The following is a 57,671-nucleotide window of genomic DNA, read 5'->3' as shown; positions in this document are numbered from 1 at the left end:
CCGGACCTGGGCTGAGCACGTTGACCCGGATGCCGCGAGACTTCAGTTCGATCGCCCAACCGCGCGCAAAGGCATTTATGGCCGCCTTCGAGCCCGCGTAAACAGCATGACCGTCCAGAACCTTCTCGCTGGCCAGCGAGCCTGTGAGGATGATTGCGCCGCCATTCCGCATGACCGGAATCAGCTTCTGGACGCCGAAGAAGACGCCCCGCGTATTGACGGCAAATTGCGCATCATATTCTGCCTCGGAGACGTCGGCCGAGTGCGTGATGGTGTTTATGCCGGCGTTCGCCATATAGATGTCGAGCGCCCCGAACCTCTGGCGGATCTGTTGCGCTACCTCGTCATGGTGCGACACGTCGGCCACATTTCCCTGAATGCCCAGCGCGCCTGCCCCGATCTGTGCGACCGCTTCCTCGACCGCCTGCCGCCGGCGGCCGGTAATGACGACTTGCGCGCCCTCGGCCGCAAAGATTTTTGCAGCCGATAGTCCGATCCCGCTGTTTCCGCCGGTGACCACTGCGATCTTGCCCGAGAGTGCGCCCATTTCGTTCCTGCCTTCGAAAAATAGTGCCGGTGCTGCTGCGATAGTCGCAACTGCTCGCCAAGAAAATTTCACGCCGAATTGAGACCGCCAAAATGAGCGGCAATCGCAAACGGCTACCGATTGATAAACTCCCGGCGCTTAGCCAGTTTGACGTCTTGGAGAGCGCTTTGGCCTTCAAGGCAGAACAAGCGCGCGGCGGCGACCCCCGACAGCGCGACGTAGTGTCGAACGCCGGCGATCGCCTCCGCGCTGCACAGGCGCAGTTGCCCGAGTGGCAGCCGTGGCGCAGCATATGTTTCGCGCCTCTGCCAGCGCTCCAGCTCGATGGCGCAGTGGTTCGGTTCCACAATCCGGGACATGAGCCGACAGAACCAGCATTCAGGCCACCGCTCGGCTATGCGAGCGCACAAGGTTTGACCTGGCGCGCCACCCGAAATGCGGTTCAGGGCGCGCGAAATATTGCCAAAGGTGGTCATCGGCGGCTCCAAGGAATTGCGGAGAACATGCGGTCGTGACTGAGGGCGTGCTATCCTTTGATGAAGGCGAGCAGGTCAGCATTGACCTGATCTTGGTGCGTGGCCGTGATCCCGTGGGGCGCGCCGGGGTAATAGATATCCTTTGCGCCTTTGATCAATCGGGCCGACTTGACTGCCGAGTCCTTGACGGGGACGATCTGATCGTCCTCGCCATGCAGGACGAGGGTTGGTACGTCGAACTTCTTGAGGTCCTCGGTAAAATCGGTCTCGGAGAACGCCTTGACGCTTTCGTACGCGTTCACGAGACCCGCCTGCATGCTCCAGAGCCAGAACTGATCCAGAGTCCCCTGGGAAACCTTGGCGCCTGGCCTGTTCGCGCCATAAAACAACGGTGCGAGGTCCCGGTAGTACTGCGAACGATCCTTGACGAGGCCAGCCCTTATGCCGTCGAATACCTCGATCGGCAGACCTTCCGGATTGGCCGGCGTTTTCACCATGATCGGCGGAACAGCGGCGATAAGAACAGCCTTGGCCACCCGCTTCGTCCCGTGCCGTCCGATATAGCGAGCAACCTCGCCTCCTCCGGTGGAATGGCCGACCAGCGTGGCGTCCCGGAGATCCAGCGCCTCGATCACGGCTGCAAGATCGTCCGCATAGCCGTTCATGTCGTTGCCGGACGTGGCCTGGCTCGATCGGCCATGGCCGCGCCGGTCATGCGCAACGACCCGAAAGCCGTTATGGGCAAGAAAGAGCATCTGGCCGTCCCAGGCGTCGGAATTCAGCGGCCAGCCGTGCGAGAACGTGACGACAGGACCCTTGCCCCAATCCTTGTAGTAGATTTCGGTGCCATCCTTGGTCGTGATGGTGCTCATCGTCTTGGTTCCTTTGATTGAGGGGAAAGAGGGAAGGTTTTGTTTTCGGCTCGTTGCCGAAGCAGCGCGGGGCAGTCCGGCGGCTGCCGTAGAGATCAGGCCTGCCAACAAGACATCGCGGCGAGATCCGCCGACGGAGAAAAGTCCGTCTTTGTTCATCATATCCATCCATGTGCTTTGAGCATCCTGCTCACCATCACGACCGTCGAGTCGGCCTGTGCGGTCGCGTTCGGGGAGGAGCGAGCGAGGAGCGGTAGAAACGCGACGGTCGTGATGGCTTGCGAGGAACAGGATGCATCGATCCGGGCCGCGAACCTATTCTACGGAAGCATCTGTCATACGATGCCAAAGTGCAGGGCAGGCACGCCGAAGATAGGGCCGGGCTGAGGCAAGCTCTTATAGACACACGTCAATTTAGGCTTGGGTAGCGGCGCGGGGACCGACGCGGCATGGCCGGCGTCAGTTGCTGTTGCATGAAATGTTGCGACTTTGTCGGTCAGACTGGCGCCGCCAAAGGGCGCCGCTCAGTGGTAACCGATGTTTGGCGCGGCCTTGCCGCGAAACACCAACAGGACCACCGATGTACATCGGGATCACCCGCAGCAGCACGAGCGTACCAACAGGCAGGAGGCCTGGGCGCGCTGAGAAAGCACCTGAAATGGCCGGGCGCGCCGGGCGATCCTATTGGATGGGGCATGGATCGGCTTGTGCCAAAATCTAGACCTCGCGCATCGGCGCGGGCAGCGTTTCCCACGCCCGGATCAGCTCACCGATGGAAGCGGCTTCCATCTTGCGCATGACATTGCCGCGGTGAAGCTTGACCGTCACTTCACTGATGCCGAGGTCGAAGGCGATCTGCTTGTTGAGGCGTCCGCGCGCCACTTCACGCAGGACCTCGCGCTCGCGCGGCGTCAGCGTCTCGACGCGCTCGATGTTGCGCTTGACGATCACGGCATCCGCCCGCCGCTTGGCATCCACCGCAATGCCGGCGATCACAGCGTCAAGCAGCGTCTGATCCCGCACCGGTTTGGTGAGAAAGTCCACGGCGCCGGCCTTCATCGCCTGGACAGTCATCGGGATGTCGCCATGCCCGGTCAGGAAGATAATGGGTTTGGGGTTGCCGTTTTTCGCAAGATGGTGCTGCAGATCGAGACCGCTCGTCCCCGGCATGCGCACGTCGAGGATCAAGCAGCCGGGGCTCTCCAACACGTCGGCGTCAAGCAATTCACGGGTTGAGGTAAAGCACACCGGCAGGAAACCCGCCGACAGGATCAATTCAGACAGCGCCTCCCGAACAGAGGCATCATCATCGACAATAATGACCAGCGGCTGCTCGGCTTCAGCCCTTCGCTGCTGTGATGACGGCGTCGATCTCGGTAAGGGCAATTGGTCAACTCTCATGTTCAGCCTCCGTTTCTGGGTTGCGCAAAGCGTCGCCGATCGCCGCAAGCAGTGCCTGGCCATCGAACGGCTTGCGGAAAAGCCTGCCAATGCCCTTGGCGCGGTGCTGATCCACTATCTCGTGGCGGCCGGTGATCAGGAACACAGGCAGATCCGGACGCGCCTTCTTGACCAAGTCGCGAAGTTCAAAGCCGTCCATGCCTGGCATCCCGATGTCGGTGATAAGCATGTCCAATCCAGACAGGCCGCTGACCAGCAACGACCCTGCCGACGAGAAGCTGCGGGCCACATAGCCGGCGGACTCCAGAAGGTCCTCCAGCGACTCGAGCAGTCTTGGGTCATCGTCGACAATCGCCACGACAGGCCTCCGCTTGCTCACCCTCAGTTCCCCCCTGCCCGGCGCGAGTGCGTGATCGGTATTCCCAATCGCTCGGCGATGCGAACGAGGTCGGCGAGCGACGCCGCGACCATCTTCTGCATGACGTTCCTTCTATGAATTTCCAGCGTAACTTCGCTGATCCCCAGTTCAGCGGCCGCCTGCTTGTTGAGCAGACCACTGACCACCAGCGGCAGCACCTCACGTTCGCGCGGCGTCAGCTCGAGATAACGTTGCTTCAACACGCCCAGCTCGGCGCGCTCCGATCGCTGTACCCGATCCTGGGCAATCGCCGCATGGATTGCGGCCATGAGGTCTGCATCGCTGAAGGGCTTAGTCAGGAAATCCACGGCGCCGTGCTTGATCGCACGCACCGAGGACGGGATATCGCCATGTCCCGTCAGGAAAACGATCGGCGGATGATCGCCCTCGGCAATCTGCCGCTGCAGATCGAGGCCGTTAATATCCGGCAACTCGATATCGAGGATGAGGCAGGCAGGGACGTCCGGCTTGTCAGCGCGGATATAATCGCCCGCCGATCCGAACGCTAGGGCACACATGCCGTGTGTAGCCAGCAGCTCACTGAGCGCCTCCCGGATGCGTTCATCGTCATCTACGATGAAGACAATTTGGCCGTCCGTCGTCATGACGCCGCTTTCGCTTCAATCGGCAACGTGAAGATAAACGTCGCTCCACGTGGTTCGTTCTTCTCGACCCATAAACGCCCGCTGTGCGACTCGATGATCGAACGGCAGATCGCCAGTCCCATGCCCATCCCTTGCTCTTTCGTGGTAAAGAACGGTTCGAATATCCGGTCGGGAAACGCGACGCCCCGGCCGCGATCTCTGACTTCCGTCTGGACAACATCCCCGATATGGCGCACGCGGATGCTGATAACTCCGTCATCCGCACCAGAGTCCATCGCCTCCATGCCGTTGCGGATGAGATTGACCAGAACCTGCTGGATTTGGACGCGATCGAACGCGACTAGCGGAATGTCGCTTCCGACATCAACGCTGGTGCGAACGCCCCGACGCATCGCTTCCTCGGCCACGAGGTCGCGTGCCTCTGCGATGACACTGCTGAGCGTCGCATTGGTCCTCGTCTCGGTGGATTGCTTGAACAGCGCGCGGATGCGGCCGACGACGTCCGCCGCCGAATTAGCGTCCCGGATTATGCGCTCGGCCGTAATCTTCGCGCGTTCGACGTTCGGAGGGGCGGCGGACAGCCAACGGTGGCATGCATGGGAATTGGCGACGATCGCGGCCAGCGGCTGATTCACCTCGTGCGCGATCGAAGCGGAAAGCTCGGCGAGACTTGCAGCCTGAGTGGCTTGCGCGAGTTTGTCGGAGGCTTGTCGCAGCGCTTCCTGGGCGCGCACCTCTTCGTCGATGTCGAGGGAAACCCCGTACCATTGCACAACCGCCCCGTCTTCATCACGCCGCGGCTCCACCCTGCACTCCGCCCAGCGATAGCCATCTGTTTCGCGCCAGCGAAACCGCATCGCGGAACCGCCGCCTGTTTCGAAACAGCTCAGCAACGTGCGCAGCACCTCGGGAGCATCTTCGGGATGAACCAGTTCTTGCAGCAATTCCTCGATGCGCGGCTCTCCGAGTGTTTCGAAATTGGCGATGACGGCGCGGAAATGGTCCTGGTATCGCTTGTTGAAGTAGACCGGCCCGCCGGTCGGCACCGCGCTCCAAATGCGGACCGGCACAGCGTCGATCATCTGCTGAAGCTGCAATTCGCTCCGCCGCAGGGCCTCTTCGGCTTGCATCTGATCGTCTATGTCGTGACAGAGACCGTACCACTGCGCGATCAGCCCAGCGTGATCGTGCATCGGCTCCGCCCGGCTCGACATCCAGTGATAGATGCCATCGGCGCGGCGCAAGCGATACCTCATGGAGAAGCGCTCACCGGTGGCGAGGCAGTGACTGAGCGTATCGCCGAATGCTGCTGCGTCGTCCGGATGGACGATGGCCGCTATCATCGCCGCCAGCCGGCTGATGCCCTGTTTGTCCAAATCCGTTACGTCAAGGCCGAGAAAGTCGACCATTCGCTTGTTGAAAAAGGTCGGCTCGCCGTCCGGCGTCAGGCGCCAAACATGGCTCGGAACCATGTCGACAAGCTGCGAGAGCTCCCGCTCCCGGTCGCGTAATGCCTCCTGCGCGCGCACCTCATCGTCGATGTCAATGCTGGCCGTGTACCATTGCACGATCGCCCCACTCTGGTTCCGCAGCGGCTCGGCGCGGCCCTCCCTCCAGCGGTACACGCCGTCCGCGCGACGCAGGCGATACCTTATGGGATAGGGTTCGCCGGTGGCGAGCGAGCGGCTGAGCCATTCTCTCATCCTGGGTCCATCGTCGGGATGGACGGCTGCCGCGACCACGGTCGCCAGGCGGCTCGTGCCCGGCTTGTCCCAGTCCGCGATGTCGTTGAGGCCGATATAGTCTGTCGTGCGTTTGCTGAAGAAGGTTGGTTCGCCGTTGGGCGCCATACGGGCGATGTGAGCGGGGATCATTTCGACCAGCAACGAGAGTTCTCGCTCCCGCTCCCGCAAGGTCTCCACACTTTGGCGCAAAGTGAGCACCGCCGCCTGATGCTGCCTGGAAATGGCGGCCATGACGAGCGCCGAAAATGCAGAGATGGCCAGAAAAAGCTGCAGCATGATCTGGTTGTGCTTCTGGGACTCGGGATCGCCGGCAAATTGGCTGGCGCCGGATATCGTGAATACCGCCGTGATCAGAGCGAGAACGGTCAATGCTACGGCGGCGCCTCGGAACTCAAAGCGCACCGCGGCCCAAAGAAGAGGCGGCATGATGATGTAGGCGAAGGGCAGATAGCCGCTCAAGGAAAGGGCGGCGGTACCAAGAAAGATCAGCCCCAGGACGCAAGCTTCCATCCACCGCGCCGCCGAGAGCTGCGCCTTGCCGCGCCAGTTCTGGAACACGACCAGCGCCAGTGGCGCTACGATCAGGACTCCCGTCGCGTCTCCGATCCACCACAGCGGCCAAGCCGTCGCAAAGGTTTGCGATTGTATGCCAAACCACGAAAGCGCCGCACTTCCCACCGTCGCGCTTGCAACTGGCGCAACTCCAGCGGCCAGTGCGACGAATGCGAGAACGTCCCGCAACGTTTCCAGCCGAACTGGGCGCTTGCAGGTCTGGTTCACAAGCCATGCGCCGGCCACCGCTTCAAGAGCGTTGCCGGCAAAGATCAGGAAGGCCGCGGGCAGCGGAGTGTGGAACCACAAGAAGTTGCTGAACAGTTCTGCCACACAGGCCCCCAGCACCCACCACGGCCAGCTATACCTGGAGGCGAAGACAAGCGTAGCGATGAAAAGCCCGCTCGGAGGCCAAATGGAAATCCCTGTTCCAGGTATGATTGCGAGCGACTGGGCGAAGCCGCAGCCCAGGACATAGGCCGTAATAAAAAGCCCCAGATGTAAGAATTGGGGACGGTGCGACCAGACGCGCGACAACCTGCCTCTTTCAAGATCACTGATCATGTTGCCGCGAATCAGGCCCGGTTCATTCGTCGCGAAAGATCGGCCACTTCCCGGTCCGGATCGGTCCAAGTCATGCGTTAACGCGCGCGTTGCGCTGGAATCGGTCTCGCCAAGTGAGTTGGGCGCTATCGTCATCGGGTGCCCCTGACGGACAAACAAACTCTGGAGATTGTCGGCGCTTCGTGTAGCACTTGCTCTTGATAGCTGGACTGGGCTGACGGACTCACGTAGCCACCCTAATCCCGCCACGCCCCAACCGCACCTCATGGAAATCCATGCATTGCACGGGGCGGCGGCGCCCCTTCACCGAGAGCCGAAAAAACCAAGCGCTTACTGAGCGCCGCCAGTTATTGCGCAGCTTTCGCTTCAACCGGGAGGGTGAAGATGAATGTCGCCCCACGCGGCACGCTATTCTCCGCCCAAAGGCGTCCGCCGTGAGACTCGATGATCGAACGGGAGATCGCGAGCCCCATGCCCATTCCGTTCCCTTTCGTTGTAAAGAACGGCTCGAATATCTTGTCGGGACGTTCGATACCCGGGCCTCGGTCGCGGACCTCGGTCTGGATCGTGTCCTCTATCCGGCGCACGCGCATTCCGAGAACCTTGTCGCCCGCCGTGTTGTCCATCGCCTCCATGCCGTTGCGAATGAGGTTGACCAGGACCTGCTGAATCTGGACGCGATCGAACGCAACCAGCGGAAGGTTGCTTTCGACGTCGATGTCCATGCGAACGCGACGCCGCATGGCTTCCTCGGCCATAAGGTCACGTGCTTCGGCAACGACGCTGGGGATCGGTGTGCTGGTTCTCATTTCAAGCGAAGGTCTGAACAAGGCACGGATGCGGCTGACGACATCCGCCGCCGAGTTGGCATCGCGGATGATACGCTCGGCCGTGATCTTCGCGCGCTCGACGTTCGGGGGCTCGGCGGACAGCCAACGGTGGCATGCGTTGGAGTTGGCTACGATGGCGGCCAGCGGCTGGTTCACCTCATGAGCGATGGATGCGGAGAGTTCGGCAAGGCTCGCCGCCTGGCTCGCACGCGCAAGTCTCTCTTGTGCCAGCCGAAGCTCCTCTTGTGTCCGCACCTCATTTTCGATGTCGAGGCAGATAACGTTCCACTGCACTATGGCGCCTTCAGCGTTGCGCATCGGCGCGGCGCGCGTCTCGACCCAGCGATATTCACCATCGAAGCGCCGCAGACGGTGCCGTCGCGCATACGGCTCGCCTGTGGACAGGCAATGGGCATATCTCTCTTTGACACCTGTCAGGTCGTCGGGATGAACACCGGCGTCGAGTGTGCCAGCCAGCCGGGACTTTCCCGCTTCGTCCAATTCCTCAAGATTGTATCCGAGGAATTCGCGGAGCTGCTGGCTGCGATATATCGGTTCGCCATCCGGCGCGGCGCAATCGATCATTGCCGGCAGCGTTTCAACGAGCTGCCAGAGAGCGCGTTCTCTCTCGCGCAGCGCCTCTTCGACGCGCAGCTGATCGTCGATGTCGTGCGTAAGGCCGTACCATTGGACGATGCGTCCACCCTGGTCCCGCAGCGGCTCCGCGCGGCCCTCCATCCAACGATAAACGCCATCGGCACGGCGCAGGCGATACTTCATGAAGAAGCGCTCGCCGGTGGCAAAGCAGCTGTCGAGTGCTTCCTTCAGGCTGGCTGCATCGTCGGGATGGACGACGGTGGCAATGAAGGCCGCCAGCAGGCTCGTGTCCGGCTTTTCCGCGTCCGCTATGTCCAGGCCGAGAAAATCTATCAGGCGCTTGTTGAAGAAGGTCGGCTCACCGTTGGGAGACAGCCGCCAGAGGTAGCTCGGAACCATGTTGACGAGCTGCGAGAGCTCTCGTTCCCGGTCGTGCAACGCGGCTTGCGTGGTCACCAGGTCATGGATGTCGACGCTCACGCCGTACCATTGGAGAATGCTGCCATCTTCGTCGCGCAGCGGCTCGGCGCGAGTCTCGGTCCAGCGATAGCCGCTGTCGGCCCGCCTCTGGCGATATCTCTGAACGTAAGGCACGCCCGTTGCGAATGAATGGCGGATCGCCTGCCGTGCGGTGTCGATATCGTCTGGGTGGATCACGCTCAGCGACGGCGACCCGTCCGGGGCGGTGATGTCGTGGAGCGTGGCCCCGGTTACATCGGTGAACCGTTTGTTGACGTAGGAAGGCGTCCCTTCCCGTGTCGTACTCCAGATCAAAGCGGGCACGGTGTCGATCAGCTGCTGAAGGCGCCGCTCACTTTTGCGCAACGCGGCCTGCGCGCGCACCTCATCGTCGATGTCGAGAGAAACCCCGTACCACTGCACGACCGTTCCGTCGTCATCGCGCCGCGGCTCGACCCTGCACTCTGCCCAGCGATAGGTGCCGTCTTTTTCGCGCCAGCGAAACCGCATCGCGGAGCCGCCGCCAGTTTCGAAACAGGTCAACAACGTGCGCTGCACCTCGGGCGCATCTTCGGGATGAATCACCTCGTGCAGCAACGTTTCGATGCCCGGCTCGCCGAGCACATCAAAGTTCGCGATAACGGAGCGGAAATGGTCCTGGTATCGCTTGTTGAAGTAGACCGGCCCGCCGGTCGGCATCACACTCCAGATGCGGACCGGCACCGCGTCGATCATGTGCTGAAGTTGCTGCTCGCTCTGCCGCAACGCCGCTTCGGCGTGCATCTGATCGTCTATGTCGTGACAGAGGCCGTACCACTGGACGATGCGGCCGGCGTCATCGCGCATCGGCTCCGCCCGGCTCGACATCCAGCGATAGACGCCATCGGCACGGCGCAGGCGATAGCGCATCGCGAAGCTCGCACCGGTAGCGAAGCAACCACGGAGTGCATCGCCGAATGCTGCCGCGTCGTCCGGATGAACGGCGGCCTGTATCATCACCGCCAGCCGGCTCATGCCCGGTCGGTCCAGATCCGCTACGTCGAGGCCGAGAAAGTCGACCATGCGCCCATTGAAGAAGATCGGCTCGCCGTCGGGATCGAGCCGCCAGATGTGACTCGGGACCATGTCCACGAGTTGCGAGAGTTCCCGCTCCCGGTCGCGCAATGCTGACTCGGCCCGCTTCTGGTCCTCAATGTCTATTGTCGTGCCGTACCATTGAATGATGCGCCCCTGGCTATCGCGAAAAGGTCGTCCTGAGCTTCGAAACCAGCGATAGACGCCATCGGCGCGCCGCAGGCGATGCTCGGTATCATAGGGATCGCCGGTTTCGAGGCAATGCCGCCATCTGGCGGCTACAGGATCATAATCGTCGGGATGGACGGCTCGACGCCAGCCGAACTCATCGTCGTCTTCGGAAGTGTTGAGACCCTCATGCGTGTTGCCGAGGAACGCCAGGGTGTTTGGGCTGACATAGGTGAATCTTCCGGCGGCATCGGCTGCCCACGCGTGGCCGGGCATGCTCTCGATGATTTGCAGCGCAAGCGTTGCTTCGGGGTCGATTTCGCCAAGTGAGTTGGACGCTGCTGTCATTGGCTTCTCCTGTCGGACAAAAAAGCCTGGGGACGGTCAGCGCTTGATATAGCACTTGTTTTCAATATCTGGACAGGCGAACTCACCGCCTAAATCTAGTTCCGCCATGCCTCGGCTGCATCTCATGGAAATCCATGCATTGCGCGGAGATATCGCCGCTACGGGGGCCCTTACGATGGCCTCGCGCGAGGAGCGACGCGGATCGATGCATCAACACATATCACTGGGAATACGAGCCGGACAGGTAAGACGCTACCGCTCGTCGAAGCAGACAGCAGCCACATCGCGCCTGCGAAGAGCAGAATGCCAAATGGCGCAAGCGTGATCAGGCGCATCCCGGTCCTTTGGATGACGAAGCCGGACAACAGAACCTGATCGGTAGTTCGTACTGAACCTCAGCACAGGTCGTATTATCAGTCAGCCGGATTCAGGCGCGCGAACGTGCCGGCGCGGATCTCCGTAGTGCCGAAGACCGCCCACGAGAAAATCCACTTTGAAGTGTTTCCGGATCATCCTGTGGCAGCAATGATCGCAGAGAGCGCCCTCTTGAAGAGTTCGGTTGTCTTAACGTTCACCTATTTTGACAAGCGCAACACGCATTCGCTGTGCGCAGTTGCGAGGGTTCATGAAAAGCAACCCACTATCTTGCCGCCGGCTAACGCGGTGCGACACGCAGCCCGGCGGCATCGAAGAGATGCATGCGCTCCGGCGGCAGAGCGAGGTTGATCGGCGGCCCTTGCGATTCAACGCCCTGCTGCTTGAGAACGGCGATAAGTTTGCTGTCGCCGGCAATGGTGGCGTGGACAACTGTTTCCGGTCCCAACGCCTCGGCCAGCGTTACCCGCGCTTCCACCGATCCCTTGCCGCCATTCGAAAGTTGGATGTCGTGTGGCCGGATGCCAAGCGTCGCGTCGTCTCCCGGTTTCAGCGCGACCCCGTCGGCGGCGATCGAGGCCGACAGCCCGCCTGGACCTTCGACACGCACCTCGGCGCCGCTTGCCGAACGCACCTTCACCGGCAGCAGGTTCATCCGCGGCGCGCCGATGAAGCCGGCGACGAACAGGTTGGCCGGCGCGTTGTAGAGATCGAGCGGCCGGCCGACCTGTTCGATCCGCCCCGAGCGCATGACCACGATGCGGTCCGCCAGCGTCATCGCCTCGATCTGGTCATGGGTGACGTAGACCATCGTGGTTGCCAGCCGCCGGTGCAGGCCCGCCAGTTCAGCGCGCATGGTGATGCGCAGTTCGGCATCGAGGTTGGACAGCGGTTCATCGAGCAGAAAGGCGGTCGGATTGCGCACCACCGCACGGCCGATCGCCACGCGCTGCTTCTGGCCGCCCGACAATTGACCGGGCCGGCGGTCTAGATAGGGAGCAATTTCCAGCATGCGCGTCGCTTCCGTGATCCGCGCGTCGATCTCGGCCTTCGGCATACGAATGTTTTCAAGCCCGAAGGCGAGGTTCTGGCGCACGCTCATGTGCGGGTAGAGCGCGTAAGACTGGAACACCATCGCCAGACCGCGTTGCGCGGCCGAAACGTTAGTGACGTCGACCCCGTCGATCTCGACCTTGCCGTCGGTCGGCCGATCGAGCCCGGCAATCAACCGCAGCAGCGTGGACTTGCCGCAACCCGACGGGCCGACGAGGACCAGCATCTCGCCGTCACCGACGTCGAGGTTGATGCCGTGCAAGATCTTCATCTTGCCGTAAGCGCGATCGATGTTGGTCAGCGTTATCCGTCCCATGACATCCTCACTTCAGCCCGGTGCCGGCAATGCCGGAAGTGATGTAACGCTGCAGGAAGACGAAGACGAGGACGACGGGGATCATCGTCACCACGGTCATCGCCAGGATGTAGTGCCACTGCACGTTTAGCTGGCCGGCATAGGTGTTGAGGCCGACCTGGAGTGTGTAGAGTTCCTTGCGCGACAGCACCACCAGCGGCCACAGAAAGTCGTTCCAGCGCCAGACGACCGAGAAGATCGCCAGCACGGCGAGCGCCGGTGCTGCAAGCGGCAATACGATGCGCCAGTAGATCTGCCATTCGGAAGCGTTGTCCATGCGCGCCGCATCGAGCAGCTCGTCGGGGATGGTCAGCATATATTGGCGCAGCAGGAAGACGCCGGTTGGCGTCGCCACGGTCGGCAAAATCACGCCCCACAGCGAATCGAGCAGTCCGACGGCGCCCACCACCGAATAGAGCGGCACCAGGATGACCGACAGCGGCACCATCAGCGTACCGACGATCACAAGCATCGTCAGATCGCGACCGCGGAACTTGTATTTCGACAAGGCGAAGGCGGCCATCGAATTGGTGAGCAGCGTGATCAGCGTTGCCATTGCCGTCACAAAAACCGAATTGCGCAGATAGCGCAGGAAGTCGAAATGGACGAAGGGCTCGGTGTAATTCTCCGTCGCGAAGCCGATTTCGCGCACCGGCTGCCGGTCGGCGATGTTGACCTTCACGATATCGTTCGGCGCCTGCGGATCCACCATTTGCGCCACGATGCCGATGCGCCGCACCTCGGCCAGCACCTTGGTCGAACCATCCGGCAACTTCACCCTGTAGAGGGTCAGCGGCTTGTCGTAGCCTTCGACCCTCGCGTGTTGGCTGACATAAGGCATTATGGTCGGCGGGAACTCGGCGAGCTGTGCCGGCGTCTTGAATGACGAACCCACCAGCCAGACGGCCGGGCCGAACATGATGACAACGCCGCCGAGCAGCCACAGCCAGCTCACGATATCCGTCCAGTGCCAGCCGCGACCGCCGCGCCGGCGGGTCAGGAATGTCATCACGCCGCTCATTCGCGGGCTCCTTTCCGCTCACCCCGGCGTCCGACCTGCAGCTGAACCAAGGTGAGCACGACCAGCACCAACCCCATCAGGATCGAAGCCGCCGAAGCCAGCCCCGGGTTGCGCAGCAGGGAGGCGAAGCCGATCTCATAGATGTACTGCGTGATATAGAGGGTCGAGGTTCCCGGCCCTCCACCCGTCAGCACATAGACTTCGTCGAAGATCTGCACAGCGCGGATCAGCGCCAGTACGATAACGACAAGCAGATTCGGCATCAGCAGCGGCAGCGTGATGCGCCAGAACACCCGCGCCGGCTTCGTGCCGTCCATCTCGGCCGCTTCGTAAAGGTCGCGCGGGATCGCCTGCAATCCGGCAAGCAAGATCAGCGTATAGAAGCCCATATGTGCCCAAACCGAAACGCTGACCGCGGCGGTGAAAGCCCAGAAACGGTCTGTCAGCCAGTTGTGCGGCTCGCCGCCCAGATCATGGACGATCAGGTTGAGCAGGCCCTGGCGCTGCAGGATCCAACGCCAGATCAGGCCGGTGACGACGGGCGACAACAGCACCGGAAAGAAGAACACCGCGCGCCAGAAGCTGCGCCCGACGATCTCGCGGTTGAGGATCAACGCTGTCGCCATCGACACGACCGTCATCAGCGCCACCTGCACGACGACGAACAGGCCGGTATTGTGCACGGCCTTCCAGAAGAGATCCTCGTGGCAAGTGGCAGTGTCCAGGTAGTTGCCGCAATCGAGCAGGCGCTGATATTGCTCGAGCCCCACATAGGTTCGGTCCTGCAGGAAGTAGGCCGTTCCCGACGTGGCCGAATAGAAAAAGTTGATGATCATCGGCACCAGGACGAAAATGCCGAAGATCGCCATGTTTGGGGCGAGGAAGAACGCGGCCATGCCGCCGGTGCCCGTCGCTCGCTGCCAGAACTTCAGCGGCACGTTGACGATCGACGCCAGCCACACGACCGGCGCCGCGAGGGCGGCGCCAATCCCTGCCTTCAGTGTCGCGGCGGCGGTCACTTCGCCTCGGCAACCTTGTCGGCGATATCCTGGTCGATCCTGCCCCAGGCATCGTCGAGGCTGAGCTCGCCGGCCATCACCTGGCTGACGCGCGTCACCAGCGCGGCGAAGTAAGCGTTGGCCCACTTCCACGGCGGCAGCGCATCGGCCGCCGGCAGGGTTTCACCCGCCGCCTTGACGAACTTGTCGAGCGCCGGACCGACGTTCTTGTCGGCCGAGACCCATTTCAGCCCGCCCTTGTCTACGACGCCCTTGTGCGCGGGCAGAAACAGCGTGCGCTCGCTGAACTCTTTTACCACGTCTTCACGGGCCAGATAATCCATGACCTTGGCGACGTCCTTGGGATTCTTCGTGTATTTGATGGCGACCAGCGCCGCGCCGCCCTTCACGCCCGAACAGCCTGCGATAGCGCAAGGCGAGCCGGTCGCCACCCAGTCGAAACTATCGCCGATCTTGGTCGATAGATTGGCGACCTGCCAGCTACCCGAATAATAAAACGGGATCTGGGCGTTGATGAAGTCGTCGGCGGCCGCGCGATAGGTCGAGCCTGCCGCCGAAACCCAGGTATCCTTCAGCATCAGGCCCTTGGCGGTCCAGTCGACGAGCTTGCCGACGAAAGCCTTGGTGCCGTCGTCCACTTTCGCCGGCATGCCATCGGGGCCGATATAGTTCGCTCCGAAGGAGACATTCGGACCCGAAATGCGGTGACCGGAACGGTCGATGGCGAAGGCAGCCGGAAGCTGCTGGCTCTTCGCCACCTCGGCGGCGGCTTTGACCCAGTCGTCCCAGGTCGCCTTGTCACCGGGCAGCGGCACGCCGGCCTGTTCGAACAGCGTCTTGTTGGCGAAGCCGCCGGTGAGCGTGAGCTGGGTCATGAAACCCGGGATGGCGTTGGAGCCGTCGGGGCGCATCCAGTCCAGCCTGTCAGCGAAATTGTCCTCCCAATATTTCGGATCGGCCACCAGTGGCCTGAGATCGAGCCAGTGCTGGGCAAGCTCCTTGATGTTTGTGACGCGGGCGATGTCCGGACCCTGGCCGGCTTCGAGCTGGATGGGCAACTGCTCCTGGATCACCTTGTAGGCGACGTTGTCGAGCGTGACGTGGATGTCGGGATTGTCCTTCATGAAGCGGTTCAGAATGTCCTGGATGACATCGCCCTCGACACCGTCCGAATACCACATGATGCGCACGTCGCCGGCAAACGCGCTGGTCGATGCGAGCAGGCTGACCGATAGCGCGGCCAGCAAAGTGCGGGTCTTATTCATGCTTCGTCTCCTCCTTTAGCGGGGCGGCGCCCCGATGGTTCAAGCCTGCTACGCCCTCCTCCTCTTGAGCGTCGCAGCCGATCTCCTCCCTACTCTCTGTGCTTCATGCGCATCGCCTCACCGCGCACGGTCCAGTTGGCCGGATCGAGTGTACGTCCCTCAGCCACGATCCTTGCGTCGGCGAGGAAATGCACCGTGCCGTATTCCGGATCCTCGACGATCAACTCGCCGCCGGGACCCGACCGCACCGACAGGTCCCCAAAAACGGCAGTCCAGGCGTCGAGGGCCGGCCGATTGGCATTCTGGTCACCGAGGCGAATGATCCATGTCGTCCTGCGTCCCGCCGCCCGCAACTCGTTGCCGGCCGTCGGGCCGGCCACTACCTGCGTGAGCGGAACATCCGTCTTCAGCATGACGAAGGCGTCGCCCGATTGCGCGAACGCCCGATCGCCACCCACTTGCACGGCATCGAAGGCACGTGCGGGAAACCAGGCGTGCGTGAAGTCGGGTTGTTCATCCGAGCAGAAGAAGCTGACGACGGCGAGGTCGCGGTATTGGTGAAGCCGGGGCAAAGTGCCTGAGCCACCCCAATATGATGGTCTGCCATATCCCGACTGCAGCACTTCGCCGGGGTGGTTGATCCAGATCTGCGCATCCGGATTCTTGCCCAGCCGGGCGTGAATGACGGTCTCCTGATAACCCCATTGGTTCCAGCGGTAGCCAGCGGCGCTGCCCATCGCATGGTCGCGCGTCTTGTAGTGGTAGAGCCGCGCGAAGCGGTCTTGTCCCTGCGCAAAAGTCCATTCCCACGCCGTATCGTCGGTGAGGGAAGCAATTGCTGCCAACCCGTCCGGAACGCTCAAATCGTGATCCCGCAGGCACAATGCCAGCTGCGGCAGCGCGTGAAAGCGCATGCCGTAGTTGCCCTTGCCCCAAAGCATGCGGCAGATGCCGGATAATTCCAGGGAACGCGCGGCGCGCAGCGTGTGCTCATAGGAGCGGCCCTGCGCCCCGGTGAGGATGCCGCGATGCGCCGAGCGGGCGACGATTTCAAGCAGGCGTATGATTGCCTTGCCGGCACGTTCGGCGATGTCCTTGTCCGGGGCCAGCGCGTAAAGCGCGCACAGGCCCTTGAGGTCGATCGGGAAATAAGGCGCCGAGTTGAACTCGGCCATCTCCCATGCCTCGAAATGGTCGAGCCAGGCGCGTACACGCGCGGCTCCAACCGCGGACTGTTCGCGGCCAAGGCGGCCCGACCGCACGAACCGCACATCAGGCAACAGGCCCCCGGCAATATAGGCGGCGGTGTGGAAGAGCAGCGCGTGGTTCTCGGAGAAGTACCACTGCACATCATTGCCGGGCTCGTCCATCCAGTAGCGATAGCCGAGGATGGCGTTGTCGACGCGCGCGCGCAGGCTCGCTTCCAGCCGATCGCCATAGGCCTTGCGGCACCACAGCAGCGGCACCAGGATGAAGTCGGCGCAATCGTGACAATCCTCGATCGCCGGCAGCGTGCCAGAGATCATGGCGTCGGTCTCGGCGCCCTGCCGCCCGATCGCCAGGCGCGCCAGCGCGCGCACGGTGTCGGCCTCGGCGTGACCGGCGACCTCGCGCAGGGCTTCATCTATACGCGCGGTAAGCGTTTCCGGCGCATCGCCCTGACGGCGCGCGTGGCATATCTCGACGCCGAAGACACGCGATACGGAATGGTCTGCGACCGTCAGCGCCACCTTGAAATGGCGAAAGTCGGCCGGCAGCTGCTCGGTATCGGCGATCGGCAGCCGCGTCTGGCCCGCCGGCAGATCGAAGGCGAAGCGCACCGGCGTCTCGATCGACATGAAATCGCCTTCGATCTCGATCTCGACTTGCGCGTCGCGCGGCAGGGCCACGCCGGTGACGAGCGCCACCTCGCCGCCGTCATAGGCGGGACGGTCGAAATGCATGTCGTCAAGGGCTGCTTCCATCGCATCGGCAACGCCGCTCTCGACTTCGATCGGCAGTGCCACCGAAGCAGCCGGACCGGATAGATAATCGAGCTGGAAATAGTAGCGGGCGTCGCGCTCTGCGAGATCGTCGAACCATATCCGGACGTCGTTGCGGCCAGCCTTCAGCGCGATCTTGAAATGCTCTGCACTTTCCAGGTTGCGGCCGTAGGGCGCCATCCAGCCGGCTTCCTCGCCATTGGCAAAGAGTGTGGCGCCGCCGCATGTGCGCAGCCGCACCAGCGCCTCGCCAGTCGAGGCCGCCTCGATGGTGGTCTCGGCCCAGGTTCCAAGCACCGTCGGCCGGAACCAGAAGCCCGATAGGTCGATGCGCGGCGAGGCGAAGGGCAGCCAGATGCGCTCGGCGCCGAATTCGGCGCTGACCTGTGGTCGCTTGCCGCGTCGTTCCGCTGCGAACTGCGTGCGGCACGGATATTCATGGGGAATGAAATTCTTGTGCTTGGTCAGGAAGAAGAAGGGATCCATCTCGCCTTGCATGGGCTGGTCGGCCACGTCGTAGCGTTGCTCGGCGATAGACCCGAGCCGCCAATAGACGATTGGCTGCCCCGCCATGAGCGGCCGGCGCAGCGTAAAGTCCGTCCGAACGCTTTGCGCGGCCTCGCTCATCGCAAATCCTTCACGGCAACTGGATCGACATCGGTGTAGGCCTGGTTCTCGCCGGTCATGCCCCAGACGAAGGCATAAGGGCCGGTGCCGGCACCCATATGGATAGACCAGGCAGGCGACAGGACGACGTCGCCGTCAGCGACCATCAGGTGGCGCGTCTTGTCTGGCCGGCCCATCAGATGGATTACACGGTCGGCCTCGGCGAGGTCGAAATAGCAATAAGCTTCCATGCGCCGCTCATGCAGATGCGGCGGCATGGTGTTCCACACACTGCCCGGCGCGAGGTCGGTGATCCCCATCAGCAAGAGGCAGGACGGGGCCACTTCGGGATGGATGTACATACGCAGCGTGCGCCTGTTCGCACGGGCCTCCTCGCCGAGCACAAGCGGCCTGGCTTCGCTGCTGACGATGAGACGGTGCGCAATATCGGCGCCAGCCGGCACCGAGTTCATGTAGAAGCGTGCCGGCCTCTCCGGATCGTCGCTCTCCAGCGTCACCTCACGCGCTCCGCGTCCGACATAGACGATGTCGCGGTTAGCCACGTGAAAGCGCCGGCCGTCCACCGCGACCGTGCCATTGCCGCCGAGATTGGCGATGCCCATCTCGCGCGCGTCAAAGAAGAGCGGGGTGCCGACTTCGGCCCCGTCGCCGAATGCCAGCGGGTTGGCCAGCGGCACCGCGCCACCGACGATCATGCGGTCGACATGGGTGTAGACGAATTCGATCGCGCCAGGCCGGAACAAGCCGTCGACGAGGAACTCGGCCCTCAGCCGGTCCGTGTCCATGCCGGCAATATCGCCCGGCGACGCGCCATAGAGCGTCCGCATCATGCCGCCTCCACCTTCGACTGCAGATGACGCGCCCCTTCGGTCAGGCACAGAATGGCCAGCGCCTGCCCGTAGCCCGTCGGATGGATGGGTATATCGCGATAGAACTGCAGGTCGGCGCCCATGCGTGTGCCATAGGACACGTTCGCCACCACACCTTTGTCATCGATGTTGGCTACCACGGCTTCCAAGGCGCGGAGGCCGGCGGCACGGCACTCTGTCGAGCCGATTCCGAGCCGCGCGGCCTTCATCAACCCGTAGCCGAAGCCGGCCGTGGCGGAAATCTCCTCGTAAGATGTCGGGTCGTCGAGCAGAGTGTGCCATGCGCCCGAACCTGCCTGCACCTCGAGCAGGGCGTTGATCTGCGTGTCCAGCACGCCGAGCAGATAGGCCCGGACCGAAGGTGCAATTTCGGCGAACTCCACCAGTTCCAGGATGCCGACGGTAATCCAGGCATTGCCTCTCGCCCAACGCGCGCGGGCGAAATTGTGCCGTCCCGCGAACGTCCAGCCGTGAAACCACAGCCCTGATGCCGGGTCAGCGAGATAACGGGCGTGGACCAGGAATTGCCTTTCTGCTTCCTCGACGAAGCGACGCTGGCCGGCAGCCTGGCCGTAGGATGCGAGGAACAGCGCCACCATGAACAGCGTGTCGTCCCACAATTCGTCGTCGTTGACCCGGTCCGAAACATCATGCTGGAAACCGCCTTCGGGCGTCCGTGGCAAGGCGGTGGCCACCCGCTCGGCCCATTCGCGCAGCACCGGCTCGAAGCGCGGCTGGCGCCGGCGCCGCCACAATTCGCTTAGCGCCAAAAGGGGCGCGGTGGTGTTGACGTTCATCGCAGGGAGACCGGCAGCGATGCGTCGGTCGTACCAGGCCTCGATCGTCTGCAGCAGCCCATCGTCGCCGGTCTGCGCCCACAGCCGAATCAGCCCGTAGAGCCCGACGCCTTGCGGCCATTCCCAGCTGTCGAAGCTGACATAGTCGCCCGGCGTGCCGTCGAGATTCGGCTCATGGAACCGCCCGTCATGACGCAAGCCGGTCATGCCGGCCACAAGGCTGGCAAGCACGGAATTCAGGCGTTCGGCCGATAGCGGCATCACTCCTCCCGTTTCTCCCGCTTCATCGGAACTGTTTCACAGCCATTTTTCTTGCGCAATCTGAAAATTTTTTGCATTAATCGGATGACTTTGCCGGAGGTGACGGAGCGGATGAATATCCAGGGCAAGCGCGGCCGCCCCAGCCGCCGCATTCGACTTGAAGAGATAGCGGCGCGTTGCGGCGTGTCGGTCAGCACCGCCTCCCGTGCGCTGAGCGGCGTCGGCGGCGTGAGGGACGAGCTTCGCACCAGGATCATCGAAACGGCGAAGTCGATGAACTATGCCATTCCCGCCTCGGTTGCCGGCCGCAAGGTCATCCTGGCCGCAAGCAGCGTGGCAATGGTGGACAGTGCCCGCAATCAGTTCACCTACCATGTCCTTGATGGACTCAACGAGCGCGCCCGGTTGCTGGGCGTCGAACTCGTGACCCGGCCGGTTTCGGCGCCCGAGGACGAAATAGCGCTGCTGCGTGAATCCGAGCGCGACGACAGCGTCGCCGGCTGCCTGTTTCTGACGCTGGACGATGACGATGTGCTGACGCTGACAGCCGGATTCGCCAAGCCGATCGTGCTCGTCAACGGCGACGATCCCTCGATGCGCCATTCGAGCGTGACGCCCTGCAATCGCTCTGCCGCCATGCTTGCGGCGCAGCATCTGATCGGCCTCGGCCACCGCCGCATCCTGTTCCTGATGCGGCGTGGCCGGCGCACGATCGAGCGGCGCTACGAAGGTTGGCGCGACGCGCTGATCACAGCCGGAATTGCCGGCTTCGACGACTTCGTGGTTGAGGTGCAGGACTGGCTGCCGGGACTTGCGAGCAGGGCCGTGACCGAGCGCATCGCGGCCCGTGGCCTCGATTTCACCGCCGTGCTGACGGCCGGCGACAGCTTGGCGTTTGGTGCCATCGCCGGCGTCCAGGAGGCCGGATATTCGGTGCCTGGCGATGTGTCCGTGGTCGGTATGGACGACTTGCCGCTCGCTGCCTTCTGCAACCCGCCGCTGACGGCGATGCACATTCCCATGCGCGAGATCGGATCGGCGGCGCTTAGCCTGCTGCTCGACGATATGGCCCATTCGGGGTCGCCGCCGCGTCGCGTCGAACTTGCCTGCAATCTCGTGGTGCGCCAGTCGACGGCACCAGCCCGAAGCGGCGCCGGCGGTCATCAACTGGCCTCTTGAGCGCGCGACTTGCCGCCAGCGAAAAGCAGCGGCAAACCCTCTTGCGTCTGCAGTTCAAGGACACGTCCAAGCAGGATCATATGGTCGCCAGCCGGGAAGCGGTCGGCGACGCTGCATTCGAACCGCGCCAGTGCGCGCGGCAGCAATGGCACGCCGTGCTCGCTCCACGACAGGTCAAGATCGGCAAAGTCCGTCCCCGACTTCGAAAAACGCCAGCACAGATCGATTTGATCTTCCGCCAGCACGTGAATGGCGTAGTGCGCGGAATTGGCGAAGGCTTCGAACCGGCGCGAGTGGCGGCCGATAGACCAGAGCACCAGCGGCGGATCGAGCGACACGGATGAGAAGCTGTTGGCAGTGATTGCGACCGGGCCGTCGGCCGTGCCGGTGGTGACGACCGTGACGCCGGTGGCGAAGCGCCCGAAGGCATTGCGCAAAAGGCGTGGATCGCACACGACATGCTCCATCAGCGGCGCTCCCCCGTTCCCAATGGTGTCGCCGGGGTCCGTTCCGGCACACGGCCATAGGCGTGCGGGAGCGAGCATGTCTTGAGCTGGGGCAGCACCTTGGTGCCGAAATGACGCGCCTCGTCGAGATGCGGGTAGCCGGAAAAGATGAAGGCGCGGATCCCCAACTTCATATACGCTTCGATTTCCGACAGAACCTGATCGGCCGAGCCCACGAGCGCCGCGCCGCAACCAGAGCGCGCCCGCCCGACGCCCGTCCACAGATGCGGCTCGACATAGCCTTCGGCATCGGCGATCTGGCGGTTCCTGGCTTGGTGCGATACGCCGAGCGATCGGGCGTCGAGCGCGCGCTCGCGGATCGCCCTGCCCTGCTCGTCGTCCAGCTTCGAAACCAGCTCCCGGGCATATTCCTTTGCCTCGGCCTCGGTATCGCGCACGATCATGTGGACGCGCAGGCCGTAGTCGAGCGTCCGCCCATGGCGCTCGGCGCGTTCGTGGACGGCCTTCATGCGGCCGGCAAGTTCCTCCCTGGTTTCCGGCCACATCAGGTAGACATCGCACTGTTCGGCGCAAAGCTCGAGCGCGTCGGGCGAATAACCGCCGAAATAGAGCAGCGGGCCGCCATTTTGCTGATAGGGCTTCGCTGGCGCCGTCGAGAGTCCTTTATAGCGATAGACCTCGCCCTCAAAATCGATGCTGTCCCTGGTCCAGGCCTGGCGCAGGATCTGCACAACCTCGCGCGAACGCTGATAACGGTAGGCGCTGTCGGCTGTCTCGCCCGGAAAGTCCGACGAAATGATGTTCACCGTCAGCCGGCCTTCCAGCATGTGATCCAGCGTCGCAATCGTGCGCGCCAGCATGATCGGCTGCATCTCGCCGCAGCGCACAGCGGCGAGCAGATTGATCTTCGAGGTGATCGGCGCGCAGCCGGCTACGAAGCTCAGCGTGTCCTGGCCGACCTGATAGGACGACGGACACAAGATGTTGCGGAAACCTAGTTCCTCGGACGTCTTCACGATCTCGGAGCAATGCGCCCAGCTCGAGCGCAACGCGCCGTTCGGCACACCGAGATAGCGATGGTCGTCCGAGCAGAGTGCGGCGAACCACGAGACTTCGGCTGCATCGAGATCCGGCGAGGTGATTGGGACGATGCTCATTGCCACTCTTCAAAAAAGAAGCCCGGGCCATTCTTCAAAGAGGTCCGGAGCTGCGAATAGGGCTTGCGTAGCATTCGTTTTGGTGTAGATCAATACTGTATCAATTTGAGCCAAACCCGAAACCGGGATGTGATTGGACACCGGATGCATTTGACAAGGGCGGACCCCGGCCACCGATCCAGCCAGATGCGTGGGCCCTTGCCTGTGCACTTGCAGACCAGCGAAATGCTGATCCGCGAAATCGCGGCCGGACGGCTGGCCGACGGGGCGCGGCTGCCGCCCGAGCGCGAGATGGCCGCGAGCCTCGGGATTGCCGTCGGCACGCTCAGGCGGGCGCTGGCAGATTTGACCGAAAAGGGCCTTCTCGACCGCATCCAGGGCTCGGGCAACTATGTGCGGGCGCGCGGCGACTNTTGCTCGGGGTCTATGCCTTTTTTCGCCTGGAGCGCATCGGCGGTGGCGGCCTGCCGAGCGCCGACGTGCTGTCCGTCGAGCGACTGCCCAAGCCCGCCGACCTGCCCCAATTCGGCGGCGCCGGCGAAGCCCACCGTATACGCCGGCTGCGGCGGCTCGACGGCGAGCCGGCCGCGGTCGAGGAGATCTGGCTGGACGTCAGCCGCGCCGAGCGGCTCAAGCGCCAGGATTTGTCGGAATCCCTCTATCTCCACTACCGGCTCGCGCTCGGCTTTTCGATCGTTCGCGCCGAAGACCATGTTGCCGTCGCACCCGCCCCGGACTGGGCCCCGCTCGAATTCAGGCCACCGCCGGGGACGGTCGTGGGGTTCATAGAACGTATCGCCTGGGCTGGCGACGGCGCCAGCGCGGAATATTCCCGCAGCTGGTTCGATCCGGGCGCGGCGCGGTACGTCACGCGTTTCAGATAGGCCGGAGGAAGACGCAGCGTGACCAGATCATCGATCGGCTACGGCATCATCGGCTGCGGCATGATGGGCCGCGAGCATATCCGCAACATCACTCTGTTGCCCGACGCGCATGTGGCCGCGATCGTCGAGCCGGACCCCGGCATGTTGGCGGCGTCGCTGGCGACGGCGTCGGGCGCGCGATCGGCGGCATCGATCGCCGAACTGCTGGCCATGGATGAGGTGGACTGCGTCTTGATTGCCAGCCCCAACCACCAGCACCTCGGTCAGATGGAGCAGATCGCCGCACTTCGACCACTGCCGGTACTGGTGGAAAAGCCGCTCTTCACCGAGGGCGCCGACGAGGGGCGGATCGCGGCGTTGAAAGCTCGGCTTCCGCTCGTCTGGGTGGCCATGGAATATCGCTATATGCCCCCCGTCGCCGTATTCGTCGAGCAGGCGCGCCACGCCACCGGCGGCATCCGCATGCTGACGATCCGCGAGCATCGCTTCCCGTTTCTGGCCAAGGTCGGCGACTGGAACCGCTTCAACCGCAACACCGGCGCACGTTCGTCGAGAAGTGCTGCCACTTCTTCGACCTGATGCGGCTGATCCTCGGATCGGACCCCGTCCGCGTGATGGCGAGCGCTGGACAGGCCGTAAACCATCTCGACGAACGCTATGGCGGTGAGAGGCCGGATATCCTTGACCATGGCTATGTGCTGGTTGATTTCGCGAGCGGCGCGCGCGCCATGCTGGAACTGTGCATGTTTGCCGAGGGCAGCCGCTACCAGGAGGAACTCTGCGCTATCGGCGGCGACGGAAAGATCGAATGTCTGGTGCCCGGACCAGGCCGTTTCTGGCCGACCCACCTTGGCCCTGCGCCAGTGCCCCAGTTGATCGTTAGTCCGCGCAATCCGCCTGGACCACGACTGCTGGAGATTCCCGTCGACCCCCGGCTGCTCGAGGCAGGCGACCATAACGGTTCGACCTATTTCGAGCACGCCCGCTTCACCGCTGCGGTGCGCGGACAGAGCAAGGTTGAAGTGACCTTGCAAGACGGCTGGTGGGCCGTCGTCATGGGTCTCGCCGCCCAGAGATCGGCCCGCGAAGGCCGCGCCATCGAACTCGCCGGTGAATTCGCCTTGCCGACCTAAGGCCGACCACGCATTCAGCGGACCACCGAGTCAGATGCGCCGACCAGTTTCGGCGTCGAACAGATGCGCACAGGCGCGGTCGATTTCGATCCGCACTCCTTCGCCTTGCTTGAGCACAAGCCTTTCTCGGAACAGGCAGGAGATTTCTTCACCGGAGCAGTCGACCCTGGTGAAGATTTCCGAGCCTGTCGCCTCGAGAAGCGTGATCGTGCCCGGCACGCCTTGCCCCGTCGCCCGGATATGTTCCGGACGAATGCCGTAGACGAGTTCGCGTCCTGCGGCATCCGCCGGCTGGGCGCCTTCCGGCAACGGCAGGACCAACCCGCCGGCGCTGCGGAACACGCCCNGTCCTGCGGCATCCGCCGGCTGGGCGCCTTCCGGCAACGGCAGGACCAACCCGCCGGCGCTGCGGAACACGCCCTCCTCGATGCGGCCGGCGATGAAGTTCATGGCGGGCGAGCCGATGAAACCGGCAACGAAGAGGTTGGCCGGATGGTCGTAGAGGTCCAGCGGCGCGCCGATCTGCTCGACCAGGCCGTCATGCAGCACGACGATCTTGTCGGCCATCGTCATGGCCTCGATCTGGTCGTGCGTGACATAGATCGTCGTGGTACCCAGCCGCTGGTGCAGGGCCTTGATTTCGCCGCGCATCTGGACGCGCAATTTGGCATCGAGGTTGGAGAGCGGCTCGTCGAACAGGAAGACCTGTGGGTCGCGTACGATCGCGCGGCCCATGGCGACGCGCTGGCGCTGGCCGCCAGAAAGCTGGCGCGGATAGCGGTCAAGCAACTTTTCCAGGCCAAGAATGCCGGCTGCCTTCCGGACCCGGCCAGCGGTGTCGGCCGGATCGGCTCTCTTGATCTTGAGGGCAAAGCCCATATTGTCGGCCACAGTCATATGCGGATAGAGCGCATAATTCTGGAACACCATGGCGATGTTCCTGTCCCGTGCCCGCAGATTGTTGACCATACGCTCGCCGATGGCGATCTTCCCGCCGGAGATCGTTTCAAGGCCTGCGATCATGCGCAGCAGCGTCGATTTTCCGCATCCCGACGGGCCGACCAGGATGACGAATTCGCCGTCGGCGATATCGACGCTGACGTCGTGAATGATCTTGGTGGCCCCGAAGGCCTTCTGCACGTTGTTGATCGTTACCGATGCCATTGGAAATTTCCTGGAAAAAGAGTGATGTCTGGGCGCCCCTCAGCCGCCCTTGACGGCGCCGGCGGTCAGCCCCGCGACGATCTGCCTTTGCGCGAACATGGTCAGGATCAGCACCGGCAACGTCACCACCAGCGCCGCCGCGGCGAGCGGCCCCCAGCTGACCTGCTCGTAGGACAGCATGTTGTAGACGGCGACCGGGAGTGTGCGCGTCTCACGGCTGGCGAGCACCACGCCGAAGACGAAATTGTTCCACGAGAAGATCACGGACAGGATGAAGGCGACGACGATGCCCGGCTTGGCGATGGGCAGGGCAACCAGCCGGAAAACCTGCCAGGAGCTGGCGCCGTCGATGTTGGCCGCCTCTTCCAGTTCCATCGGCGTGGTCTCGAAATAGCCGATCATCACCCACACCACGATCGGCACCGTCACCACCAGATGGATGATGATCTGCGGCCACAGCGTGCCGAGTATCCCGATCCATTGGAACAGCAGAAACAGCGGGATGAGATAGGATAGCCCAGGCGTCATGCGGGCGATCATGATGACGACCGCCGATCGTTCAGCCTTGAGCCGTGCGATGCCATAGCCGGCCGGTACGCCGATCAGCAGGGCCAGCAAGGTCGCCGTGCCGGTCACCAGAACCGAATTCCAGAGATAGAGCAGGAAATTGTTCTCCTCGAACACCTTTACATAGTTCGACCAGGCGAAGCGTTCGGGGATCAGGATCGGCGGATAGGCACCGTTGTCGATCTCGAATTTCAGCGACAGCGAGATCATCCAGAGGAAGAACAGGATCGCCGGCGAGACGAAAACCAGGGCAGCGAAAAACAGACCGATCTGGTTGAGCAGCCGTGAACTCATCTATTTGCCCTCCGTATCGATCCACTGCGAGCGTTGGCGCAGCATCAGCAGGACAAACGACAGGGCCACGATGACAATGAAGAACACCACGGCCATGGCCGAGCCGTAGCCGATATCGTAGTAGGAGAAGGCGGTGTTGTAGAGATAGATGTTGATGGTCTCCGACGCCGTTCCCGGCCCGCCCTGGGTCATCGCGTAGATGATGTCGAAGCTCTTCAGCGCATCGATGGTGCGGATGATGACCGCGATCATCAGGAACGGCGCGATCATCGGCAGAGTGAGATAGCGGAATTGCTGCCAGGCATTAGCGCCGTCGATCTCGGCGCTTTCGAAGGGCTCGCGCGGCACCGAGGCCAGCCCGCCAAGCACGATCAGCATGACCAGCGGCGTCCACTGCCAGGTCTCGACCGCAACCAGCGACGGGATGACCGTGTTGGCGTTGAATATCCATTCCTGAGCCGGGATGCCGACTAGCGACAGCAGGTAGTTGAGCACGCCAAGCTGAGGATGGAACATCATTGTCCAAACCAGTGCGACGGCAACGGGTGTCGCCATCATCGGCATGACGAAGACGCCGCGCAGCAAGCCGCGCAGCGGAAACCTGGCATCGAAGATCAGGGCGGCCAGAGTGCCCAGCAGCATCGGCGCTGCAACCGAGAGGAAGGTGTAGGTCAACGTATGAACAAGGGATTCCCAGAAACGTGGGTCGCTGGCCAGGCGGAGATAGTTTTCCATCCCGGCAAAGCTCCGCGACTGGCCGAGCGTCCAGCGATTGACGCTCATCCACAGGGTGAAAGCCCAGGGGAAAACGATGACGGCGCCGACGACGACGAGTGCGGGGACAACGAAAGGCCAGTAGTTGGGAGCCAGCCGGATCGTCTGGCTCCCGTCGATAACCGGCATCGTCACCCCGGTCTGTTCTGGGGTGGTGGCCGACATCAGCCCTGCTCGCTCCTGTCGAGAACCGGCTGGAACTGTTCGGTGGCCTTCTTCAGCTCCGCGGCGGGATCGGCGCCGGCAATCATGTTGGTCAGCGCCACGCCATAGATGTCGCGGAATTCCGTGACCGGGATGATGACCGGCAGTGCCAGCCGACTGATATTGCCCGAGCCGACCACGGCATCAAGCCAGCTTGCCGGCATGGTGACGCCTTCGCGCACCTTGGGATCCTCCAGCACGGATTTGCGGAACGGAACGCCGGCGCCGGCCTGCAACAGCCGTGCACCCATGGTTGGCGATACCGCCCACTGGCAGAACAGATAGGCAGCCTCCTTCTTCTCGCTGGCGGCGGTAACGCCAATCCCGTCGCCGAAGGTGCCCGAGGCATGCGCCTTGGGACCCTTGGGCATCACGCCATAACCGACCTTGCCGACCACCCTCGATTTTTCCGGATTTTCCATCGGCGGGGCAAAACCCACGCCGTCGAGCCACATGCCGATCTTGCCCTGCAGGAAGGCCGACTGTGCTTCGGCCCAGTTGAACCCGGTAACGCCCGGAGGGGCGGACTTGGTCATCAATCTTTGATAGAGTGCGGCAGCCTCGATCGCCTCGGGAGCCTCGGTGCGCAGCTTGCCCTTGTCATCTAGCGGCGTCATGTCGTAGCCGAGCATCAGCGACGTCCACACCGGCGTGTTTGCGTTCTTGAGCCCGCGGGCGACGAAGCCGTATGTATTGGTCGAGGGGTCGGTCAGCGCTTCGGCGGCTGCCACCAGTTGTTCGAAGGTCTCTGGGTATTTGAGGCCCTTGGCCTCGAACAGCTCCTTGTTCCAATACAGGATCCAGTAGTCCACCGAGAACGGTAGCGAGCGCAGCACGCCCTGGCCGTCCTTGGCAAACAGCATGCCGGCTTCGGCGAAGTCGCTTTCGACCAGCGCCGGGTCGGTGAGCGACGGATCGGCGAGATAGCCGGCGATGTCGGCCAGCCAGCCACCCTTCTCGAACTGGCGCTTCTGCACGTGGTAGCTCAGATGCACGACGTCGAAGCTCGGCTTGCCCGAGCTCAACTCGATCACCGTCTTCTGGCGCTGCTGCTGCTCGGGCGTTGCCTCGGCATTGACCTTGATGCCGGTCAGTTCCTCGAACTCGGCGAGATATTTCAGGATGGTGTCGCTGCGCGGGCTTTTCACCAGATTGACGTCAAGCGTCGTCCCGGCAAAGCGTTTCCAGTCAACGCCTGCGGCAAAGCCGGGGCGAAGCCCCACAAGGCCGGCCGCGGTTAGCGCCGCGGTTCCGGCAAGGAGTTGCCTCCTGGTTGGGTTGAACAGATTGGACGACATTTCTTCCTCCCGGTTGCTGTCGTTGTGGATGCGCCGCGAACCGCGGCGCGGCTATATTTTCTCAGATCTGGAGCGCCAGCCGGCGCGCATTGTCGATATGCAGACTGATCGCTTCAACCGCTTTTTGCGGATTGCGGCTCTCCATGGCTTCGATGACCGCCAAATGTTCGCGCATCACCGGCACCACACGACCGTCGATGCGGAAACGCTCCTGGTGGATCAGCCGGATTTTCACCGAGTTGACCAGATAGGCCTTGGCGATAATCTCGTTGCCGAGCGCATTGATGAAGGTGTCGTGCATCGCCCAGTCGATGTTCTGAGCCTTGGCTTCCATTTCCGGCGTCGGCGCCTGCCCGAGAGCTTGAGCCAGCATCTCTTCATGTTCGCGCCGCATGCGGGCAAGTTCGGCATCAGAAGCGCTGGTCGTGAATAGCGCCACTGCCTCGCGTTCCATGAACAACCGAAACTGAAATGCCTCGCGGATCAGATTGATGTCAATATGCGCGATCTGCATGCCGCGCTGCGGGATGGTGGTCAGCAGTCCCTCGGCCTCGAGACGCGGGACGATCTCGCGAATGGCACCCAGCGGCAGCCCGGTGAAAGCGACCAGTTCGCGCTGTGACACGAACTGCCCCGGCCGCAGATCGCGGGCCAGCAAATGCCGCGTGAAGCTGGCATAGGCCTTCTCCCGGAGAGTGATCGGTTCGCTGCCGTCTTCCACTTCAGCTCGCTTCCTTGTCGGTCAGCCCGGCCTTGTCGGTCAGGCCGCCTCTGTCGCAAACAGCCTGTCGTAGGCAGCGGCAAGCTGCCGCTGCCCCTGCGGATCGATCGCCTCTAGGGGCGGGCGGACCGCCAGCCAGCGCTCGTCGCCGGTCTTGCGCGCGACCATGACCTTCACCGCCGGCGTGACCGGGTATTTGAGCAATTCGAGCACGAAGTCTTCGACGCGTGGGTCGTCGCCCCCGTTTTCGACCATTGCCCGGATTTCGCCGGTAACAAAATTAGCCATGCCGGAAATCGCGCCCTGTCCGCCGCGGCGCACGCTTCTCGCCAGATGCCGTTCGTCGCCGATGAGGATCACCAGATCGCCGTGCGCCTCAAGCAGCGCCTCACTGTAGCTCCAGTCCCCGCCGGAATCCTTCACCCCGGCCACCACAGCGGGAAAAGCGGCGCGCAGCCGGCCGATCAGCCCAAGCGGGAGCGGCACCATGGTGACTGAGGGGATGTTATAGAGCAGCACGTCGCGCGCCAGCGGACCGAGTGCGGCGAAGACGGCGGAAAACCATCCGAACAGCCCGTCCTCGCCGACATTCTTGAAGTAGCTCGGCGGAGCGAGCAGAATGTTGCGAACGCCGCGCTGCAAAGCGTGCCGGGCCTGATCGGCGGCATCTTCGGCTGCATCGACCAGCACTCCGGCGACGAGCTGATGTGGCGGAATACCGGCCGCCAGCATGGCCTCGGTGACGATCCGTCGCTCGTCGGTGCCGACTGAGGCTCCTTCGCCGGTGGTGCCGAACAGCGTCGCGCTGCTGCAGCCGGCGCCAAGGCAGGCTCGGGCATGCGCGATCATCGGCGCGAGCGCTATCTGCCCCGACGGGTCGAAGGGTGTGGTCAGGGCAACCGAAAGACCAAAGCGGGAAGCCAATGCGATCTCCGTTGAAATCAATGTGGACGTAGCGTTAGCACGCTAACATGTCAGATGTAAACGGGTGATCTTGCCAACTCGGCATCGCCGAACGGCGCTGCCGCGGCAGCGCCATCGCCGATCATTTTCCGCCACTCGAACATCACATATGCAGCTGTCCCCGAGCCTCTGCGGGATTGGCTGGACGAGGCAGCCTAAGCTCGATCAAGTGGCGACGAGGTGGCCGTCGCCAACATCTTCGAGCTTGAGTTTCCGGGGCTCGTCACCGATGCGCCGCACAGCGCTTGGAATTTCGCTGTCCAAACGGGCGAACCTGGCGCGGCGCCGGCCTGGATCGGGAACCGGAACGGCTTCGATCAGCCGCTTTGTGTAAGGATGGCGCGGGTTGGAGAAGATCTGGTCGCGGGTGCCCATCTCGACGATCTGCCCCAGATACATTACCGCCACGCGATCGGAGATGTTCTCGACCACCGCCATGTCGTGCGAGATGAAGAGATATGCGACGCCGAATTCGCGCTGCAGCTCCTTCAGCAATCTTAACACGCGCGCCTGCACCGACACGTCGAGAGCAGAGACGCTCTCGTCGGCAATGATCAGCTTTGGTCGCAGCGCCAGCGCCCGTGCAATGCAGATTCGCTGGCGCTGCCCGCCGGAGAATTCGTGGGGATAGCGCTCCATCTGGTCAGCGGAGAGGCCGACGCGTTCGAACAGAGCGGCGATCTGTGCATGCCGTTGCTCTCTGTCGCCGAGGCCGTGGATCAGCAGAGGCTCGGCGACGAGATCGCCGACCCGCATGCGCGGGTCGAGGGACGCGAAGGGATCCTGAAAGATCATCTGCACATTGCGGCGGACAGCCTTGCGCTCCTTGCGGCTGAGCGCCGACAGGTCGTGGCCGCCGATTGAAATGCTGCCGGTGAAGGGCACCAGTCCGGCGATCGCCTTGGCCGTCGTCGACTTGCCGCAGCCCGATTCGCCGACCAGCGACAGGGTTTCGTGCGGCGCGATCGAGAAACTCACGCCTTCGACCGCGTGCACCCTGCGGTCAACGCGGCCGAAGAAGCCGCCGTGCAGGTCGAAGCGGACGTGAAGATCGCTGACAGATACAAGCTCGGCCGGCATGTTGGCGGCATCTTGTCGGTCTTCGGCCGTCCGTCCGCCGCCGATACGCGGCACGGCGGCCAGAAGCTCGCGTGTATAGTCGGCCTGCGGGCGATTGAAGATGTCAGCCGCCCTGCCCTGCTCGACCATCCGGCCGTCGCGCATGATGATGACGCGGTCCGCCATCTCGGCGACGACGCCCATGTCGTGCGTGATCAGGATAACACTGGTGCCGTGCTCGCGCTGCAGGTCGCGCAGCAGCTCCAGCACCTCGCCCTGAACCGTGACATCGAGGGCAGTCGTCGGCTCATCGGCGATCAGCACGTCCGGGTTCAGGGCCAGAGCCATGGCAATCATCACGCGCTGGCGCATGCCGCCTGAGAGTTCGTGCGGATAGTGCTCGAGCCGCCGTTCGGCATCCGGAATTCGGACTGCCTTCAGCGCCTCGAGCGCCCTCAGCCGCGAGTTGGAGCGCGACATCGAGGTGTGTGCCTCGATCGCCTCCGTGAGCTGACGGCCGACGGACAGAACCGGATTGAGCGATGTCATCGGTTCCTGAAAGATCATGGCAATACGGTCGCCGCGGATGCGGCGCATACCGCTCTCGCTGAGAGCCGCGAGATCCTGATTGCCGAGCCGGATGGAGCCTGATCCGATGCGTGCCGCCGGCTGCGGCAGCAAGCCCATGATGGCCAGCGCCGTCATCGACTTGCCGGAACCGGACTCGCCGGCGATGCAAAGCGTTTCGCCGCGCATCAGGCCGAATGTCAGGTCGGAAACGACGTCGCGCTCGCCCTCCTCGCCGCGCACGGCGACGCTCAGACCTGAGACGCTGAGTACCGGCCTGACAGAGCCACTCTCCGCGGCGGCCTGCCCGGATCGTTTGATGTCCTCCACCTTCATTCAAAGACGCAGCGGGGGAAGTAGAACGAAACCACCCAGTTGGGCATGTCGACGATCTCGCTGATGCGCAGGTCACCGCAAACCGAGACGAGCATATAGGCATCTACCGGATCCATGCCGTAGCGGCCGGAGAGCAGGTCGATCATCTGGGAAACGGCGCTCCTGGCGCCGTCCATCAGATCCGGCCCGATACCGGTTGTCACCTCGTAGCCCTTGGCGTCGAGATGCCGCGACACCGGACCGGGCGTTGTGAAACGCGGCGTCCGCAGCCGGGCATCCTTGACCAGATCGAGCGTCAGCACGGCGTTCATGGGGCTCTCGATCGCCGTGCCGCAGACCTCGCCGTCACCCTGCGCGGCGTGCGTGTCGCCGACCGAGAACAACGCGCCCGCGACCTCTACGGGCAGGTAGAGAACCGTGCCGGCGGCGAGATCGCGGATGTCCAGATTGCCGCCCACGCGCCGCGGCGGGACCACCGAATGCAGACCCGGCTCAGCCGGGGCACTGCCGATGGTGCCGGCGAAGGGCTTGAGCGGCACCCGGCCGCTCTTGCCGAACAGCGCCGGTTCGAGCGAGGCGGCGTCGTACTTCCAGATATTCAGTGCCGGTTGAGTGAAGTCATCCGCCAGCAGACCGAATCCCGGGATATTCGCCGTCCAGCCGAAGCCGGACGGCTTGAACGCCTCGATGGTGATTTTCAGGGCATCGCCCGGCTCTGCCCCTTCGACATAGATTGGCCCAGTGACCGGGTTCACCTTGGCAAAGTCGAGCAAAGCAACGTCGTCGACGGTGCTCTCCATCGTCAGCTGCCCGCCGGACGAGTCCAGGCACTGGAACTCGATCGTCGACCCTGGCGCCACCCGTTCGGTCGGGACAAAGGAATTGTCCCAGCCGAAATGATGGTGGCGCCCGTGGATGGTGTAGTCGCAGTTATTGCACATCGGTCACATACACATTGTCGTAGTTGATCGGGATGTGGACCGGGTCGACGTAGAGGTTGTCGGCACCACCCATGCGGGTTGATTTCATGGTGAAACGCTGCTCGTTGAAGACCGGTGCCCAAGGCGCGTCTTCCATGATCTTGCCGTAGATCTCGCTCCACATCTTGGCGCGTTCGCCAGCCTTGGCCGGGTCGACGATTGAGTCGGCTTCGGCCGCCTTGGCGTCGAGCTCCTTGTTGCAATACCACGACCAGTTCCAGCCGCCCGGGACGGCACCAGCGCAGCCGAGGATCGGGCCGTAGAAGTTCGACGGATCGGGGAAGTCGGCGATCCAGGCCATGCCGCCGGACCAGATCATCGGCGCACCGGCCTTGTCGCCGCCGGCGGCGATGACGTTGGCCTGCGCGAGCGACTGGATGCTGGCCTTGATGCCGACCGCCGCCAGATCCTGCTGAATGGCCTGCGCGATGCGCGGGTTGGGATCGGTGTTCATGGCAAACAGCTGCGTGTCAAATCCGTCGGGATGCCCGGCCTCGGCAAGCAAGGCCTTGGCCTTGGCCAGGTCATAGGGATAGCCCTTGAATGCCTTGTCATAGCCGGGCATCGACGGCGGCAACGGCTGATTGGCCGGCACCGCACGGTTGTTGATCAGCTGGACGATGCGGTCCTTGTTGATCGCCATGTTGACCGCCTGCCGCACCTTCACGTTGTCGAAGGGCGCCATGGTGGTATTCATGGTGATATAGCCGGTGTGCAACTGGCCGCCCTCGACGACACGGGCCTTCTGCTCGGGATCGGCCATCACCTCCTGGAATTTCGCCGGCGGAATGCCGTCGCCGGGAACGTCGATCTCGCCTTTCTGGAGCCGCAGCAGCGCCACGATCGGCTCCTGGCCGATCTCAAAGGTGATCTTGTCGAGATGCGGCAGACCCTTGTGCCAGTAATCCGGGTTGCGCTCGAAGACCACGCGCTGGCCGAGCGTCCATTCGGCGAGCTTGAAGGCGCCGGTTCCGACCGGATGTTTGCCGAAGTCCGCACCGTATTTTTCGACTTCTTCCTTCGGCACGACATGCGAGAAGTTGATCGCCATGACATGCAGGAAGGTGGCGTCGGGCCGGGTCAGCTCGAACTTGATCGTGTAGGGATCGACGACGGTTATGCCCGCCAGGCTTTCCGCCTTGCCGGCAGCGACGTCGTCATAGCCTTTGATCGAGCCGAAGAAGCCGGCACCCGGGCTCTGTGTCTTTGGATTGGTGACCCGATCGAGCGAATATTTCACGTCGTCGGCGGTCATCTCGCGGCCATTGTGGAACTTCACTCCGTGGCGCAGCTTGAAGGTGAAGGTCTTGCCGTCGGGCGCAATCTCGTAGCTCTCGGCAAGGTCGGGCCGCAGGTTGGTGGTGCCCGGCTCGTAGTCCATCAGCCCGTCGAACAGGCTCTTGATCATCGACCAGTTCTGCCAGTCATAGCCGATGGCCGGATCGAGCGTGGCGACGTCGTCCTTGTAGGTGATGGTGATCGCGCCGCCCTGCTTGGCATTCGGATCGACGGCGTCTTCGGCGCGTACGCTTGTCATGCCAAGCACCAGCGCAAGCGCCGATGCCGCCACGGTCGATATCAGATATTTTCTCATGTCATGTTCCCTTTCTCTGGTTTTCTTGGTTTTCATCTGAGCTTGATGCGTGGATCGATGAACGGTGCGACAGTGTCGGCCAGGAGATTGCCGAGCACGATGGCAAAGGCCGAAACCAGGGTGACCCCCATGATGATCGGAATATCGATGCGCTGAATGGCCTGCCAGGCTAGCTGGCCGATGCCTGGCCAGCCGAACACGCTTTCGACAACCACGATGCCGCCCATGAAGATGCCGATGTCGATGCCGATCATGGCGATGACCGGCAGGATGGCGTTGGGCAGCGCGTGCCGGAAGATAATGGCGCTGCGTGCAAGACCCTTGGCACGCGCGGTACGCACGTAATCCTGGCGCAGCACGTCGATCATCGACGAGCGCATCATGCGGGCGTACCAGCCGGCACCGAGAATTCCCATGGTCAGCGACGGCAGCACCAGATGACGCCAGGTGCCGTAACCGCCGATCGGGAACCAACCGAGCCGCACCGCGAACACATAAAGCAGCAGCAGGCCGACAACGAATTGCGGCGCCGAGACGCCGACGAAGGAGGCGACCATCAGCGACTGGTCGGTGGCGGTGCCACGCTTGACGGCGGCGATGAGGCCCATCGTCAGCCCGATCACGACTTCGCAGGCAATGGCGCCGACCATCAGCAGCAGGCTTGCCGGCAGCCGCGAGACGATAAGCTCCGTGACCTCCGAGCGCTGAATGTAGGAGCGTCCCAGATCGCCGCTGAGCAGACTGATCAGATAGTGCCAATACTGGACGACGAAGGGCTGATCGAGGCCGAGCTGCCGGCGGATGTTTTCGACCGTCTCGGGCGTGGCGCTGCGGCCGGCGATCTGGCGGACGGGATCGGCGGGCAGCAGATAGAGCAACGCAAAGGTGATCAGGGAGACGCCGAGCAAGATGAGCACGGACTGGACAACGCGGCGGCCGAGATAGGCGATCATGCCCGCCCCCTTTGCGTCGGATCGAGGATGTCGCGCAGCGCATCGCCGACCAGGTTAAAGGCTAGCGCCAGCGCCAGGATCGCCGCACCCGGAAAGAAAACCAGCCAGGGCGCTGCCTGAAAATAGGTTTGGTTTTCGAAGATGATGTTGCCCCAGGAAGCAGTCGGCGGTTGCACGCCGATGCCGAGATAGCTGAGCGTCGCTTCAAGAAGCACCGTCGTCGAGATGCCGAGCGTGCCCCAGACGATGATCGTCGGCAAAAGGTGCGGCAGGATATGACGAAACAGGATGCGCGGGGCGCTTGCGCCGATGGTGCGCTCGGCATCGATGAACTCGCGCTCGGAGAGCGAACTTGTCTCGGTGTAGATGACGCGGGCGGTCTGCACCCAGTTCACCAATGCGATCACCATGGCGACGATCCATAGGCTCGGCTGGAGCACCGCCGCCAGGCAGATGGCGAGCAGCAGCGCCGGGAAAGCCATCATCAAATCGGTGAAACGCATAAGCGCGCTGCCGATCCAGCCGCGGAAATAGCCGGCCGTGATGCCGACCAACGTGCCGATCAGAAGCGCCACGCCATTGGCGACGATGCCGATGATCAGCGACGTGCGCGCGCCGAAAAGGAGACGGGTCAGCAGGTCGCGGCCAAGCAGGTCGGTGCCCAGCCAGAATTGGGCCCCCGGCGGCAGTGGCGCGCCTTCAAGCGTGAGCCCGTCGAACATCTGCTCGTTTGGATCGTAGCCTGTCAGCCACGGTGCAAGAATGGCGCCGGCCAAGACAACGGCAATAATCCCGAGGCCGAGTAAAGCGAGAGGCCGTTTTAGCAGACGTCGCCAGACGCCGGCGCGAGGCTTGGCTGGCATACGCCCGGCGGCCGAAAGCTCAGGCGCGATCGGATTGGTCATCGTCGCCTTCTTCTTGTGTCATCGCCACGATCCTGCGCGCGGCTTCCTCGACACTGATTTGCCAGCTCATCGCCAGCGAGCGGAGCTGCGCATAGGCACGGCCGTCCTCGGCGCCCTTCGACAAGACCTCCACCGCGCGTACGATGGTCTGGCGCTCCGCGACCCGCTGACGAAGCGAGGCAATCTCGCCGGCCAGAAGCTTGCGCGCCTCGAAACTCTGCCTTGCGATCAAAAGCGCGCTATAGACGCCGGCATTGCCGACCGGTTTCAGCAACTGCGCATCGGCCTTGTGCGACAATGCCCATTCGACGCGCCCCGGCGCCTCGGAGCCGATCAGTGCTATCAGCGGCATCGGTGCCTCGCCCGGCTTCCACGGAAATTGTTCGTCAAAGCCGAGATCGACGTCGAAGAAGACGAAGTCCGCCGCCAAGGCTTCGGCCGGCAGTTCCGGCCAGAAGCCAATCGCCTCAAGGCCGATGGCCGACAATTGCCTTGTGATCGCCTGCACGGTCGGATGTGGACGATGCAGGACAAAAGCCCTGGCGCCTCCAAGGTTCGGGATACGCGCCATCTTGCTCACGATACCACCCGCAGGCGTGGCCGCCCGAACGTCTCCGTCCGGTCATAGCGGGAAAGGTAGGGATCGGGTGCCACGCCCTTCGTCAGCGTGACCGTTTTGAACGATGTTCCATCGATACGTCCGATTAGCACCGGCAAGGTAGCATGCTGGGTTTGCGGGTCGATGGCGATGTCGCCCAGTGGCGTTCGAAATGATGTTTCGGTAAAGATCTTGGGAAGGTCCGTCCATTGTGCACCGGGGTTGCGGGTGAGGATCTCGGCGAGCATGCGCACCGAGGCATAAGCCGCCGCCTCGAAGGACGAGGCCGGCATGACGGAAGGCACTGGAGCCGCACCGCGATCCGCCCCCGAGATGTCGTGAAAATAGGGCCCAACGGAAAGGTGGCCATCGCCTGCCCCATTGAGCGCCGGCAATTCGCATTCCGTGAGATTGCAGGACAGGATCGGGCAACGCTCCGGCCTGAAATGCGGGTCGCGCCGGCCAAGCTCCGCATAGGCAGCGATGAAGGCATAAGAAGAAGGGCCGATGAGATTGTTCAGAATGAAATCAGGTCTCGTCGCCTGTATCTCCGCGATCAGCCGCGCAACATCGACCTCGCCGAGCGACAGATAGCGTTCGCCCAGCACCTTGCCGCCAGCGTCCGCAATCAGGTCGCGCGCCACGCGGTTGGTCTCCCAACCCCAGATGTAGTTGGAACCGAGCAGGAAGCCGTCGGCGCCGAAACGAGGCACGACATAGGCAAGCAGCGGTACGAGATGCTGATTGGGGCAGGCGTGTGTGTAGACGACATGCTCGTTGGCTTCGAAGCCCTCGTACGGGCAGGCGTACCACAGCGTGCCGCCTGCCCTCTCCAGGATTGGAATGACCTCCTTGCGGCTCCACGAGGTGACGCAGCCAATGATGTGACGCGCGCCGCTGTTGGCGAGAATGTCCGCGCAGCCGCTTGCATAGCGATCGATGTTGCCCTGCGGGTCGCGCTCGATCGGGATGAATTCGAATGGGATAGCGGGATCGGCGTTGACGTCGGCGATGGCGTTCATCGCACCCGCACGGCAGGATTCGGACACCAGCCGGTAGTTGCCGGACCGCGAATAGAGAATGCCGATCTCGATATGCCGTTTCAAGCAATGCCTCAAAATGACAATGCCCCGCAGCCACCGCCGCCAGGCGAGAGCATACGAGGCATTCTTGCCGCCCGGCGGTCAGAGCCGGTATTTGTCCTCACCGTATTACGCCCGCGCTCCCAGTCAAGAGCCGCCACGCGAAACTTTGGCCAGCCGAAACGGTTCGGCGCGGAGCACGCAACCCATGCCGCTGGTCGTGTAGAGCCCGCCAGGAACCAAAATTGCTGATGTCCAGGTATGGGCCCGGACAAACCCGGTTCGCTACCATTCAAAGCAACGACTTTAATATCGGTTTACCTGAATCTGCTAGCAGCAATGACGCCGGTTTTTCGTCGGTCAAGCAAAGGGTTCCATCTTGCCGCAGCAATTCAGCACTCCGTTCGGTCACCGGGGCGATCGCAACTGGCCGAGGTTGCACGGCTTCATGGGCGTCGAGTTGGAACGCGCGCCCGATGTTCTCGTGCCTCGCGTCGCCCTGGCCCGGAAGCTCGGTGGATGGGACTTTGGTGGCGGGAGCCGGGCTTGAGCGTCATTCGCGCCTTGCAAGGCGCCGACCTCCCGGCAGTTGCGAACATGTTTCAGCGCGTGCTGTTGAAGGAGAGGACCGAAGCGCCGGCCTCTCTCGTGGAATACATGAAACGGTTTTATCTGGATGCGCCCGGTTGCGCAGACAACCTCCGGTCGCTTGTCCATGTCAACGACGCCGGTCGCGTCTCCGGATTTGTCGGCGTCCACGTCCTGTCTATGACGTTCAACGGCCGACAACTACGCGCGGCCATCTGTAGCTCGCTCATGGTCGAGGACCATGAGCACGACCCGCTGGCCGGCGCCCGCTTGCTGAAAGCTTACCTGGATGGTCCGCAGGACATCTCCTTCAGCGAGACGGCCAACGATATTTCCGTGAAATTGTGGACCCGGCTGCGCGGCGTGGTCCTGCCGCAATACAGCCTTGACTGGGTCCGCGTGATGCGCCCCGCGGCCTTCATGCTCAGCCTTTCCGCCAATCGCATGGCGCTTGCGCGAATGCTCAATCCGCTGGCGCGTACAGTCGACCGATTTTACTGCAGAAGGATGACGTCCAGCGAACGACGTTGGTCGGGTGTGGCGGTGGACGGGGCAGGCCACGGAGCGTTTCGCACATCCGAAATCGACAGCCACGCATTTGCCAGGCTCATCGAACCGTTTACCGCTCAATTCGCCCTGCGCCCAGATTGGACGGAAGGCCAACTCGACCACATCCTGACCGATGCGGCACAAAAGCCGGATCTGGGCGAGCTTGTCTACGTTTGTGTGACGTCGCCAGTCGGCACCAATGTCGGCGCTTTCGCCTATTACGCACGAAAGTATGAAATTGGTCGCGTGCTGCAGATCTTTGCCCTCCCCGGCCAGGCGGGCCCGGTGATTGACTGTCTGATCGATCACGCCGCCGCGCGCGGCGTCAGCGGCCTGCGCGGACGCATTCAACCTGCACTTCTGGAGGCGATGCTTGGACGACGCATTGCTTTCCTGACCGTTGCCTCAACGGTGGTGCATTCACGCGATCCAGAGCTTCTGGACGCCATGAAGAACTCGCAAGTTTTCCTGAACGGGCTTGCGGGCGAGCAGTGGAGCCGGCTGATCGGCAGCCGTTTCAGCTGAGGCGGGATGCTTTCAAGTTGAACCGAGCATCCCGCTCTATCTATTTATTTTAGGCGCGTTTCCACTTGGCTGCAAAATGCTTGGGTCAAAACCCAATCACTCTGAACGACCGAGTTCGACCCTTTGCCGTCATCCAGTTGGGAGCGTCGCATGACGCGATCTGACCCTTGTCCGACATTCGGGCTCTCATGCAGCATGGTACACAGACCCGAAAAGCTGTCTTTCAGGGGCGGCGGCAATGGCATCAACCTGCGACCTGCTGTAAGCTTGGAAAGCGGGTAACAATCCGCGAAGGATTGGGGGGATGGAACGTCATCTCGCAGCCGTCCTGATTGCCGATGTCGTCGGCTATGGCCGCTTGAGCCAGATCGACGACGAGGGTACGCGTGCGCTTTTCCGAACCGACCTGAACGAAGTATTCGAGCCAAGGATCGCTGCGCACCATGGTCGACTGGTGAAAACCATGGGAGATGGGATGCTGGTCGAGTTCCACAGTGTGGTCGACGCCCTACGCTGCGCCGTCGAAATCCAGCAACAGAAGGCGGAGGTGAACGTTCTCACGCAGCCAGAACGGCGGCTTGATTTCCGCATCGGCATCAATCTGGGCGATGTTATCGTTGAGGGTGACGACATCCACGGCGATGCGGTGAACATCGCCGATCGGCTGCAAGGGCTGGCGGAACCTGGAGGAATCGCGATTTCCGCCACCGCCTGCGACCATGTGAGGGGAAAGGTGCCGATCGGCTTTGCCTCACTCGGCGTGCAGAAAATGAAAAGTATCGCCGAACCGGTTCGCGTGTACCGTGTCTTGATCGACCCCGCTACTGCGGGCAAGATCGTCGGTGCCAAACCAGGCCTTTCTTCCGGCGACGACAGTAAGCCGCCGGTAATTGCGGTTTTGCCGTTCGAAAACCTGAGCGCCGACGACGGCTGGACGCGGCTGGCAGACGGCCTGTCGGCCGACATGATCGGCGACCTAGCGCGCTATCCCGACCTTGCGGTCATTTCGCGCCAGACCATGCAGTCCTATCGGGGACGGGCGAGCGACACACGCTCGGTTGGACGGGAACTGAACGCCGATTACCTGCTGGAAGGTACCCTCCAGGCGATCGGGCGGCGTGTCCGCGTCGCGGTGCAGCTGGTCGACACCCGGACCGGAGCCAACCTCTGGTCGGCGCGGTTCGACGAGTCGACCGATGATTTTTTTCTCATGCAGGACAGCATCACACAGAACGTCATCAATGCCCTGGCAGGCACTTTCGGCAAGCTCGCCAATCTCGGGCGTGAGGTGGCTCGGCGGAAGCCTCCCTCGAGCCTGGGTGCTTACGACTGCTATCTACTCGGGGTGGAACTGCACGACAGATTCACGACCGATGCGAGGGCAGAAGCCATACGCATGCTGTCCCGCGCCGTGGAACTCGACCCCGGCTTCGCGCGGGCCTGGATGACGTTGGGATTGGCACATGCGGTCGACGCCTTCAATGCCTTCACGCCAGATTCAGCCGCTTCGGTCGAGCGCTGGCGAAAATGCGTGGAAAAGGCTCTGGCGCTCGACCCTACCGATCCGATGACGCGCCTTTACATGGGCGCTCTCCGCGCCATTGACGGCGATATCAGCGGGGCCGCAGAGGAATACGACCGGGCGCTGGCCCTGGCACCCAATGACGCCGATGTGCTGTCGATGCTTGCCTCAAGCCGAGCTCTCGTGTGTGGAAATCCGGAAGAAGGCTGTGCTCTTGCCGAACGGGCGCTTCGCCTCAATCCGCAGGCTCCGAGTTGGTACTACGCGCAGCTCGCCCGGGCGCGGTTCGTCGCCGGTCGCTATGCCGACAGTCTGTCGTCGCTGTGCCAAAGTCCGCCGGATATTCCCGTCACTCTGATGTTCCGTGCCCTGTGTCACGCGCTGCTCGAAGAGCCGGCGCAGGCGCAGTCGATCGCCAGGCGGATTGCCGTCGAGTTTCCAAGGTTCACCGTCGAGAACTTCATCCGAACCTATCCCGTCACCAATCCTCTGGCCCTCGCTGCGATTAAGGAAGGGGCTCGTCGCGCAGGTATAGCGTAGAGCCGAAAACGGTGCCTAGCTGAGGGGGGACGCGCTTCCTGGATATGCCACTTGGTAAGCCGGGCCCCGCTTCCGGCACAGGCTGAAGGTCTGCTTCGTAGCGCTAACTGGGCGCTGGCGTGACCCCTGCTAAGCTTCCGCTCCTGGCGCAACGTGCTCGTCTGGCAGATGAGACGAACGGCAACTTCCCGCCCATCTCGGCCATTGGCGGCAGCCTGCTGATTGAGTTTTGACCCTAAGGCGCTTTTTGGGACGTGGCCGGTCTCGAAGCAGGTCAGGTACCGAGTTCTTCGACTTCCTCGACGAGTTGCGGACGCTGGTGCAGATAACGCGTCGCCTTGCGCTTGGCGATGATATCGGCCCAGACGCGTTCCACTTGTGAGGCGGCCAACCCCGCCGCCTGCCCCACCACTTCGGCCGCCATGCCGTTGTTGAGACCGTAAAGGCAAATATCCATACGGTCATATGGAAGCGAGAAGTAGAACTCCTCCTGTGTCTGCGCCAGCGAGTAGGTATCGGTGGTCGGCGGCCGGTTCCGGATTTCCTCCGGAACGCCGAGATGGGGCGCCATCGCATAGACCTGCGTTTTATAGAGGTGGGCGATCGGCTTGACGTCCGCGGCGCCGTCACCGTTCTTCACGAAGAATCCCTGATCATATTCCAGCCGGTTCGGTGTTCCAAGAACGGCGAAGTTCAGACGATCAGCATGATAGTATTCGATCTGCTTGCGGGTGCGCTGCTTCATATTGGTAGCGGCGACGACACCGAGATAGACAGGCAACGGCATTCTCAGTTTCGTCTGCTTGCCTTCGGGATCCTGCACCACCAGCGACGAGATATTATAGCCTTGGCCCTCGAGCGCGTTCGCGATCACGATCTTCGAGGCCCAGCCTTCGCCGTATTCCGGGACCAATTCGCGGATGAAGGCGTCGCGGCGCTGGTAGCAGCCCATTGCGCGCAAGGCCGGCCCGATATCTTCCGTCACAGCCTCGACACCAAAAGTTTCGGCGACGAGCCGGCCGAGCCGCAGGCTTTCGGGATCAGAATCGCTTTCCGGCATGAACAGGCAAAGCACATTCCGCGGACCGACGGCACGTGCGGCCAACGCGACCGACACGCTCGAATCGATCCCGCCCGAAAGACCGAGCACAAGGCCCCGCTTGCGAAGCCCGCGCAACTGCTGGCGCAAGGCTGTTACGATACGGTCCGTTTCAGCGGCTGGGTCGATCGCCAGAGCCTTCGCCACAAAGGTCCGCGCGTCCTCGGTCGGGCGAACATTCATTGCGCGGCCTCCATCATCTCTGCCGCAAGCCGACGGCTGACCTTGCCGGTATCGGTCTTAGGCAGCTCGCGGCGGAACTCGATGACCTTGGGCACCATGAAGTCCTCAAGGTGGCGTGCACAGTGACGTATGATATCCTTTTCGCCAAGCGCTGGGTCGGACCGTACGACAAATGCGCCGATCGCATGCCCAAGCACAGCATCCGGCACGCCGAAGACAACCGCTTCCGCGATGCCCGGATGAGCGTGAAGCGCGGCTTCCACTTCCTTGGGCGCCACCTTCTCTCCCCGTGTCTTTATGATGTCGTCCTTGCGGCCGACGAAATAGAGAAAGCCGTCCTCATCGGCCCTGAACAGATCGCCGGTGTAGAGAACCTTCTCCCAAGGGTTCGGGCCTGGGCGCAGGGTTTGTTCCGTCGCAGCTTCGTTTCGCCAATAACCCTGCATGACGTGCGGCCCGCGAATGACCAATTCACCTGCTATGCCCGGCGGCACTCGTTGCCCGTGGTCGTCGACGATAAAGGCTTCGGTGTTTGGAATGGCTATTCCGACCGACCCCGGCCGGCGGTCGAGCTCCTCGGGCGGCAGATAGGTGCAGCGCTTGCATTCCGTCAGGCCATACATCGAATAGAGCCTGACACCGGGAAAAAGGAACCGCAAGCGTTCTATGTGAGCCGGCGGCAAGGCAGCCGCCGTGTTGGAAATATAGCGAAGGCTGGGCAGGAAGCCCGGCGCCAGATCACGCATCTGCAGGATCATCGCTGCCATCGTGGGCACGAGCGGAAGCCCGGTGACGCCTTCCTGGCGGATGCGTTCAAAGACCGCCTGGGGAAAAGCGAAGGACTTCTCGAGCACGAGCGTGGCGCCGAGCCTGACAGCCATCAGCAACTGATAGAGGCCGTAGTCGAAAGCGAGGGGCAGAACATTCAAGATGATGTCGTCGGGCGAGTTGCGCAGGTAGGTGGTGATGGAGTCGGCCGCCGCGTCGCAATTGCGGTGCGTCATCATCACGCCCTTGGGCCGGCCGGTCGAGCCCGAGGTGTAGATCAACATCGCAAGATCGACGTCAACGCCGCGGTGGTCAATCTCCCTGGCTTGGAGCGTCAAGCAATCCGCCAGGGATGTGGCCCCTGCCGGGCATTGGTTATCGGCACCAACGGTGGAGGCCACGAAGATGCCGGTCTTGCCGGACGATCCGCACGCCTCGGCGACCACGGGCATCAGTTTTGCTTGCGTGAGGATCGCAGCTGCGTCGCAATCGGCGATGATGTAGGCCAGCTTTTCGGCCTTGGTGGATGCATTGATCGGACTGAAAGTCGCGCCTGCCTTAAGAACTGCGAAAATCGAAACCGCAGCCTCCCAGCAATTGTCCATGAAGATCAGGACCCGGTCGTCGCGACTGACGCCATTCATGAAAAGGGCGGCGGCCAGACGGCTCGAATGATCGTCCAGCTCTTCATAGCACAGCCTTTTGTGCTCGGTGATCAATGCCGTTTTGGCTGGATGGGCAGCGGCCTTCGCCGTCAGAAAATGTTCGATCCGCACGGACGCTCCTCGCCGATGGCGCCTACGCTGCCAGCGCTTCTGCCTTTGCCTTGATGAAGGCTGAGATGCGGTCAATCGAATCCAGATTGGCCGGTACGATGTCGGCATCGACCATCGCTATGCCGAAATCATCCTCTATAAATGCCACGAGCTCCAACACGGCCGTCGAGTCGATGATGCCGTTCTCGATCAGTGATACGGAGTCTGCAAGCTCGTAGGACGTGTCCCCGTACAGGAAGTTGTCGACGATAAAGGTTTTGACCTTGTCCTTGATTGCTATCATGATTTTTCATTCCCTCGATTTCTCAGGCCGCTCGTGCTGCACCGACCTTTTCGCCGGTGAAAATCTTCTGCCACAGTTGCGTCGACAAAATGCCGACGAAAGCCGCATTGTCGCGGAATCCGGACGCTGGCTGCAAGCGGCATTTCTCGTGCAGGTTCGCCACCGCCTTGGCGTTGAATAGTCCGCCGGCGGCGATGCTCGCCTCGCTCAGTGAATCGCGTACGTAGTCCAGTTCTCCCGCTCCAACGAAGGAGCGGGCTTCCGGTGCCCGGTAAGGCTGTTTGGTGCGCTCGCGGATGGCCGTCGGAAGCAGGTGCTTGGCAGCTTTGCGCAATATGTGTTTTTCCACCAGTCCCTTCAGCTTCATCTCCGGCGGAAGTCTGGCCGCAAACTCCACCAAGCGATGGTCAAGGAAGGGGAAACGCCCTTCGATACCGTGCGCCATGGCCATGCGATCGCCCTGGCTGGAGAGGATGTAGCCCGGCAGGAGAAAGCGGGTTTCGAGATATTGCGCCTGATGCAGCGGATGCCACCGGGAAAATGCCTCAGGCAACCGGCTGGCCAGGTCCTCGGCTGCGTCATACCCCTTCAATGTCGCGCGCAGGTCACCGGAAAAGAACATCTTCGCCGCTGATGTGGTCTTGAAACGCGGCCGATGCGAGAACAGCGGATCGTCCAGGGCAGCGCTGCCGGTTCCGAAGAACGCAGCCAGGTACTCCACGGACTGCTGTTGCAGGCCCGGCAGATAGGGATAAAGCTTGCGGAACAGTTGTGGCCTTATGCGCGATGCCGGCTGTCGCGCGCAGAAACGGCGAACCCGCGCTTCCTTGAAGACATCATAACCGGCAAACACCTCGTCGGCGCCTTCGCCTGTCAGCACCACTTTCAAACCGGCCTGGCGAACGAGGCCAGACAATTGATAGAGGGGGGCCGGGGCGGTGCGGATGATCGGCCGCTCGGTAAAGCGGATGACTTCGGGAAACACACCGGCGATATCGCCGGCACGGCAGGCGATGGTTCGATGCTGCGTGCTAATTGCCGACGCCATTTCGGTCTGGAAGGCGCTTTCGTCATGCTCGGCGCTGTCGAACGTCACGGAAAATGTCTGCAGCTTAAGAGGAGTCATGCCGGCCGCGAGTGCCGAAACGAGGGATGAATCGAGCCCGCCCGAAAGGTAAGAACCGACCGGCACGTCGGCGCGCATGCGAAGCCTCACCGCGTCGGTCAACAGGGCCTGCAGTTCCTCGGCCGCGTCGTCCTCATTGGTGATCTTCGATGGCGTATCCGGATACGGGTAGTCTAGGTGCCAATATGGTTTGACCGTGACTTGCCCCTGTGTCGCGATCATCACGCTTGCCGGCTCCAGCTCGTGGATGTTGCGGAAAGCCGTGCGTGGAGCGATCGGCGCCCACAGCGTAAAGATCTGGTCGAGTGCAATCGGATCGATTTCGGCCGAGACGCCGGGTACCTTCAGCAGGGCCTTTATCTCCGACGCAAAGTAGAGCACCCCGTCCTTGCTGGTGTAGAACAGCGGCCGAACACCCATGCGGTCTCTTGCAAGCACCATCCGCCGCCGCCGGTTATCCCAAATCGCGAAGGCGAAATCACCGTTCAGGAGCGACAGGCAGTCTTCGCCCATCTCGTCATACAGCTGCAGGAGAACTTCGGTATCGCTCGATGTGCGGAAGCGTCGGCCCTTGGCCAGCAGCCCTTCGCGCAATTCCACGTAGTTGAAGATCTCGCCGTTGAACGCAATCGTCAAATTGCCGGTTTCGTCGGACATCGGCTGCTGGCCATCACCAATTCCAATCACCGACAGCCGCGCATGCCCAAGCCCAGCCTCGGGCGCTACGAATTTCCCTTGTTCATCCGGCCCGCGATGGGCGATCGCAGACGTCATGCGCGCAAGCAAAGCTTCCGCATCCCGGACTGAACCGAAATAGCCCCCGAATCCGCACATCCACACAGCTCATACTGAACAGCAAGCCACGAAACATAGCGGTCATAAGCGCCTCAAAGGTTAATCGGATACTTTTCAGCGAGCATGTGGTTAACAGGATGTTAGGACAAAACGATGCTTTTGCGGACCGACTTGCGCCCCACTCCAGGTGTCACGCTTGAAGGCGTCACGGCGAGCGATGCAAATCACTGCTTCGAGTACGGCCGGTACCAGTCAACAAACTTCTTCAGCCCGTCCTCTATCGAAACGCTAGGCCTGAAGCCGAAATCCCGCTCCAGCGCGGTCATGTCGGCGTAAGTCTTCTCGACGTCGCTTGCCTGCATCGGCTCGTTGTGGCGGATTGCCTTGACCTTGAGCAGCCTTTCCAGAATGTCGATGAAGTCGCCCAGACGCACCGGCCGGTTGTTGCCGACATTGTAGAGCCTGTTCGGCGGAACGTCAGCCGCCGGCGGCTTGTCGAGCACGGCGACAACCGCCTTCACAACATCGTCTATGTAGGTGAAATCGCGCCACATTTCGCCATTGTTGAAGACCCGGATCGGTTTGCCCTCGAGCATCGCCTGGGTGAACATCCAATAGGCCATGTCGGGACGGCCCCAGGGACCGTAGACCGTGAAAAACCGCAGGCCGGTCTGCGGTATGCCGAACAGATGGGCGTAGGTGTGGCTCATCAACTCATCGGTTTTCTTGGTGGCAGCGTAAAGCGAAACGGGCTTGTCGACCTGATCGGCTTCGCTGAACGGCACGCTGCGGTTGCCGCCATACACCGAGCTCGACGAGGCATAGACCAGATGCTCGAATGCCGGTTCGGCGCGACAGAATTCGAGCACTTCGAGGTGGCCCATGACATTGGAGCGGATATAGAGCCGCGGATTGTCGAGTGAGTGGCGCACGCCCGCCTGCGCGGCAAGGTGCACGATCCTAACGATGCCTTGCCCGGCCAAAGCGGCTGCAAGCGCGCCCTGTTCGGCAATATCGATCTGGTGGAACGAAAAATCCTTATGGGGCAGAAGGCGGGCAAGCCGCCCCTTTTTGAGCGCCAGGTCGTAATAGTCGTTCATGTTGTCGACGCCGACGACCGCTTCTCCCCGGTCGAGCAGATGGTGGCAAACGTGGCTGCCAATGAATCCCGCGGCTCCGGTGACAAGTATAGGCAACAAGCTTCTCCACGCGCATAGCCGGGCCGGTATCTGGAGCGGCAGATCCGGCCCATTTTGTCGTGCTATAGTCGAAAGCCGAGGTGGAGACCACCATTAAGCTGATGCGTCAGCTTGCCTCGCGCATGGCTTCGGCCGCCTGCAGGTCAACCGACACCAGTTGGCTGACGCCTTGTTCGGCCATGGTCACCCCAAACAGCCGGTCCATGCGCGCCATGGTGATCGGGTTGTGTGTGATGATGACGAAGCGCGTTTCGGTCGTTGCGGCCATTTCGTCCATCAGATTGCAGAAACGCTCGACATTGTGGTCGTCGAGCGGCGCGTCGACTTCGTCGAGCACGCAGATCGGCGCCGGGTTGGTCAGGAACACGGCGAAGATCAGCGACATCGCCGTCAACGCCTGCTCGCCGCCGGACAGCAGCGTCATCGTCTGCGGCTTCTTGCCGGGCGGGCGCGCCAGGATCTCGAGCCCCGCTTCGAGCGGATCGTCGGACTCGATCAGTTGCAGCTCGGCGGTGCCGCCGCCGAACAGGTGCGAAAACAACCGTTGAAAATGGCCGTTGACCACCTCGAAGGCGGCGAGCAGCCGCTCGCGGCCTTCGCGGTTCAGGCTATGGATCGCCTGCCGCAGCTTGCGGATCGCCTCGATGATGTCGTCGCGCTCGGAGACGATGGTCTCCAGCCGGTCCGACAGTTCCTTCTGCTCCTCCTCGGCGCGCAGATTGACGGCACCGAGCCGTTCGCGTTCGACCTTCAGCCGGTCGAGCTGACGCTCGATCTCGGCCATTTCGGGCATCGGGCTGTCGGATTCGAGGCCGGTGTGGCGGATCACCAGATGCGGCGGCGTGTTCAGCGTTTCCTGGATGCGCGCCTCGACTTCCAGCCGACGCTCGTCGGCGGCGGTCAGCCGCTCTTCGGCGCGAACGCGGGATTCGCGCGCCTCGGCCAGCGACTGGATGGCAGCAGTCGCAGCCTTGTCCAGCTCGGACTGCCGGTTCTCCGCTTCCTGCAAGCGGTCGCCCGCTGCCTTGCGCAGGCTTTCGGCCTCGGCGAGCTGCGACAGCAGGGCGCGCCGCTTGGCGTCAATCTCGTCGGGAGCGTCGGCCAGTTGCTCGCGCTCGGCCTCGGCCTCTGCCTTGCGTTCGCCGAGCGCCGCGATCTGCGTCGAGGCGTTTTCGGCGCGCTCGACCCAGTTGCGCCGTTCAACGCTGATGGCGTCGAGCCGGCGCGCACGTGCCTCGGCTTCCCGCCTCAGGCCCTCGTGAACGGCACGCGCATCGGCAAGGGCGGCGCGGTCGCGGGCGACGTTGGCGGCCGACTGCTCGAGCTGCAATTGCAGATCGCCGAGATCGGGCGCGTCCTGCAGCAGCATTTCCGCCTCGACGAATGCCGCCGCCGTTTCCTCATGGCTGTCGACAATGCGTGCGCGCGCCTCGTCAAGTGCTGCACGCCGGCTCGACAGCTCGCCGCCGGCTTTTTCGGCCTCGGCCAGCGTATTGCGGGCAGCGTCGAGCCCGTGCTGGGCGTCGCGCCCGGCCTGTCGGGCGTTGCGTTCGGCCTCGCTCGCCTGGGCAAGCGCCTGTTCGGCCTGGGCAAGGGCTTGTTCAGCTTCGCGCAGGGTGCGCGTGGCATGGACTGCTTCGGCATCGAGCTCGGCCAGCCGGTTTTTCTGCGCCAGCCGCTGCGCGGCGGCGGTCGGGGCATCGGCGCTGGCGGTGAAGCCGTCCCAACGCCAGAGCGCGCCTTCGCGGCTGACTAGCCGTTGACCGGGAGCAAGCAGCGTCTGCAGCCGTCTTCCGTCGGCGGCTTCGACAATGCCGATCTGGGCCAGCCTGCGGGCCAGCTGTGCCGGCGCACGCACAACGCTGGCGAGGCTCCTTATGCCTTCGGGCAATGCGGCGTCGGCAGGCTGGATTTCGCTCTGGCCCCAATGTACCGGCGCACTGCGGTCGAGCGGCACGTCGAGATCTTCGCCAAGCGCGGCACCCAGCGCCGTCTCGTAGCCGCGCTCGACGCTGATCTGCTCCAGCACCGAGGGAAATAGATCGCCGCTGGCGGCGTTGAGGATCTTGGCCAGCGTGCGGGCCTCGGTTTCGATCCGCGCCAGCTCGGCCTTTGCGTCCTGAACCGGTGGGCGGCCAGCACTTTCGCCTGCACGCGCCTCGGCGACCGCCTGTTCGGCGGCAATGGCGGCTGCCTCAGCCTCTTCGAGCAGCGCCAGCGCCTGATCGACCAGCAGCCGCTTCTCGGCGGGATCGGGCAGGCCGGCGACTCTGGAGACGATCTCCGACAGTTCGCGGTCGACATCGGCAAGCTGGCGGGCAAAGCGGTCGCGGCGCTCAGCGGTGTCGCGCAGCGTCCGTTCGATCTGGTTGCGCGAGGCGGCAGCCTCCGCCCGTTCGGCGGTCAGCGCGGCGAGCCTGGCCTCGCTCGAGGCAAGCGTCGATGCCGCCTGCTCGAAAGCCGCGCGGGTGCTGGCCTCGCGCTCGGCGGCGCCGGCGTTTTCGGCGTTGAGCGCGGCTTCTTCGGCGGCGAGGCGTTCGAGGATATCCGCATTGTCGCGGACCATGCGCTCCTCGCGGGCAAGGTCGCCATCGAGCTGTTGCAGTCGGCGGTCGAGCTCAGCCTGGCGGGCGCGGATGCGGCCTGCCTCTTCCTCGATCTGCGCCTTGGCGATCGATAGACGCTGGAAGGCGGCGGCGGCAGCGGCTTCCGCATCGCGCAGGTCCGGCAGCCGGTGGGCGTTGATGCCTTGTTCCCTGGCGGCAGCCATCTGGGCGGCGGCACGGTCGCCGACCAGCGCGGTGGCAATCGCCAGCGCCGAACGCGCTTCGCCTTCCTGCGTCTTGGCCAGCGTCCAGCGCAGATGCAGCAGCGTCGCTTCGGCCTTGCGGATGTCGGCCGACAGGTTCTTGAAGCGCGAGGCCTGGCGGGCCTGGCGTTTCAGGCTTTCGATCTGACCCTCCAGCTCGCCGACGACGTCGTCCAGCCTTTCGAGGTTCTGTTCCGCCGCCTTCAGCCGCAGCTCGGCTTCGTGGCGCCGTGTGTGCAAGCCGGAAATGCCGGCCGCCTCCTCCAGCAGCGCGCGGCGCGCCTGCGGCTTTGCCTGGATCAGCTCGCCGATGCGGCCCTGGCCGACCATCGAGGGCGAGCGGGCGCCGGTCGACTGGTCAGCGAACAGCAGCTGAACGTCCTTGGCGCGAGCCTCCTTGCCGTTGATGCGGTAGAGCGAGCCGGCCTCGCGCTCGATGCGGCGCGAGACCTGCAATTCGTCGGCGTCGTTGAAGGCGGACGGCGCGGTGCGGTCGCTATTGTCGAGGAACAGCGTGACTTCGGCGGTGTTGCGGGCCGGACGCGTTCCCGAGCCGGAAAAGATGACGTCGTCCATGCCGGACGCACGCATGTTCTTGTAGGAGCTTTCGCCCATGACCCAGCGCAGCGCCTCGACCAGGTTCGACTTGCCGCAGCCGTTCGGCCCGACGATGCCGGTCAGACCGCGTTCGATGACGAACTCGCCGGGTTCGACGAAGGATTTGAAGCCGAGGAGGCGAAGGCGCGAGAACTTCATTCGCGCCGGCCCATAGCCAAGTTTCGCAAAACTGTGCCGCGGTTTTGCAAGGAGAACCCGCGGCAAGACAAAGAAGTGCGCACGCCGAAGCTACGCCGCTTCGGCGCTGCCGAAACGTCAGAGCAGAGGGTCGATGATGGCCGACATTTCCGCAATCGACATCGCCCCTTTGTAGGTCTTTCCGTTGATGAAAAAGGTCGGTGTGGAATCGACCTTGAATTCGTCGGCGCCGCGCTTCTGGACAGATCTCACATCGTCCAGAAGTTTCTGGTCCGTCAAGCAGGCCTCGAAGGACTCCTGTGTAAAACCGGCAAGCTTGGCGATTTGCAGCAGTGCGTCCTTGGTATTGTTCACACCAACCCAGTTCGCCTGCTGCCTGAACAGTACGTCGACCATCGGGAAATAGTTGTCCTTGGAGCAGCGCGCCAGCATGAAACCGGCCTCGGCGCTGGGATCGAACGGAAACTCGCGCAGTATGTAACGGGCCTTGCCGGTGTCGATATATTTCGTCTTCAGCTCCGGAAAAGTGGTCTCGGCGAAATGCGCGCAATGCGGGCAGGTCATCGATGCATATTCGACGATAGTGACCTTTGCATCGTCCTTGCCGAGCTGCATGTCGGGCAATGCGCCGGGCTTCAGCAGTGCCGCCATATCGACCGTGCCCTGAGCCTCCGGCGCCGCCGCGGCGGCCGGAGCGGCCGGCTTCGCAGGTTCCGGAGCCGCAGGCTTCACATCCTGCGCCTCGGCTTTCTCGCCCGAGTCGCTGCAGGCGGCAAGCAGCGCCACCGCTGGTATTGCGGCCAGCGAAGTCAAAAGGTTTCTGCGGGACAAGGAACGGATCATACGAATCACCTGGCAATAGTTGGATTTTGCAATGCAAAGTCTACAAAAAGCGAGAGTTGGCGCGAATTAAGGCATTACCGCCCCTATTCCAATCGCCAAATCCGGGCATACCATCACGATAGCGCGAGATCACGGTTTCTTTTGACCGAGAATGGTGGCGCCAAGCCGCTCCAGCGAGGCGCGCAGCCCGCCGTCCTCGATCAAACCAACGGTGCCCGACAGCTTCGCTTTCTCGGCCGCAGTCAGCGGCCGCAAACTGGGTTTCGGCTTGTCCTTGCCCGCCATTACCGGCTTCTGCACGATCCTGATCCGGCCGATCGCATTGAAACCGAGGAAGGCATTGACCCGGTTGATGATCTCGCCGGTCTCGTGCTGCAGATGCAGTGCCGCTACACCCTCGCAGGCAATCACCAGCACCGCCGGTTCGAAAGGATCGTCCTCATGCATGCGGCGCGGCCACTGGATCTTTTCCGGGCGCGAGCGGCCGGCAAGCCGCGGCCCGGCAATTTCTTCCCATGACTGGACCAGTCCGATCGACATACCGGCCCGCTTGCGCAGCACCGGGTCGAGGATCTCGGTTGCGAGATCGCTCACCGGAACGGGATTGCCGAAGGGCCTTTTCCCTGCCATGTGCGTTCTCCAGCTTCAGCACCAATGGATTAGGGCCGACCCTCGATCAATGGCACTGCACGACCAGACCCGCAAGGCCGTATCCGGAGACAATGTCGAGATCGCCTCCCGGCTGCTTGCCTGGTACGACGCGCATCACCGCGACCTGCCCTGGCGCGTTTCGCCGCGCGCGCTGGCGGGCGGGGCGCGGCCCGATCCCTATCTGGTCTGGCTTTCCGAGGTGATGCTGCAGCAAACCACGGTCGAGGCGGTAAAATCCTATTTTCAGGCGTTCATGCAGAAATGGCCAACGGTCCAGGCGCTGGCGGCGGCACCGACCCAAGACGTCATGAAGGCCTGGGCCGGGCTCGGCTATTATTCCCGCGCCCGTAACCTCAAAGCCTGTGCCGATCTCGTCGCGCGGCAAGGCGGCCGCTTTCCGGACAGCGAGTCCGGCTTGAAGGAACTGCCCGGCATCGGCGCCTATACGGCGGCGGCGATCGCAGCGATCGCCTTCGACCGACCAGCCGCGGTCGTCGACGGCAATGTCGAACGGGTCGTCTCACGGCTGTTTTCGATCGCCACGCCGCTGGGCGAAGCCAAGGGCGAGATACGCGGCCAGGTCGAACGCATGGTTCCCCTGACAAGGCCCGGCGACTTCGCGCAGGCGATGATGGACCTGGGCGCGACGATCTGCACGCCGCGCCGGCCCCGCTGCATTCTGTGCCCCGTTCGCGTGGACTGCAGCGCCACGATCTCGGGCGACCCCGAACGCTTTCCGGTCCGCCTGCCCAAGGCCGAAAGACCCTTACGCCGCGGTGCCGCCTTCGTTGCCGTCAGGTGCGACGGCGCCATCCTTCTGCGCAAGCGCGCGGACAAAGGCCTGCTCGGCGGCATGACTGAGGTGCCGACGACCGGCTGGACGGCGCGCATAGACGGCGCCACCACGGAAGCGGCGGCCCCGCTCCCCGGCAACTGGCAGCAGGCCGGACGCATCGGCCATATCTTTACCCATTTTGCGCTTGAACTCGACGTGTTCAAGGCGGAGACCGACGTTGCCGCCCCGGTCGGGCATTTCTGGTCGCTGGCCCATGAAATTTCCGGGGAAGCGCTGCCGAGCGTCATGAAAAAGGTAATCGAAGCGGCGATGCCGGGCGCGACGAAAAAGCAGCGGCCGCGTTGAAAGAGAGAAGAATGACTGAAATCCGCCACATCGTTTTCGACATCGGCAAAGTGCTGATCCACTATGATCCGGACCTGCCCTTCAGTCGCTTGATCCCCGATCCCGACGAACGGAAATGGTTCTTCGACAATGTCTGCACGCATGATTGGAACATCGAGCAGGATCGCGGCCGCAGTTGGGAAGAGGCCGAAGCGCTGGCGATCGCGCAATATCCCGAGCACGCCGAAAATATCCGCAATTTCCGCCGGCACTGGCACGAGATGGTGCCTCACGCCTATGAGGACAGCGTCGCCATCATGATCGGCCTGATCGACAGCGGCCATGACGTGACGATGCTCACCAATTTCGCTGCGGATACGCTCGCCGAGGCCCGCGAGCGCTTCGATTTCCTCAATCGGCCGCGCGGCGTCACCGTTTCCGGCGACATCCGCCAGATCAAGCCGGATCGCGCCATCTATGACCACCACGTCGCCGCGTTCAGCCTCGAACCGTCAGCGACGCTGTTCATCGACGACAGCCAGAAGAACGTCGACGGCGCCAAGGCGGCGGGCTGGCAGTCGGTGCTGTTCACCGATGCAAAGACGCTCAGGGCGGACCTTGAGCGCCTTGGGATCAAAGTGTGATTTGAATCGGTTCCAGGAGTTGGTTGAGCCTTCGCATTAACCGATCTGTCGCAACTCGGAAGCCGTCAGGCGCCCGCCCGCTCCATGCCTAGCCGAGCAATGCGGCGAAGCTCGTCGATCGGGGTCAGGCCGCCGCTGCGCTCATAATGCCAGAAGGTCCATCCGTTGCAGGCGTCCAGCCCCTGCACCTCGGCGCCGATCTTGTGGATCGACCCGGCACTGTCGCCGATCGCCAGCGTGCCGTCGGCGCGCACTTTTGCCGCCCAGCGCTTCTTGGCGTCGTAAAGCGTGGCGCCTGGCGCCACCAGGCCATTGTCGAGAAGCGTGACGAAGGCGACGCGCGGCTCAGCGCGCTTGCCGGTCAGTACCGTCAAATTGGCGCCTTCCAGCGGCCGGACCGCATCGATACGTTCCATGGCGGCATCGATATAGGTTTGTTCGCGCTCGATGCCGACGAAGTGGCGGCCAAGCCGCTTGGCCACAGCCCCGGTGGTTCCTGAACCGAAGAACGGGTCGAGCACGATGTCGCCCGGCCTGGTCGATGCCGTCATGACGCGGGCAAGCAACGCTTCCGGCTTCTGCGTCGGATGCAATTTGTCACCATTGTCGTTCTTCAGGCGCTCGCCGCCGGTGCAGATCGGAAACAGCCAGTCCGAGCGCATCTGGACGTCGTCGTTCGATGCCTTCAGCGCCTCGTAGTTGAAAGTGTAGCCCTTGCCCTTCTGGTCGCGCGATGCCCAGATCATCGTCTCATGCGCGTTCTGGAAACGGCGGCCACGGAAATTGGGCATTGGATTGGTCTTGCGCCAGACGACGTCGTTGAGGATCCAGAAGCCCAGGTCCTGCATCTTTGCCCCGACCCTGAAAATATTGTGGTAGGAGCCGATAACCCAGATCGTGCCGTTGGGCTTCAACACACGGCGCGCCGCCAGCAGCCAGGCGCGGGTGAAGGCGTCGTAGGCCTCAAAACTGTCGAACTGGTCCCAATGGTCGTCGACGGCATCGACCTTGGATTGGTCGGGCCGGTGCAGATCGCCATCGAGCTGCAAATTATAGGGCGGATCGGCGAAGATCACGTCGATCGACTTTTCCGGCAGCCGTTCGAGCGCGGCGACGCAGTCGCCCTTCAGGATCGTATCCAGCCACTCGGATTGCTGGGGAGCATCGGAAAGCTCGTCGAGAAGACGCACGGCAGACATTGTGACACCCAAGGCACGCGTTACTGTTTACTGTCCGTTATGGTTACCGATCAGCGTAAATATTCAGTGAAGCAGCCCGCCGAATTTGCGAAGCCCGGCCTGTTGGTGTATGCCGCGCCGCCTGAGCCGTTTGGACCAAAGGGCCCTCGGCATTCCCCTCATCCCGCTTTCCGGATCACCATGCCCCAGCCAGACCTTGTCATCTTCGATTGCGACGGCGTGCTCGTCGATTCCGAAATCATCGCCGCGCGGATCGATGCCGAGCTGTTGACCTCGGCCGGCTACGAGATATCGGCCGAGGAGATTTCCGAGGTCTATGCCGGGTTGACTTTCAAGGACATCATGATGCGGGTCGAGGAAAAGTCCCGGATCCCGTTCCAGGCCTCGCTGATCGACAAGGAGGAACAGCTGGTCGATCGTCGGCTGCGCAGCGACGTGCGTGCCATCGACGGGGCGCACGAGGCTGTCGCCGCGGTAGCAGTGCCGCGCTGCGTCTGTTCGAATTCGCGTTCGGAGCGAATCGAATTCATGCTGGAG

General features: G+C 62.8%; 47 protein-coding genes and 1 pseudogene (2 of these 48 cut by a window edge). 9 read left to right on the top strand and 39 right to left on the bottom strand.

Annotation, left to right across the window (positions count from 1 at the left end; all coding sequences use genetic code 11):
* From X773_RS41755 to X773_RS41690, 15 genes are all read right to left on the bottom strand, one after another.
* A protein-coding gene (locus X773_RS41755; RefSeq protein ID WP_023674202.1) for a glucose 1-dehydrogenase crosses the window boundary here: on the bottom strand, nucleotides 1-547 show its 5' portion. Its footprint begins 203 nt before the window's first position; only the first 547 of its 750 coding nucleotides appear in the window; it begins with the start codon at nucleotides 545-547; its stop codon lies beyond the left edge, outside the window.
* A gap of 113 nt (nucleotides 548-660) precedes the next feature.
* Nucleotides 661-1,023: a hypothetical protein gene (locus X773_RS0136995; RefSeq protein WP_023674201.1), complete on the bottom strand. Its 363-nt coding sequence runs from the start codon at nucleotides 1,021-1,023 to the stop codon at nucleotides 661-663.
* A gap of 50 nt (nucleotides 1,024-1,073) precedes the next feature.
* The gene (locus X773_RS41750; protein ID WP_031211079.1) at nucleotides 1,074-2,063 is read right to left on the bottom strand and encodes an alpha/beta hydrolase; all 990 of its coding nucleotides are present in this window, start codon (nucleotides 2,061-2,063) and stop codon (nucleotides 1,074-1,076) included.
* 549 nt (nucleotides 2,064-2,612) lie between these two features.
* Nucleotides 2,613-3,296, bottom strand: a complete 684-nt coding sequence (locus X773_RS0136990) for a response regulator transcription factor (RefSeq protein WP_031211078.1) — start codon at nucleotides 3,294-3,296, stop codon at nucleotides 2,613-2,615.
* Nucleotides 3,286-3,675, bottom strand: coding sequence for a response regulator (locus X773_RS41740; protein WP_031211076.1), 390 nt, complete (start codon nucleotides 3,673-3,675; stop codon nucleotides 3,286-3,288). The genes X773_RS0136990 and X773_RS41740 overlap by 11 nt, the downstream gene beginning before the upstream one ends.
* Nucleotides 3,676-3,677: 2 nt before the next feature.
* Entirely contained in the window at nucleotides 3,678-4,319 is a 642-nt protein-coding gene (locus tag X773_RS41735) for a response regulator (protein WP_023674196.1), read from the bottom strand.
* Nucleotides 4,316-7,153 (bottom strand): MASE1 domain-containing protein, encoded by a 2,838-nt coding sequence (locus tag X773_RS41730; protein ID WP_031211074.1) that lies wholly within the window; start codon nucleotides 7,151-7,153, stop codon nucleotides 4,316-4,318. Before X773_RS41730 ends, X773_RS41735 begins: the two co-directional genes overlap by 4 nt.
* 374 nt (nucleotides 7,154-7,527) lie before the next feature.
* Entirely contained in the window at nucleotides 7,528-10,656 is a 3,129-nt protein-coding gene (locus X773_RS41725; protein ID WP_023674194.1) for a PAS domain-containing protein, read from the bottom strand.
* A 655-nt stretch (nucleotides 10,657-11,311) separates the two neighbouring features.
* Nucleotides 11,312-12,400, bottom strand: coding sequence for a sn-glycerol-3-phosphate ABC transporter ATP-binding protein UgpC (gene ugpC / locus X773_RS41720; RefSeq protein WP_023674193.1), 1,089 nt, complete (start codon nucleotides 12,398-12,400; stop codon nucleotides 11,312-11,314).
* A 7-nt stretch (nucleotides 12,401-12,407) separates the two neighbouring features.
* Nucleotides 12,408-13,460, bottom strand: a complete 1,053-nt coding sequence (locus tag X773_RS41715) for a carbohydrate ABC transporter permease (protein WP_023674192.1) — start codon at nucleotides 13,458-13,460, stop codon at nucleotides 12,408-12,410.
* On the bottom strand, nucleotides 13,457-14,461 hold the full coding sequence (locus X773_RS41710; protein WP_245274610.1) for a sugar ABC transporter permease: 1,005 nt from the start codon (nucleotides 14,459-14,461) through the stop codon (nucleotides 13,457-13,459). Before X773_RS41710 ends, X773_RS41715 begins: the two co-directional genes overlap by 4 nt.
* A gap of 14 nt (nucleotides 14,462-14,475) precedes the next feature.
* The gene (locus X773_RS41705; RefSeq protein ID WP_023674190.1) at nucleotides 14,476-15,744 is read right to left on the bottom strand and encodes an ABC transporter substrate-binding protein; all 1,269 of its coding nucleotides are present in this window, start codon (nucleotides 15,742-15,744) and stop codon (nucleotides 14,476-14,478) included.
* Nucleotides 15,745-15,833: 89 nt separating this feature from the next.
* Entirely contained in the window at nucleotides 15,834-18,299 is a 2,466-nt protein-coding gene (locus tag X773_RS41700) for a hypothetical protein (protein ID WP_051406066.1), read from the bottom strand.
* A gap of 50 nt (nucleotides 18,300-18,349) precedes the next feature.
* Nucleotides 18,350-19,183 carry a 5-dehydro-4-deoxy-D-glucuronate isomerase gene (gene kduI, locus X773_RS41695; protein ID WP_051406061.1) on the bottom strand — a complete coding sequence of 278 codons (834 nt, stop codon included), beginning with the start codon at nucleotides 19,181-19,183 and terminating at the stop codon, nucleotides 18,350-18,352.
* Nucleotides 19,180-20,280, bottom strand: a complete 1,101-nt coding sequence (locus X773_RS41690) for a glycoside hydrolase family 88 protein (protein WP_023674187.1) — start codon at nucleotides 20,278-20,280, stop codon at nucleotides 19,180-19,182. The genes kduI and X773_RS41690 overlap by 4 nt, the downstream gene beginning before the upstream one ends.
* A 111-nt stretch (nucleotides 20,281-20,391) precedes the next feature.
* On the opposite strand from X773_RS41690, the gene X773_RS41685 reads away from it, so the two are divergent.
* A complete protein-coding gene (locus X773_RS41685; RefSeq protein WP_031211070.1) occupies nucleotides 20,392-21,459 on the top strand; it encodes a LacI family DNA-binding transcriptional regulator in 1,068 nt (355 codons plus the stop codon).
* On the opposite strand, the gene X773_RS41680 is transcribed toward X773_RS41685, so the two are convergent.
* Both X773_RS41680 and X773_RS41675 read right to left on the bottom strand, forming a co-directional pair.
* Entirely contained in the window at nucleotides 21,444-21,926 is a 483-nt protein-coding gene (locus X773_RS41680; protein WP_023674185.1) for a flavin reductase family protein, read from the bottom strand. The genes X773_RS41685 and X773_RS41680 overlap by 16 nt on opposite strands.
* Nucleotides 21,926-23,083, bottom strand: coding sequence for an LLM class flavin-dependent oxidoreductase (locus X773_RS41675; protein WP_023674184.1), 1,158 nt, complete (start codon nucleotides 23,081-23,083; stop codon nucleotides 21,926-21,928). Before X773_RS41675 ends, X773_RS41680 begins: the two co-directional genes overlap by 1 nt.
* Before the next feature lie 186 nt (nucleotides 23,084-23,269).
* On the opposite strand from X773_RS41675, the pseudogene X773_RS41670 reads away from it, so the two are divergent.
* The 3 genes and pseudogenes from X773_RS41670 (at nucleotide 23,270) to X773_RS79255 (ending at nucleotide 25,100) form a co-directional block, all read left to right on the top strand.
* Nucleotides 23,270-23,967 (top strand): annotated as a pseudogene (locus tag X773_RS41670) (GntR family transcriptional regulator).
* 18 nt (nucleotides 23,968-23,985) lie between these two features.
* Nucleotides 23,986-24,546 carry a Gfo/Idh/MocA family oxidoreductase gene (locus X773_RS79260; protein ID WP_023674182.1) on the top strand — a complete coding sequence of 187 codons (561 nt, stop codon included), beginning with the start codon at nucleotides 23,986-23,988 and terminating at the stop codon, nucleotides 24,544-24,546.
* Nucleotides 24,546-25,100, top strand: coding sequence for a Gfo/Idh/MocA family oxidoreductase (locus X773_RS79255; protein WP_023674181.1), 555 nt, complete (start codon nucleotides 24,546-24,548; stop codon nucleotides 25,098-25,100). The genes X773_RS79260 and X773_RS79255 overlap by 1 nt, the downstream gene beginning before the upstream one ends.
* Nucleotides 25,101-25,130: 30 nt before the next feature.
* Here X773_RS79255 and ugpC (X773_RS41660) read toward each other — a convergent pair whose 3' ends face one another.
* The 13 genes from ugpC (X773_RS41660) to X773_RS41600 form a co-directional block, all read right to left on the bottom strand.
* Nucleotides 25,131-26,264 (bottom strand): sn-glycerol-3-phosphate ABC transporter ATP-binding protein UgpC, encoded by a 1,134-nt coding sequence (ugpC, locus tag X773_RS41660; RefSeq protein WP_023674180.1) that lies wholly within the window; start codon nucleotides 26,262-26,264, stop codon nucleotides 25,131-25,133.
* A gap of 39 nt (nucleotides 26,265-26,303) precedes the next feature.
* Nucleotides 26,304-27,125: a carbohydrate ABC transporter permease gene (locus X773_RS41655; RefSeq protein ID WP_023674179.1), complete on the bottom strand. Its 822-nt coding sequence runs from the start codon at nucleotides 27,123-27,125 to the stop codon at nucleotides 26,304-26,306.
* Nucleotides 27,126-28,028, bottom strand: coding sequence for a sugar ABC transporter permease (locus X773_RS41650; protein WP_245274609.1), 903 nt, complete (start codon nucleotides 28,026-28,028; stop codon nucleotides 27,126-27,128).
* A 35-nt stretch (nucleotides 28,029-28,063) separates the two neighbouring features.
* Nucleotides 28,064-29,401: an extracellular solute-binding protein gene (locus X773_RS41645; RefSeq protein ID WP_023674177.1), complete on the bottom strand. Its 1,338-nt coding sequence runs from the start codon at nucleotides 29,399-29,401 to the stop codon at nucleotides 28,064-28,066.
* A 61-nt stretch (nucleotides 29,402-29,462) separates the two neighbouring features.
* Entirely contained in the window at nucleotides 29,463-30,122 is a 660-nt protein-coding gene (locus tag X773_RS41640; RefSeq protein WP_023674176.1) for a GntR family transcriptional regulator, read from the bottom strand.
* 39 nt (nucleotides 30,123-30,161) lie between these two features.
* Nucleotides 30,162-31,046: a dihydrodipicolinate synthase family protein gene (locus X773_RS41635; protein WP_031211068.1), complete on the bottom strand. Its 885-nt coding sequence runs from the start codon at nucleotides 31,044-31,046 to the stop codon at nucleotides 30,162-30,164.
* Nucleotides 31,047-31,250: 204 nt separating this feature from the next.
* The gene (locus tag X773_RS41630; RefSeq protein WP_023674173.1) at nucleotides 31,251-33,047 is read right to left on the bottom strand and encodes an ABC transporter ATP-binding protein; all 1,797 of its coding nucleotides are present in this window, start codon (nucleotides 33,045-33,047) and stop codon (nucleotides 31,251-31,253) included.
* Nucleotides 33,044-33,988, bottom strand: a complete 945-nt coding sequence (locus X773_RS41625) for an acetamidase/formamidase family protein (protein ID WP_023674172.1) — start codon at nucleotides 33,986-33,988, stop codon at nucleotides 33,044-33,046. The genes X773_RS41630 and X773_RS41625 overlap by 4 nt, the downstream gene beginning before the upstream one ends.
* A complete protein-coding gene (locus tag X773_RS41620; RefSeq protein WP_031211066.1) occupies nucleotides 33,978-35,621 on the bottom strand; it encodes an ABC transporter substrate-binding protein in 1,644 nt (547 codons plus the stop codon). The genes X773_RS41625 and X773_RS41620 overlap by 11 nt, the downstream gene beginning before the upstream one ends.
* 32 nt (nucleotides 35,622-35,653) lie before the next feature.
* Nucleotides 35,654-36,574: an ABC transporter permease gene (locus tag X773_RS41615; protein ID WP_023674170.1), complete on the bottom strand. Its 921-nt coding sequence runs from the start codon at nucleotides 36,572-36,574 to the stop codon at nucleotides 35,654-35,656.
* Complete coding sequence (locus X773_RS41610) at nucleotides 36,571-37,437, bottom strand: ABC transporter permease (RefSeq protein ID WP_198023515.1); 867 nt, start codon at nucleotides 37,435-37,437, stop codon at nucleotides 36,571-36,573. The genes X773_RS41615 and X773_RS41610 overlap by 4 nt, the downstream gene beginning before the upstream one ends.
* 19 nt (nucleotides 37,438-37,456) lie before the next feature.
* The gene (locus X773_RS41605) at nucleotides 37,457-38,059 is read right to left on the bottom strand and encodes a transcriptional antiterminator (protein ID WP_023674168.1); all 603 of its coding nucleotides are present in this window, start codon (nucleotides 38,057-38,059) and stop codon (nucleotides 37,457-37,459) included.
* Nucleotides 38,056-39,183 carry a transporter substrate-binding protein gene (locus X773_RS41600; RefSeq protein WP_023674167.1) on the bottom strand — a complete coding sequence of 376 codons (1,128 nt, stop codon included), beginning with the start codon at nucleotides 39,181-39,183 and terminating at the stop codon, nucleotides 38,056-38,058. The genes X773_RS41605 and X773_RS41600 overlap by 4 nt, the downstream gene beginning before the upstream one ends.
* Nucleotides 39,184-39,705: 522 nt before the next feature.
* Here X773_RS41600 and X773_RS41595 point away from each other — a divergent pair.
* Both X773_RS41595 and X773_RS41590 read left to right on the top strand, forming a co-directional pair.
* Nucleotides 39,706-40,821: a hypothetical protein gene (locus tag X773_RS41595; protein WP_023674166.1), complete on the top strand. Its 1,116-nt coding sequence runs from the start codon at nucleotides 39,706-39,708 to the stop codon at nucleotides 40,819-40,821.
* Between the two features lie 304 nt (nucleotides 40,822-41,125).
* Entirely contained in the window at nucleotides 41,126-42,883 is a 1,758-nt protein-coding gene (locus tag X773_RS41590) for an adenylate/guanylate cyclase domain-containing protein (protein WP_023674165.1), read from the top strand.
* 274 nt (nucleotides 42,884-43,157) lie between these two features.
* Here the strand turns inward: X773_RS41590 and nadE are convergent, their stop codons facing one another.
* From nadE to X773_RS41550, 8 genes are all read right to left on the bottom strand, one after another.
* Nucleotides 43,158-44,165: an NAD(+) synthase gene (nadE, locus tag X773_RS41585; RefSeq protein ID WP_023674164.1), complete on the bottom strand. Its 1,008-nt coding sequence runs from the start codon at nucleotides 44,163-44,165 to the stop codon at nucleotides 43,158-43,160.
* Nucleotides 44,162-45,709 (bottom strand): class I adenylate-forming enzyme family protein, encoded by a 1,548-nt coding sequence (locus X773_RS41580; RefSeq protein WP_023674163.1) that lies wholly within the window; start codon nucleotides 45,707-45,709, stop codon nucleotides 44,162-44,164. The genes nadE and X773_RS41580 overlap by 4 nt, the downstream gene beginning before the upstream one ends.
* A gap of 22 nt (nucleotides 45,710-45,731) precedes the next feature.
* Nucleotides 45,732-45,995: an acyl carrier protein gene (locus X773_RS41575; RefSeq protein ID WP_156937255.1), complete on the bottom strand. Its 264-nt coding sequence runs from the start codon at nucleotides 45,993-45,995 to the stop codon at nucleotides 45,732-45,734.
* Nucleotides 45,996-46,014: 19 nt separating this feature from the next.
* On the bottom strand, nucleotides 46,015-47,952 hold the full coding sequence (gene asnB / locus X773_RS41570) for an asparagine synthase (glutamine-hydrolyzing) (RefSeq protein WP_023674161.1): 1,938 nt from the start codon (nucleotides 47,950-47,952) through the stop codon (nucleotides 46,015-46,017).
* A gap of 185 nt (nucleotides 47,953-48,137) precedes the next feature.
* Nucleotides 48,138-49,109 carry an NAD-dependent epimerase/dehydratase family protein gene (locus X773_RS41565; protein ID WP_031211063.1) on the bottom strand — a complete coding sequence of 324 codons (972 nt, stop codon included), beginning with the start codon at nucleotides 49,107-49,109 and terminating at the stop codon, nucleotides 48,138-48,140.
* Nucleotides 49,110-49,218: 109 nt separating this feature from the next.
* Entirely contained in the window at nucleotides 49,219-52,677 is a 3,459-nt protein-coding gene (gene smc, locus X773_RS41560) for a chromosome segregation protein SMC (protein WP_023674159.1), read from the bottom strand.
* A gap of 117 nt (nucleotides 52,678-52,794) precedes the next feature.
* Nucleotides 52,795-53,520, bottom strand: a complete 726-nt coding sequence (locus tag X773_RS41555; RefSeq protein ID WP_023674158.1) for a DsbA family protein — start codon at nucleotides 53,518-53,520, stop codon at nucleotides 52,795-52,797.
* A gap of 129 nt (nucleotides 53,521-53,649) precedes the next feature.
* Nucleotides 53,650-54,150 (bottom strand): DUF721 domain-containing protein, encoded by a 501-nt coding sequence (locus X773_RS41550; RefSeq protein ID WP_023674157.1) that lies wholly within the window; start codon nucleotides 54,148-54,150, stop codon nucleotides 53,650-53,652.
* Nucleotides 54,151-54,199: 49 nt separating this feature from the next.
* Between X773_RS41550 and mutY the strand changes: the two genes are divergently transcribed.
* Nucleotides 54,200-55,312 (top strand): A/G-specific adenine glycosylase, encoded by a 1,113-nt coding sequence (mutY, locus tag X773_RS41545; protein ID WP_023674156.1) that lies wholly within the window; start codon nucleotides 54,200-54,202, stop codon nucleotides 55,310-55,312.
* An 11-nt stretch (nucleotides 55,313-55,323) separates the two neighbouring features.
* Nucleotides 55,324-55,935, top strand: a complete 612-nt coding sequence (locus X773_RS41540; protein WP_023674155.1) for an HAD family phosphatase — start codon at nucleotides 55,324-55,326, stop codon at nucleotides 55,933-55,935.
* A gap of 65 nt (nucleotides 55,936-56,000) precedes the next feature.
* Here the strand turns inward: X773_RS41540 and X773_RS41535 are convergent, their stop codons facing one another.
* The gene (locus tag X773_RS41535) at nucleotides 56,001-57,134 is read right to left on the bottom strand and encodes a site-specific DNA-methyltransferase (protein ID WP_023674154.1); all 1,134 of its coding nucleotides are present in this window, start codon (nucleotides 57,132-57,134) and stop codon (nucleotides 56,001-56,003) included.
* Between the two features lie 180 nt (nucleotides 57,135-57,314).
* Between X773_RS41535 and X773_RS41530 the strand changes: the two genes are divergently transcribed.
* A protein-coding gene (locus tag X773_RS41530; protein ID WP_023674153.1) for an HAD family phosphatase crosses the window boundary here: on the top strand, nucleotides 57,315-57,671 show its 5' portion. The gene runs 333 nt beyond the window's last position; 357 of the gene's 690 nt are visible here — the first part of the coding sequence; its start codon is at nucleotides 57,315-57,317; its stop codon lies beyond the right edge, outside the window.

Origin of the sequence: Mesorhizobium sp. LSJC280B00 (genome assembly GCF_000502835.1) — a bacterium.
Taxonomy (GTDB): Bacteria; Pseudomonadota; Alphaproteobacteria; order Rhizobiales; family Rhizobiaceae; genus Mesorhizobium.
This window is presented reverse-complemented; position numbering and strand designations above follow the sequence as displayed.

What these genes read in the sequence shown, in the direction of transcription:
- X773_RS0136995 (WP_023674201.1), bottom strand. Translation starts at nt 1,023, where the DNA reads ATGACCACCTTTGGCAATATTTCGCGCGCCCTGAACCGCATTTCGGGT.
- X773_RS41750 (WP_031211079.1), bottom strand. Translation starts at nt 2,063, where the DNA reads ATGGATATGATGAACAAAGACGGACTTTTCTCCGTCGGCGGATCTCGC.
- X773_RS0136990 (WP_031211078.1), bottom strand. Translation starts at nt 3,296, where the DNA reads ATGAGAGTTGACCAATTGCCCTTACCGAGATCGACGCCGTCATCACAG.
- X773_RS41735 (WP_023674196.1), bottom strand. Translation starts at nt 4,319, where the DNA reads ATGACGACGGACGGCCAAATTGTCTTCATCGTAGATGACGATGAACGC.
- X773_RS41725 (WP_023674194.1), bottom strand. Translation starts at nt 10,656, where the DNA reads ATGACAGCAGCGTCCAACTCACTTGGCGAAATCGACCCCGAAGCAACG.
- ugpC (WP_023674193.1), bottom strand. Translation starts at nt 12,400, where the DNA reads ATGGGACGGATAACGCTGACCAACATCGATCGCGCTTACGGCAAGATG.
- X773_RS41715 (WP_023674192.1), bottom strand. Translation starts at nt 13,460, where the DNA reads ATGAGCGGCGTGATGACATTCCTGACCCGCCGGCGCGGCGGTCGCGGC.
- X773_RS41705 (WP_023674190.1), bottom strand. Translation starts at nt 15,744, where the DNA reads ATGAATAAGACCCGCACTTTGCTGGCCGCGCTATCGGTCAGCCTGCTC.
- X773_RS41700 (WP_051406066.1), bottom strand. Translation starts at nt 18,299, where the DNA reads ATGGCGGGGCAGCCAATCGTCTATTGGCGGCTCGGGTCTATCGCCGAG.
- kduI (WP_051406061.1), bottom strand. Translation starts at nt 19,183, where the DNA reads ATGATGCGGACGCTCTATGGCGCGTCGCCGGGCGATATTGCCGGCATG.
- X773_RS41690 (WP_023674187.1), bottom strand. Translation starts at nt 20,280, where the DNA reads ATGCCGCTATCGGCCGAACGCCTGAATTCCGTGCTTGCCAGCCTTGTG.
- X773_RS41685 (WP_031211070.1), top strand. Translation starts at nt 20,392, where the DNA reads ATGAATATCCAGGGCAAGCGCGGCCGCCCCAGCCGCCGCATTCGACTT.
- X773_RS41680 (WP_023674185.1), bottom strand. Translation starts at nt 21,926, where the DNA reads ATGGAGCATGTCGTGTGCGATCCACGCCTTTTGCGCAATGCCTTCGGG.
- X773_RS41675 (WP_023674184.1), bottom strand. Translation starts at nt 23,083, where the DNA reads ATGAGCATCGTCCCAATCACCTCGCCGGATCTCGATGCAGCCGAAGTC.
- X773_RS79255 (WP_023674181.1), top strand. Translation starts at nt 24,546, where the DNA reads ATGCGGCTGATCCTCGGATCGGACCCCGTCCGCGTGATGGCGAGCGCT.
- X773_RS41655 (WP_023674179.1), bottom strand. Translation starts at nt 27,125, where the DNA reads ATGAGTTCACGGCTGCTCAACCAGATCGGTCTGTTTTTCGCTGCCCTG.
- X773_RS41650 (WP_245274609.1), bottom strand. Translation starts at nt 28,028, where the DNA reads ATGCCGGTTATCGACGGGAGCCAGACGATCCGGCTGGCTCCCAACTAC.
- X773_RS41645 (WP_023674177.1), bottom strand. Translation starts at nt 29,401, where the DNA reads ATGTCGTCCAATCTGTTCAACCCAACCAGGAGGCAACTCCTTGCCGGA.
- X773_RS41630 (WP_023674173.1), bottom strand. Translation starts at nt 33,047, where the DNA reads ATGAAGGTGGAGGACATCAAACGATCCGGGCAGGCCGCCGCGGAGAGT.
- X773_RS41625 (WP_023674172.1), bottom strand. Translation starts at nt 33,988, where the DNA reads ATGTGCAATAACTGCGACTACACCATCCACGGGCGCCACCATCATTTC.
- X773_RS41620 (WP_031211066.1), bottom strand. Translation starts at nt 35,621, where the DNA reads ATGAGAAAATATCTGATATCGACCGTGGCGGCATCGGCGCTTGCGCTG.
- X773_RS41615 (WP_023674170.1), bottom strand. Translation starts at nt 36,574, where the DNA reads ATGATCGCCTATCTCGGCCGCCGCGTTGTCCAGTCCGTGCTCATCTTG.
- X773_RS41610 (WP_198023515.1), bottom strand. Translation starts at nt 37,437, where the DNA reads ATGCCAGCCAAGCCTCGCGCCGGCGTCTGGCGACGTCTGCTAAAACGG.
- X773_RS41590 (WP_023674165.1), top strand. Translation starts at nt 41,126, where the DNA reads ATGGAACGTCATCTCGCAGCCGTCCTGATTGCCGATGTCGTCGGCTAT.
- nadE (WP_023674164.1), bottom strand. Translation starts at nt 44,165, where the DNA reads ATGAATGTTCGCCCGACCGAGGACGCGCGGACCTTTGTGGCGAAGGCT.
- asnB (WP_023674161.1), bottom strand. Translation starts at nt 47,952, where the DNA reads ATGTGCGGATTCGGGGGCTATTTCGGTTCAGTCCGGGATGCGGAAGCT.
- smc (WP_023674159.1), bottom strand. Translation starts at nt 52,677, where the DNA reads ATGAAGTTCTCGCGCCTTCGCCTCCTCGGCTTCAAATCCTTCGTCGAA.
- X773_RS41555 (WP_023674158.1), bottom strand. Translation starts at nt 53,520, where the DNA reads ATGATCCGTTCCTTGTCCCGCAGAAACCTTTTGACTTCGCTGGCCGCA.
- X773_RS41550 (WP_023674157.1), bottom strand. Translation starts at nt 54,150, where the DNA reads ATGGCAGGGAAAAGGCCCTTCGGCAATCCCGTTCCGGTGAGCGATCTC.
- mutY (WP_023674156.1), top strand. Translation starts at nt 54,200, where the DNA reads ATGGCACTGCACGACCAGACCCGCAAGGCCGTATCCGGAGACAATGTC.
- X773_RS41540 (WP_023674155.1), top strand. Translation starts at nt 55,324, where the DNA reads ATGACTGAAATCCGCCACATCGTTTTCGACATCGGCAAAGTGCTGATC.
- X773_RS41535 (WP_023674154.1), bottom strand. Translation starts at nt 57,134, where the DNA reads ATGTCTGCCGTGCGTCTTCTCGACGAGCTTTCCGATGCTCCCCAGCAA.